The following is a 48,337-nucleotide window of genomic DNA, read 5'->3' as shown; positions in this document are numbered from 1 at the left end:
TCAGCACGAGGACGGGTCATGGCCAGAGCCCTTATCAAGAGAAGGGTCTTTCAAGGCTAGTTTTCACGAGGCAATTTCGCCATGATGGGATGGGTCTCCTTTTTCTTCCTTCTTTCTTTTTAAGGAAAAAGGCTCATGTGGAATTTTAGAAAATTTTTTCGTTCCCATCATGGATTTGTGGAGGGAGATATTAGTCGCTATGGAAGAAGATAAACGCAAATGAGCTTTCTGATTCAGGCTACCAGATCTTCTCAAAAAGGATAAAAATACTGCGTAGTTAATCGCTTGGCTTGGTTTAGGTCGCGCAAGGTAATGAATTTAAAAAATAAAGCGTATCCGTGTAAAATTTACGGTATCATGTACAATTGCCAAAACTGTAGCCATCCATGCTTATACCAACCAACACACCTTCTTCCAAAGATGTATCTTGCTCAAACTGCAAGGCTTGCTGTTGCCGTCTTGAGGTTATGATTATCTCTGACACTGGTGTGCCAGAGAGATTCATTGCTCGTGACCAGTATGGCGGTGAAACAATGAAGCGATTAAATGATGGATGGTGCGCAGCTTTAGATAGAGATACTTTGATGTGTACAATTTATGATAATCGTCCATGGATATGCCGTGAATTTGAAATGGGCTCTGATGAGTGTTTGGATGAACGTGTTAAATTCCTATAGAAATTGATTGCTCTAGCCGTTCGCTTGTAGGTTTTATTAAAGTTATCTGAAGTGTTTATCGTACGTCATCTAAGCTTGAATGGTATAGCATTGCTACGCCTGATATCACGTTAGTTATCGATGAAAGTAAATCCATGGCTTATTATTTAGTCATCATGGAATAACAGGGAATAACAGGTGACACCCATCTTCTGAGTGTTGACCCGGTTAAAGCCATTATAAAATTCCATTGAATAATAATGTTCGCCGTTCGCCTGAGTGAGCAAAAAGGATATCCATCTTCTGAGTCATAATAACAGGGGACACCTATCTTCTGAGTGTTGCTTTTAAAAGATGTATAACTTCAAATAAGCTGCGGGCCTTGGTTTTAGAAGGTAATTCTATGGCGCTGACAATTGGAATCCTCATGGTTTTGTTCATGATAATCTCAGTTATCTATAGTATTTTCGTTTGGGCTCGAAGAGCTAATGTTAAAGATGAAAATAAACTGGCATCTCCATTTTTTAGGTTTAATTCCATTGAGTCATTAAAGGCTCACGTAAAGGCTGAACACTTAAAAATGGCAGTGTTTTTATTCGTTTTAAGAAATGCAATATTTTTGTGTGTTATTTTTATTTCTATTGTTGAATACCTTTTCAAGCTTTGATTTTTTCCACTATAAAATGTCTAACAAACGGTTTTATTTTTTCTAGACCTCACCCGCTTTATCGGGTGAACATCACTGGATAAATCAGGCCAATTTTCTGAGCGGGCAAAGCCGTAACGGCCCTTGGGAGCGTGATATGACAACCCGTTTGGCTTCTTGTAGCTGTGGGCAGTTAAAAGCCGAGGTGGTGGGCGAGCCGGTTCGTGTATCGGTTTGCCATTGCCTTGCCTGCCAGCGACGCACCGGCAGCGCTTTTGGTTACCAGGCCCGTTTTCCCTTGGCTCAGGTGCGAGTGTCGGGGGCGTCCACGGCCTTTGAGCGGGTAGGGGATGAGGGCAGCAAGGCCACTTTTCATTTTTGTCCCAAGTGTGGTGCTACCCTCTATTACCTTAACGAGGGCTTGGATCACACTCTGGCCATACCGGTGGGCGCCTTTGCCGACCCACAATTCCCGGCGCCTAAGGTCTCGGTGTATGAAGAGCGGATGCATGCTTGGGTCAAGGTGCCGGACGCCGAGCATCTTTTTTAGACAATCCCGTTAGCCAAGGAGCGTGCTGTGGATAATGCCACCCGTATTGATAAGTTGCTCGCCGCCAAATCTGATTGGCGTGGCCAGGTGCTGGCCGAAGTGCGGGCGCTGATAAAGGCGGCGCTGCCGGAGGTCGTGGAGGAGGTGAAGTGGGTTAAACCCACTAACCCCGGTGGCGTGCCGGTGTGGTCCCTTGGCGGGCTCCTTTGCACCGGCGAGTGTTATAAGGCCAAGGTTAAACTCACCTTTGCCCATGGCGCGGCCCTTGCCGACCCTGCCGGGCTCTTTAACGCCGGCTTTGACGGTAAGGTGCGCCGCGCCATCGATATAACAGAAGGTGAGGCCCTTGATGGTGATGCCTTTAAAGCCCTGATGCAGGAGGCGGCGGCCTTTTATCGGCGTTAAAAAGGGCAGGGTGCGGAGCATGAAAAAGGAGGCATTAGCCTCCTTTTTTACAGCCAATTTAAGGGCTTAGTCTTTTATCAGCCGCCGGCGCCGTATCTCGGCGCAAAGCGCCCAGAAGATAAGGGCCAGTGCCACGCCGGTTACCATGGTCCAGGCGGTGGAGAGCACGGCTCCTGTGGTAACCAGTTCGGCGCCGTTAACCAAAATGGGCTGGGCAATCAGGCTACCCAGTACCAGCATTATTTCGCGGGCCAAGTGGCCAAACAGCAGTTGGCTGACCGGGTGGCCGTCTAGCAGCACGCTCTCGCCGATAAAAAGCAGCAAAGGCCCCAGCAGCATCCACAGCAGCGGCCTTTGGGTGCAGGCCGACAGCAGCATCATGGCGCCGTAAAAGGGTGCCATCAGCACCGACAGCCACAAAAAATGCCCGGCTTGTTTGCCAAGGGCGGCCAGCACTTCGCCAAAGCTTTGCACCCCAAGGTGAGTCATCAGCAGTGCCAGCGGCAGTTGGGCAATCACCGCCGCCAAAAAGCTGATGGCAGGCAGCAACACCAACACGGTGCAGGCTTTGGCCATTACCGTTTGCATGTCGCTCACCGGCAGGGAGCGCCAAAAGAGGATGGAGCGGTCACGGCGCTCTTCGTTGAGGCTATTACCGCAGTAGGTGATGGCCGCGAGGCCCGCGCTTAGGAAAAAGGGCAAGGCCAGGAACGGCAGCACATTCACCTTGGGAATATCACCTTCGATGGTGATCACCCCTTTACTGGCAATGAGCAGGCAGCCGAGCCAGGTGAGCACGATCAATACCAGCGGCAACCACAGCAGGGATTTGTTGTTTTCCCAATATTCTTTGCGCACTAGGGCGATAAAGGCGTTCATCAGGCAGCCCTCCCGGCTTTGGCAACAAAGATATCGGCAAGAGACGGGGTGGTAACTTTACCCAAACCCGCCAGTTGCGCTTGCTCGCCTTCAAAAGTCAGCACGTGGCCGCCCATGGTGGCTTTTTCGGCCAGCGGCCCCAGGGCGCGAGCGGCTTCAAGCTGGTCGCTTGCCACCTGCAATTGGCAATAGCGGCTGGCGATATCGTCAATACTGCTATCCAGCACAAAGCGGCCGCCGTGCAGAAACAGCACCCGGGTCAGGATGTGTTCGATTTCCTCTACTTGGTGGGTGGTGACGATAATGGTGCGCTGGTGGTCAAAAAAGTCCTCCAGCAGGCGCTGGTAAAAGCCCTGGCGATACACCAGATCCAGGCCCAGGGTGGGTTCGTCCAGCACTAAAATATCGGCGTCGATAGCCATCACCAGTGCCAGATGCAGCTGGGTAACCATGCCTTTGGACAGCTCTCTTACCCGGGCGCGAGGGGGGATCTGGGTGCCGTCCAAAATGCCCTGGCAGCGGGCCCGGTCAAAACGGGGGTGCACCGAGGCGGTGTAGTCGAGCAGCTGGTTTACCCGCATCCAGCGCGGCAGGCAGGCCACATCGGCAATGTAGGCCACCCGCTGCAGCAGTTTGGCGCGGTGGGTCATGGGCGCCTGGCCCAATACTTCGATATGGCCTTCGGCGCTGTCGAGCCCCAGCAGGGTGTTTAGCAAGGTGCTTTTACCGGCGCCGTTAACCCCAACCAGGCCTACGATTTCGCCTCGTTTGATCTCAAGGTCGATGCCGCTGAGTACCTTCTTGCTGCCAAAGGCTTTGGTAAGGCCTTCCAGCCTAATCAGTGTTTCCATCTACTTCTCCATTTGCCTCTGAGCTAAGGGCATGTAAATCCAGGCCCAGGCGTTTGATCTGGGCCCGGATCCGGGGCCAGTCGTGTTCTAAAAACTGTTGGCGCTGCTCAATCAGCAGCTTTTGGCGTGCCCCTTGGGCCACGGTGCTGCCTTGGCCGCGGCGGCGCTCGATAATGCCTCTGTCGGCCAGCAGGGCCAGGGCCCGCTGCACGGTAAGGGGATTTATCTGTTGCTGGGCCGCCAACTGCCGCACGCTGGGAATGGCGCTGCCTTCTTCGAGGCGGCCGTCCAGAACGGCGTCAACCAGCTCACTGGCCAGTTGTTCGTAGAGCGGTATGCTGGGCGCTTGGGACACGGCTGCCTGCCTGACAGTTGACTGTGTTGGTGTTGTAACACAGTGCTTTTGGGGCTGGCAATGCTGCCGAATAATGAAAAGTGTTATTACGTTGCGTTAAAACCGCCGCCAAGATGTTGAGGCTGTTGGTGTTTAATGGCTTTGATGCGGCTGCCAGTGCAGGCAAGAGGTCGGATGGCTGCGCTCGTGCTCGACCCCTTTGGGGAATTTTGTCAGTATGAGGCCCCCTAACAATAACTCCCCCTACGTTATGATCACTCGTCTTATCGTTGTACTGGCCATCCTGGCCAGTGGTTTTCTGGTGATAGACGCGCCCTTTGAAGGCCAGGTCAATGCCGGCCTTGCCATCCTTATCCTCGCCGGTGTGCTGTGGATGACCGAGGCGCTACCTGTCACCATTACCGCTCTGTTGGTGCCGGTGCTGGCCGTGGTGCTGGGCGTGCTGGACCTGCGGGCCGGCCTAAGTAACTTTGCCAACCCTATTATCTTTTTGTTCCTCGGCGGCTTTGCCCTGGCGTCGGCCCTCAAAGAGCAGGGCCTGGACCGGGCCATGGCCTCGGCGGTGATGCGCCTTGCCGGTGGCCGGTTTTGGTTGTCGGTATTGCTGCTGTTTATCACTGCCGCCTTTTTGTCCATGTGGATCAGCAACACCGCCACCGCGGCCATGATGCTGCCGTTGGTGATGGGGCTTTTTCGCCGGATGGACCAAGAGCCGACCCCCGCCACCCAGGTGTTTGTGCTGTTGGGTGTTGCCTATTCGGCGAGCCTTGGCGGCATGGGCACCCTGGTGGGGAGCCCCCCCAATGCCATCGCCGCCGGTTACCTGCACATGAACTTCAACGACTGGCTGAAAGTGGGCATGCCCATGGTGGCGGTATTACTGCCGCTGTCTTGGGTGGTGCTGTACTGGCAGCTCAAGCCCGAGCTTAACCAACGAGTCGGCGCGACCAAGGAAGAGTTCGTATGGACCCGTGGCCGGGTGCTGACCCTGGTGGTGTTTGCCATCACGGTGCTGAGCTGGATCTTCTCTTCGGTGATCAGCAAAGCCCTTGGCGGTGTTAAAGACATGGACGGCCTGGTGGCACTGTGCGCCACTATTTTGGTGGGCGGCCTGAGGCTGTCTTCCTGGAAGGCCATTGAGCGCGACGTGGATTGGGGCGTGCTGCTGCTGTTTGGTGGCGGCCTGACTCTGTCTGCCGTGCTCAAAGCCACCGGCGCTAGCGCTTGGCTGGCTCATGGTTTGTCTGAACTGACCCAAGGCGCGCCGGTGTGGGTGCTGTACGGCATCATCGCCGCCTTTGTGGTGTTCCTCACCGAGCTTGCTTCTAACACCGCCAGCGCCGCTTTGTTGGTGCCGCTCTTTGGCGGCATTGCCACCGCCCTTGGCCTGCCGGTGCAGAACATGGCGGTGCTGATTGCCATTGCCGCGTCTTGCGCCTTTATGCTGCCGGTTGCCACCCCGCCCAACGCCATTGTGTTTGGTACCGGCCTTATCCAGCAGCGCACCATGATGCGCGTGGGGCTGTGGCTTAACATCGTGTCTATTGTGGTGCTGACGGTAGCCTTTGGTACCTGAGGCAATTGCGCGTTAAAAAAAATCCCGCAGCCTTTGGGCGCGGGATTTTTTCTTTAAAAGCGGTGCTGAAAGTTAAATAGCAGGATGTTTTCTTTCTCCCCCGGTAAAACATGTTTGTCGCCAAGGGAGATCTCCACCGCACTATGGTGCCAAAGGTAGCGATAGCGCAGCATCTGGCTGTCGTTTTCAAAACGCTGCTGAGCCGGTTGGGCGTAGGGCACGCCGTGAGTGAGGGCAGGGTCTTGCTGTATCCAGCGGGTGGCCAGGCTCTCATCCAGCCAAGCGTCTTTTTCCGGCGGCGCCATCAGCGTGGGCGCGTCGAGGGCAATGGCGCCGAAACTGGCCAGGGCGAGGCAAAGCAAGCTGCGATACATGGCGATTTCTTCTTGGGGTTTTTGCCTAAGTAAAGACCGCTGTTGCCAAAATCGCCAAGCAGGCATCAACACTATTTGCAGCAGGCCTGGCGGTTGTTAGTCTTGGGCCTTGGTTAAAAGAGGAAAGACGGTGCGCACAGAGCAAAGCCGTGTATTGGTGGCCGGTGCCGGATGCATCGGCACCTGGCTGGGAGCCAGGTTACAGGCCAAAGGGGTTGAGGTGTGTTACCTCGGCCGCGAGGCCACCTTCGAGCGTTTACAGAACGGGCTTAAGGTCAGCGGCCTGGGCGAGGCTTTTGCCCTTGAAAAGCTCACCGTGGTTAACCACAGCGCTGAGGCCTTTGACTGGGTGATCCTCGCCTGTAAAAGGCCCGACACTAAGGCGCTGCTGGACAGTATCCCCGAGGTGCTTGCCCATAACCCCACCCTTATCGTTGCCCAAAACGGCCTGGGGGCCGCGGATACCGCTGCCAAGCTCAGTGGATGCAGCGCCCATGCCCTGATGGTGCCCTTTAACCTGCAATGGCTGGCGCCGGGGGAGCTTTACCAGGCCACCGGCGGCCAGGTGGTGGTGCCACGGGAGCTGGGGGTCTTTGCCAGCGCCTGGGACGCCGAGATCACCAATGACATTGCGGCGGTACAGGCCGGCAAGTTGCTGCTTAACCTCAACAACGCCATCAATGGCCTGTGCGGCTTGCCGCTCGCCCAAGAGCTCAGCCAGCAGCCGTTTCGCCAGGTGTTGGCTGGCGCTCAGCAAGAGGCGCTCAAGGTCTTTAAGGCTAAAGGCATTAAACCGGCCAAATTGCTGGGGGCGCCGGCGGCTTTGCTGCCTTATGTATTACGCCTACCAGACAAAGCCTTTACGCGCCTGGCCAAAGGGCTGCTGGCCATGGAGGCCGAGGCCCGTTCGTCCCTTTATGACGATTTGGCCGCTGGGCGGCCCACCGAAATCGCCTTTTTAAATGGCTGGGTGGTGCAAGAAGCAGAAGCCCTGGGATTGCCGGTGCCGATAAACCGCCACCTTTGCGCGCTGGTAGAAGAGGCCGAGCACCAGGGCGCTTGCCCGAATCTCGACGCCAAGGCGCTCCTTGCCCCATAAAAAAGCCCGCATTCGCGGGCTTTTTTAATATTTGTGGCGCTCAAGGCCGGTGTCTTGAAGGATATGGGCCGAGATCTCCTCCACCGAATGGCGGGTGGTATTTAAAAAGGGGATACGCTCCTTTTTAAACATCAGCTCCACTTCCTTGGTTTCAAGCCGGCACTGGCGCATGGACGCATAGCGGCTGCCGGGGGCTCGTTCGTGGCGAATTTGCGCCAGGCGCTCGGGGTCAATCACCAAGCCATAGAGCTTGTGTTTGTGATCTTTTAGCGGCGAGGGCAGCTTGAGGTTATCCATGTCTTCTTCGGTGAACGGATAGTTGGCCGCCTTGATGCCGTATTGCAGCGCCAGATACAGGCTGGTGGGGGTTTTGCCGCAGCGCGATACCCCAATCAGGATGATGTCGGCGTCGCTGTAATACTTGGTGACGGCGCCATCGTCGTTGGCCATGGCGTAGTTCACCGCTTCAATGCGCTGATGGTAGGCGTCGTCCATCATGCCGTGGGAGCGGCCAATCTTGGGTTCGGCCTTGACCCCCAACTGCACTTCCAGTGGGTTCACGAAGGTGGAGAGGATGTCGTAAAAGATGCCGTCGCCTTCTTCAATCAGGGTGCGAAGCCTGGCATCCACTATGGTGTGGAACACCAGCGGCCGTTGCCCTGTTGTAATAAAACTACGGTTTATCTTCTCTAAAACCCGCCCGACCTGGCGTTCGTTGTCCACGAAAGGCTCGGTGAATTGTTTAAATTTAACAGGGAATTGTGAGAGCAGGGCATGACCGAAAACTTCGGTGGTTATGGCTGTTCCATCAGAGACAAAATATACGTGTCTATCCATCCAGACGCCTTTTTGTAGACTGTTAACAACATGAAAGACAAACGTTTTACCGTTCGCTGACCGGCAGTGTATGATGGCCGCGCGCTTATGCACAAACCCTTCTGCTGGAAAAACTTAGGGAGTCCCAACAGTGCAAGATTATGTTCTCTGGTATCAAGACCTTGGCATGAACGATGTCAACCGCGTTGGTGGCAAAAACGCCTCTTTGGGCGAGATGATCAGCCACCTTTCCGGTCTGGGTGTACAGGTACCAGGCGGCTTTGCCACCACTGCCCACGCCTTTAACGAATTCCTCGAGCAAAGTGGTGTTAACGCCAAGATTTATGACCTCCTCGACAGTCTGGATGTTGATGACGTCAATGCCCTGGCCAAGGCCGGTAGCCAAATTCGCCAATGGGTAATTGAGACTCCCTTCCAGCCAGCGCTCGACAGCGCCATCCGCGATGCCTACCAAAAGCTCACCGGTGAGCATGGCGACGCTGTTTCCTTTGCGGTGCGTTCTTCCGCGACCGCCGAAGACATGCCCGACGCCTCTTTTGCCGGCCAGCAGGAGACTTTCCTGAACGTGCGCGGCATTGATGCAGTCATGGAAGCCATCAAGCACGTTTTTGCCTCCCTTTTTAATGACCGCGCCATTTCCTACCGCGTGCACCAGGGTTACGACCATAAAGGTGTGGCCCTGTCTGCCGGTATCCAGCGCATGGTGCGCTCTGATATCGCCGCCTCCGGCGTCATGTTCACCATCGACACCGAGTCTGGTTTTGACAAAGTGGTGTTTGTGACGTCCGCCTACGGCCTGGGTGAAATGGTGGTGCAAGGCGCCGTCAACCCTGACGAGTTCTACGTGCACAAGCCGACCCTGGCCGCTGGCCGCCCGGCCATTTTGCGCCGCACCCTGGGCTCCAAAGCCGAGCGTATGGTCTATTCCGGCGACGAAGCCCACGGCAAGCAGGTGAAAATCGAGAAAATCGACGCCAGCGATCGCCTGCGCTTCTCCATCACCGACGCCGAAGTCGAAGACTTGGCCAAACAGGCGATGATCATCGAGAAGCACTACGGCCGCGCCATGGACATCGAATGGGCCAAAGACGGCCTGGACGGCAACCTCTATATCGTGCAAGCCCGCCCTGAAACCGTGCGCTCTAATGAGTCTGGCCAGGTGCTGGAGCGGTTCTCCCTTAAAGGTAAGTCCGAGGTTATCGCCGAAGGCCGTGCCATCGGCCACAAAATCGGTGCCGGCACCGCCCGAGTCCTTGCCTCCATCAAGGACATGGACCTGGTTAAACCCGGCGACGTGCTGGTGACCGACATGACCGACCCGGACTGGGAACCCATCATGAAGCGCGCCAGCGCCATCGTTACCAACCGTGGTGGCCGTACCTGTCACGCGGCGATCATCGCCCGTGAACTGGGGATCCCGGCAGTGGTGGGCTGTGGCGATGCCACCGACCTCATTAAAGACGGCCAGGAAGTCACGGTTTCCTGTGCCGAAGGCGACACCGGCTTTATCTACCAGGGCAAACTGGACTTCGCGGTGGAAACCTCTGAAGTGGGCAAAATGCCGCCCCTGCCCATCAAGGTGATGATGAACGTCGGTAACCCTGACCGCGCCTTTGATTTCTGCCGCCTGCCGCACTCCGGTATCGGGCTGGCCCGGGTAGAATTCATCATCAACCGCATGATTGGCGTGCACCCCAAGGCGCTTTTGAACCTTGACCAGCAGCCCGCTGCCCTGAAAGCGGAAATCGAAGAGATGATGGCCGGCTACGCCAGCCCCCGCGAGTTCTACATCACCAAGCTGGTAGAAGGTATCGCCACCCTGGCCGCCGCCTTTAGCCCTGAGCGCGTTATCGTGCGGATGTCCGACTTTAAATCCAACGAATACGCCAACCTGGTGGGCGGTGAGGCCTATGAGCCCCACGAAGAGAACCCGATGATCGGTTTCCGCGGTGCCAGCCGTTACATCAGCCCCGAGTTCCGCGATTGCTTTGCCATGGAATGTGAAGCCATCAAACGGGTGCGTAACGACATGGGCTTTACCAACGTCGAAGTGATGATCCCCTTCGTGCGTACCTTGGGCGAAGCCGAGAAGGTTATCGAGCTGCTGGGCGAGCAAGGCCTCAAGCGCGGCGAGAACGGTTTGAAAGTGATCATGATGTGCGAGCTGCCGTCCAACGCGCTGCTGGCCGACCAGTTCCTTGACCACTTCGACGGTTTCTCCATTGGCTCCAACGACCTGACCCAGCTGACCCTGGGCCTGGACCGCGATTCTGGCATCATCGCTCACCTCTTTGACGAGCGTAATGAAGCGGTCAAAGCGCTGCTGGCCATGGCCATCAAGGCCGCTAAGGCCCGCGGTAAATACGTGGGTATTTGTGGCCAGGGCCCAAGCGACCACGAAGACTTTGCCGCCTGGCTGGTAGAGCAGGGCATCGATTCTGTGTCCCTGAACCCTGACACCGTGGTGGACACCTGGCTGTATCTGGCCGAGCACTGCGCCAAGGCCTGAGCCTCGCTTGAAAAAAAGCCCCGGTTTACCGGGGCTTTTTTATTGGCGTTAAACCACTTTATAAGCAGATGGCTTTTAACGAAAGGGCAGGTCGATATCGGTGGCCACGCCGCTATCGTTACATTCGATAAAGTGTGGCTTAAAGGTGGCTAGCAAGGCTTTGGCGCCGTCGTCGCCTGCAAGGGCCAGTAACCCCTCTCGCGCCTTGGCGCCAAAGCCCACCGGGTGCCCGGGTTTGCCCTTCACCCGAGGCCTTGCGGCGTCATGGCAGCTAAGGGCATCGGCCACCTGGCGGATAATGGCGCTTGGCACGGCTGGCATGTCGGCCAATAAGATAAGCCAGCCGTCAGCGTCCCGGCTAGCCGCTACCCCGGCGGCAATGCTTTGGCCAAGCCCTGTTGAATCAACCTTGGTGACCGGCACCTGGCGCCCTTGGCAAAAAGCGTGAAGATTGACGTATTCGGGGCGGGTTACTACCTGTACCGGCAGGCCTGACGCCAGGGCGTTATCCAGCGCCTTTACAAAAAGCGGCGCGCCCTCAATGGTTTGCTCAAGTTTATTGCCCGCACCCCCGGCAGCCTGGTAACGGCGGCCAAGGCCAGCGGCAGCGAGGATAATGCGAATATCGGCCATGGGGCTTCCTTTTGTCTTTGCAGCCATGGTAACCCGCCTCGGTGCTACTTAGGGCTCGCCATTGGTTCCTATTATTCATAACACTGTTGAATAGTGGCTACATATCAAGGGCTTGTTCTACCTGTATAGTAAGGTGGCGCGGGCAATGCCCGGCGCAGTATTCTTTTTAAGGCAAACGGCGGAGGCGGATATGCAAAGCCTTGATATCCAAGTGTTAGACAGAGCCGGCCAATGGGCGGCTAACGATGTGGTGTGGCTTTGCACCGTGCTCAGCACTTTTGGCTCTTCCCCCCGGCCCCCCGGTACTCTGATGGCGCTCAAGCAAGGGGGCTTTTATTGCGGCTCTTTGTCCGGGGGCTGCGTGGAAGAAGACTTCATGGCCCGCATCGAGGCGGGTGATTTTACCCAGCCAAGCCAGGTGGTGCGCTACGGCCAAGGGGGGCTGACACCCAATCGGGCGCTGCCTTGTGGCGGAGTGCTGGACATTTTGGTGGAGCGCCTGGCCCCAGGTGCGGCCAGTCAACAGTATTTACAGCAGATGCAAAATGCTGTGGGCGGCGCCACCTCGCTCTATAAACACATTGTGCTGCCAGGGCCTTGCCAAACCCTGACGCCCCGCGAGTACGCCAGCAACACCATCGCCGAGTATGACGACAATACCGTGAGCCTGACGGTATCGGCCGCGCCGCGCTTGGTGATAGCCGGGCTCTCGGCGGTGGCGCTTTTTTGCGCCGACTTTGCCGTCGCCCTGGGCTTTGAAACCCTAGTCTGCGAAAGCCGCGAAGAGGTGCTGGCCAATTTTGAATCGTCGCTCAGTAAAGGGGTGGTACTGGTGCGTGAATTTCCGGCCCGCTACCTTGAAAAACACGGTTGCCACTCGGGTACGGCGGTAGTGTCGTTGACCCATGACCCGAGGGTGGATGACATGACGCTCCTTGAAGCGGTGAACACCGACGCCTTTTACATTGGCGCCATGGGCTCGGAGCGCAACAGCCAAAGCCGTATGGCACGGCTCAGGGAGCTGGGGGAGATGACCCCGGCGCAACTGGCCCGTATTCATGCCCCCATCGGCATGGATATCGGCAGTAAAACCCCGGCCGAAATTGCGCTCTCGGTGCTGGCCGATATCGTGCGCCACAAAAACAAGCTCGGCGCCATCAAGCCTGCCAGTCAACTGGCTCTGGCATAAAAAGCCCGGCGGATGCCGGGCTTTTTTTACAGCTCTGCGTCTTCGCGAAGGAGCTTGGCCAACTGGTTGCGGCTGGCACGTATCAAGCGGATGCGGGCTTGCTCGTCGTCCAGGTGCTCCACCGCCGATTCCAGCAACGCTTCGTCGTGTTCGCGAAACTTCTTGATGATATCCAGCACTTCCGACTCAGGCACCCCCAGCTCCATCAAGGTGGCGTGGGTGGCTTGCAAGCCGGCACTGAACGTCTCCCTGAACACCTTGTTGATGCCTTGCTGCTTAAGCTCGATGGCGTGCAGGCGATCGATGGCCCGTACCAGCAATTTGAGGTTGGGAAAGCGCGCCTTACATAGGGCGACAATGGCCATGGAGTCGCGTTTGTCGTCTACCGCCACCACCAGAATGTTGGCCTCATGGGCACGGGCCTGGTCCAGCAAATCGTATTCGGTGGCGTCCCCCAAGAACACTTCAGCCCCATATTTACGCACCAAAGACACGTGGGTCGCGTTTTTATCCAGCGCAATAAAGGGAATGCGATAGGCGGCTAGCACCCGGCCCACTATCTGCCCGAAACGGCCAAACCCGGCCACGATGACCCGGGGTTTATCCGACGGGGCAGGCCTTGGGGCATCTTCAGTCTGGGTGACTTTGCCACAGAGCTTTTTAACCAAGCCAAAAAACCAGGGGGTGAGCACCATGGATAGCCCAACCACCATTACCAAGAGTTCGTGCTGACGCTCGGTTATCAAACCATTAAGACCGGCCTGGCTGGCCATGACAAAGGCAAACTCGCCCCCTTCACTGAGCAGCACCGCCAGTTGCAGGGCCTTGAGCCAGTTATGGCCCCAAAGCCGGGCGAGCGGCCAGAGCACCAGCACTTTAACCAGCAGGAATATCAGCAGGGCCACCAGCACATCTCTGGGCGCTGTCCAGAGAAGTTCGAGCTTTAAGGTCATGCCGATGGCCATAAAGAACAGCCCCAGCAGCAAGCCTTTAAAGGGCTCGATGTCGGCGTGAAGTTGGTGGCGATAAGAGGAATTGGCCAGCAGGGTGCCGGCCAGGAAGGCACCCATACCGGCCGAAAGCCCCAGCTCTTCCATCAGCCAGGCGCTGCCCAGCACCAGCAGCAGGGTCATGGCGGTTAGCACTTCCCGCACCTTGGAGGCCACCACTGCTTCCATCAAGCGCGCCAGACCAAAGCGGGCAAAAAGCGCCACCCCGGCCAGGGCGCCAATGATGAGATACCAAGGCGCGAGGTGGGTTTCGCCGCCGCCAGGGGAGAGAGCCGCCAACAGCAGCAACAGCGGCACCACCGCCATGTCTTGGAACAGCAAAATGGCAAAGCTGTCCTGGCCCTGCTTTGAGGTGATAAGGCCGTGTTCTTTCAACAGTTGTACCGCAAAAGCGGTAGAGGAGAGTGACAAGGCCGCGCCTATTACCAGGGCGGTTTGCCAGCTTAAATGAAAGGCCATGCCGACCCCGGTAAACACCAGGGTGGTTAATACCAGTTGGCCGGTGCCCAGCACGAAGATGGCACTTTTTAGCTGGATAACCCGGCTGGGTGAAAGCTCAAGGCCCAGCACGAACAGCATCATGATGATGCCAAGTTCGGAGAATTTCAGCAGCGTCTCAGTATCGCCCACCAAGTTAAAGGCGGAGGGCCCGAGGATCAGCCCCACCGCTAGGTAGGCCAGCACCGGGCTTAATTTCAGGCGTCGAAACAGCGGCACACCGATAACGGCGGCCAACAAAAATAACAAGATTAACTCGGGGTGGGACATGGCCGGTTCCGGTGGCAAAGAGTGCAGTGTGTCAAATGCGTTGATTGTCGCCAAGTGGCAGGCAGGACGCAATAAGACGTGACGCCGATCACGGGCTTGTTTAGCGCGCTTTGGGTATAGTCGCGGGCGACTAAAAAAACATAACCAAAAATCAAGGTGAGCTTATGCAGTCCTCCCTGACCACCCGGATCTTTGTCGCCCTTGCAGCCGGGCTGATATTCGGAACCCTCAGCCGCGTGTTCTTCGCGGATGTCGATTTTATCCACCAGACCCTTATCCACGACCTGTTCGGGACCGCCGGCGGCCTGTTTGTGTCCCTTATTAAGTTGATGGTGGTGCCGTTGGTGTTTATCTCTATCGTCAACGGCGTCTGTTCGCTGGAAAACCTCGGCCAGTTCGGCCGCTTGGGTACCAAGACCTTCTTGTTGTATCTGGTGAATACCGTGCTGGCCATCGCCGTGGCCCTGACTCTGGCCCTGTGGCTGGCGCCGGGGGAGGGCGCAGGCCTTACCCTTAACGGCCAGCCTTTTACTCCCAGCTTCACCGAGCCGCCGTCGCTGTTGCAGCTGGTGGCTTCGGTGGTGCCGTCCAACCCCTTCAAGGCTTTTGTAGACGGCAACATGTTGCAAATCCTGTTTATGGCCATCATCACCGGCATTGCCATCAAGGGCCTGGGCGGGGAGGAGACGCGCGCCGCGGCCCGGGGTTTTGCCATCGCCAATAAGGTGATGATGAAGCTGGTGGTGATGGTGATGTCCCTGGCGCCATTGGGGGTGTTGTTCTTAACCACCGGCCTTGCCGCCACCCTCGACACCCGCTCTATCGCAGCCGTCGGCTCTTACGTGGGCAGCAATATCGCCATCATGCTGCTGTGGATGCTGGTGTTCTACCCCATGGTGGTCAGCCTGTTTACCGGCATCAGCCCCTGGCTGTATCTGGCTAAGTTGCGCGAGCAGATTTTCTTCTCGCTCTCTACTGCCAGCTCCAATGCCACCATTCCGGTGACCTTCAAGACCCTAACTGAAAAACTGGGGGTAGATAAGACGGTGGCGGGTTTCGGGGTGCCCCTTGGCGCCACCATGAACATGTCAGGCTCTGCCATCTATATGACAGTGGCCACCATCTTTGTGGCCAATGCCTATGGCACAGGCCTTGATGCCAGCCAAATGGTGGCCCTGGCTACCACCACCTTTATGCTGGCCATCGCGACCGGCGGGGTGCCGGGAGGCGCGGCGGTGATGACCGGGGTATTACTGCACCAACTGGGGCTACCCATGGAAGCCATGGCCATCATCCTTGCCACCGACCGGATCTGCGATGCTTTTGTTACCGCCACCAACGTGGTGGGGGATACGGCGGTATCGACCCTGGTGGCAAAAACCGAAGGGTCTATCTGCCACAACGCCTTGAAAAGCACTGATAACATCTTGGTGGAAGGATAAAAAAGACCCCGGCTTGGCCGGGGTTTTCTTTGATATACTGGCCCAAAACTACCTATGACAGCAGCACTATGATCCCGAGAATCGACGCCGTCCCGTCTTTGTCAGCGCCTTATCAGGCCTACCTTGAAGCCCTGGCCAACGCCGGTTTTAAAGGGGAAATCGAGAAGCGCTACAGCGAGCGCCTGGCGGTGGCGACCGACAACTCGGTGTATCAATTGCTGCCCCAGGCGGTGCTGCTGCCCAAAGACCACAGCGACGTGGTGCTTTTAGCCCGTATCGCCCGCCAGCACCCCGAGGTGGTGTTTGCCGCCAGGGGCGGCGGCACCGGTACCAACGGCCAGAGCCTCAATACCGGCCTGGTGGTGGATTTGTCCCGGCACATGCGCGGCATTATCGACTTCAACGCCGAAGAAGGCTGGGTCAAGGTACAAGCCGGGGTCATCAAAGATGAGCTCAACGCCTTTTTGCGCCCTCACGGCTTTTTCTTCGCGCCGGATTTGTCTACCTCCAACCGCGCCACCATCGGCGGCATGATAAGCACCGATGCCTCGGGCCAAGGCTCCCTGGTGTACGGCAAAACCTCTGACCATGTGCTGGCCATCAAGGCGGTAACCATAGACGGCGACGAGCTCAATACCGGTCAAGTGCCGGTGGCTGAGCTAAGCAGCATAACCGGCAAGCAAGGGCAGCTTAGCCGCGCCATCGCCGAGCGACTGGCCGCCAAACGCGCGCTTATCTTAAGCACCTTCCCGCGCCTTAACCGCTTTTTGACCGGTTACGACCTTGAACACGTCTTTGACGAAGAGATGGCCCATTTCGACCTTGGCCGCCTTATCTGTGGCGCCGAAGGCTCCTTGGTGTTCGTGACCGAAGCCAAGCTGCACGTTAACGCCATTGCGCCTTACAAGACCCTTATCAACGTCAAGTACGACAGCTTTGAAAAGGCCCTTCGAAGCGCGCCGCTGATGATTGAAGCCAAGGCCACCTCGGTGGAGACCATGGACTCAAAGGTGCTGAACCTGGCCCGCGAAGACATCATCTGGCACCAGGTCAAAGATCTTATCAGCGACGTGCCCGGCGCTGACATGCAAGGCATCAACATCGTTGAGTTCAACGACACCGACCAGGCCTCCCAAGAGGCCAAAGTTGCCGCCATCTGCGCCAAACTGGACGCTGCTGTCGGCACAGACAGCGGCATTATCGGCTACCAGCTCACCCAGGACTTAGGCGAGATAAACCGCATCTACGCCATGCGTAAAAAGTCGGTGGGGCTGCTGGGTAACACCCCGGGCCGCGCCAAGCCTCAGCCTTTTGCCGAAGACACCGCGGTACCGCCCCAGAACCTGGCCGATTTTATCCTCGAGTTTCGGGCGCTGCTGGACAGCAAAGGCCTTTACTACGGCATGTTTGGCCACGTTGATGCCGGGGTGCTGCATGTGCGCCCGGCGCTGGATCTTATCGATCCGGCGCAAGAAAAGCTGATGCGCGACATTTCCGACGAGGTAGTGGCCTTGGTGGCCAAATACGGTGGCCTGATGTGGGGCGAGCACGGCAAGGGCTTTCGCTCAGAATACGGCCCCACCTTCTTTGGCGAGCTGTGGGACGACCTTCGCTGGGTGAAAAGCCAGTTTGACCCCCACAACCGCATGAACCCCGGCAAAGTCTGTATTCCGCTGGAAGAGGGTCATCAGTTGGTGTCGGTGGACGGGCCCAAGCGCGGTGCTCAGGACCGGCAAATTCCGATTTCGGTGCGCGACAGCTTTGGCGGCGCCATGACCTGTAACGGCAATGGCCTTTGCTTTAACTATGATGCCACCACGCCGATGTGCCCCAGCTATCGCATCAGTGGCGACCGGCGTCATTCCCCCAAGGGGCGCGCCGGGCTGATGCGTGAGTGGCTGCGGCTTTTGGCCGAGAAAGGCGTAGACCCGGATCTTGAACAAAAAAGCGGTAAAAAGCTGCCGTTTTTCAACCGCCTGCGTAACACCTTTAGCGGCGAGTACGATTTCACCCAGGAAGTAAAAGAAGCGATGGACGGGTGCCTTGCCTGCAAGGCCTGCTCCAGCCAATGCCCCATCAAAGTGGATGTGCCGAGCTTTCGCTCCCGCTTTTTAGACCTCTACCACCAGCGCTATCTGCGGCCGTTAAAGGACCACTTGGTGGCCAATGTGGAGCAGAGCACGCCGCTGATGGCGCGTTTCCCTAAACTGGTCAATGGCCTGCTGGGCCAACGCTGGGTGCAGGGATTACTAAAGAAAACCACCGGCATGGTGGATACGCCGCTGCTGTCGGTGCCTACCTTGGCCGGCCAGCTCGATGGCCACGACGCCCTGAACTGGGACCTTACCGCCCTTAAGGCGCACCCCGAGCGCGAGCGTCTGGTGCTGGTGGTGCAAGATCCCTTCACCAGCTTCTATGACGCCAAGGTGGTAGCAGATCTGGTGCGCTTTATCGAGAAACTCGGTTTTGTGCCCAAGCTGGTGCCTTTTAAGCCCAATGGCAAGCCCGAACACGTTAAAGGCTTTATGGCCCGCTTTGCCAAAACCGCCGCCAACGCCGCTGCGTTTTTTAATGAACTTAACGCGCTGGGCGCGCCGCTGGTGGGGGTCGACCCCTCCTTGGTGCTTTGCTACCGGGACGAATACCCAAAGGCCTTGGGTGATAAGCGCGGTAACTTCCAGGTGCTGTTGGCCCAGGAGTGGCTAAGCGCGCTGCCAGATAGCGCCTTTGCAGCGATTCAAGGGCAGGGCAATGCCACCCTTTTTGCCCACTGCACCGAGAAAACGGCGCTCCCTACCAGCGAGCAAAGCTGGGAGGGTATTTTTGCCAAGGCCGGGCACCAGCTGGCGGTGGCCAACGTTGGTTGCTGCGGTATGGCCGGCACCTACGGCCATGAGGCGGCCAACCTAGGCAACTCCAAGGGTATCTATGAGCTGTCTTGGCGCAGCGCCGTGGCCAAAGCCGATACGGTGCTGGCCACCGGCTACTCCTGTCGCTGCCAGGTGGCAAGGCTTGATGGCGCCAAACCGCTACACCCCATTCAGTGGCTGCTGGAGCAATGCCGATGAGATGGCTCAGATGGATGCTGTACCTGCTGGTACTGGCCGGCCTTAACCGTGAAATGAATACCGGCTGGCATTGGCCTACCGCCATCTTGCTGGGATTTGTGTTCCTGGTGGTGCTTTTTGAGTGGTTACTGGCGGTAAGAGGGGGCCGGCAACTGGGTGAACTTCGCGGGGTAAAGGTGGCCGGTGACACCCTTATTCTGCAATTTGACACCCTGTCGTTGATGGTGCCAAGGCAACATCTCGTTAAAGTCCATGGCGGTTATTTGCTCAAAACTGCGCCCTTCAAGCTGCTGCTGAGGTCCGGCCAGTTGTCAGAAAAGGACCGTAACACCCTGAAAGGTGCCTTACTCTGACGTTAACTCCAAAGAAGATGGCTGGATGGCCATCTTTCAAGGTGTTGATTTTAAAGAATTAAAAAAACTTCAAAAAAAGCCTTGTGCCAATTTGTCTGCCCATGCTAGTTCTATTAGCACTTTCGCAACGTTCAAGCAGGGTCTCACTGTGAACACCTTTACACAAAAAGCCATTCTCCTCGTACTCGTGCTCGTGGTGGTGATTATTCGCCAACCGCGCGGGGTGCTTTTGTGTAAACGCTAACGAAAGCAAGATTCTAAAAACCCCCGCGCTGAGAAGCCCGGGGGTTTTTTCGTATAAGGGCCAAGGAAAATACCGTCATGAACCAAGCCAGACCGATAGTTGAAAGCATCACAGGAGCGCAAGCCCTGGTTGAATGCCTGCAGGAACACGGCGTCCATACCCTGTTTGGGTATCCCGGCGGCGCCATCATGCCCATCTACGACGCTTTGTACGAAGCCGAGCTGAACCACGTGTTGTGCCGCCATGAGCAGGGTGCTGCCATCGCCGCCATCGGTTACGCCCGTGCTACCAACAGTGTGGGTGTGGTGATGGCCACCTCCGGCCCTGGCGCCACCAACCTCATCACCGGTCTGGCCGACGCCATGATGGATTCCATCCCCCTGGTGGCCATCACCGGCCAAGTGGCTCGTTCTGTTATGGGCACCGATGCCTTCCAGGAGATCGACGTGCTGGGCCTGTCCCTGGCCTGCACCAAGCACAGCTACCTGGTGGAAGACCCTGAAGACTTGCCCCGTATTATCGAGGAGGCCTTTGCCCTGGCCCAAAGCGGCAAGCCCGGCCCGGTGTTGGTGGACATTCCCAAAGACGTGCAGCAAGCCGCCATCAGCCGCCAGGCCAAAACCAAGCCGGCCCCCAAGGCCACCCAGGTTGACTTTGCTGCCCTGAACCGTGCCGAAACCCTGCTGTGCACCGCCCAAAAGCCCATCGCCTACATCGGCGGCGGGGTTGGCATGAGCGGCGCGGTGGAGGAGATGCGCGAGTACCTGCTGGCCACCGGCATGCCCTGTGTGGAGACCTTAAAAGGCCTTGGCACAGGCGGCCTGGATTACGCCTTCAACCTGGGTATGCTGGGCATGCACGGCAGCCGCGGCGCCAACATGGCGGTGCAGGAGTCCGATCTGCTGGTGGTGATCGGTGCCCGTTTCGATGACAGGGTAACCGGCAAGCTGGACGAGTTTGCCCCCAACGCCCGGGTCATCCATGTGGACATCGACGCTGCCGAAATGGGCAAACGCCGCCATGCCGATGTGCCCCTGGCCATGGACGCCAAAGAAGCCTTAAAACACCTGGCCCGAGTGCAAACCAATCCTGACTGGCAGGCCCACTGCGCCACCTACAAGGCCGAGCATTCCTTCACCGCCCCGCGCGCGCCAGACCACATTCATGCCCCTTGGCTGCTGAGCGAGCTGTCCCAGAAGGCCGGCCGCGAAGCGCGGGTCTGCTGCGACGTAGGCCAGCACCAGATGTGGGTAGCCCAGCACATGCAGTTTGACCATCCCACCCGCCATATCTCATCGGGCGGCCTGGGCACCATGGGTTTTGGCCTGCCGTGCGCCATCGGTGCCAAGCTGGCTTGCCCCGACACCGAAACCATCCTGGTAACAGGTGACGGCTCCATCATGATGAACATCCAGGAGCTGGCCACCATCAAGCGCATGAACCTGTCGGTGAAAATTCTGCTGCTGGACAACCAGCGCTTAGGCATGGTGCGCCAGTGGCAAACCCTGTTCTTTGAAGGGCGCCACAGCGAAGTGGACCTGTCTGACAACCCCGATTTTCTGACCATTGCCAGCGCCTTTGGTATCCAAGGAGAGCGCTTGAGCCACCCGGACCAAGTGGATACGGCGCTGGACCGTTTCCTGGCCGCCAAAGGCAGCTACTTCCTGCATGTGGCCATTCCCAGCGAACTGGGGGTGTGGCCGCTGGTTCCCCCCGGCAAGGGCAATCACCAGATGATGGAGGCTTAAGCGGTGACCCAGAGCACGTTGTACATCACCTTACGCCCCGCGCCCGCCGCCCTGGAGCGCCTGCTGCGCCTGGTTCGCCACCGCGGCTTTGAATTGACCCAGGTGCAATGGCAGCCAGAAGGCGTGCGCCTGAGTGTGACACACGAACATCCCTTGTCTCATTTAACCCGGCAGTTGGAGAAGCTGGCTGACGTGGTATCCCTTTCGGAGGAAGCAGTATGAACCGCGCGGATTTTATATGGATGGACGGGCACCTGGCCCCCTGGAGCGAAGCCCAGGTCCATCCCATGAGCCATAGCATGCACTATGGCACGGCCTTCTTTGAGGGCGTTCGCGCTTACGACACGCCCACCGGCCCCGTGGTGTTTCGCCATTGCGACCACATGCAGCGCCTCAAGGACTCGGCCAAGATTTACCGCTTCACCATCCCCTATACCGTGGACGAGCTGATGGCGGCCACCCGCCAGGTACTGAACGCCAATAACCTGCGCAGCGCCTACATCCGCCCCTTGGCCTACATGGGCGAAGTGGGTATGGGTGTGGTACCCCAGCACATGGAAATGTCGGTACTGGTTGCCGCCTTTGCCTGGGGCCGCTACCTGGGGGCGAGCGCCCTGGAAGAAGGGGTAGACGCCTGTGTGTCGTCCTGGAACCGCGCAGCGCCCAATACCTTCCCCACTGGGGCCAAAGCAGCCGGTAACTATTTGTCTTCCCTGCTCATTGCCACCGAAGCGCGCCGCAACGGTTTTCACGAAGGCATTGGCCTGGATGCCCGTGGCCAGGTCTCTGAAGGGGCAGGGGAGAACATCTTCCTGGTGAAAAACGGCGTGCTGTATACCCCGCCGGCTACCGCTTCGATTTTGCCAGGGATCACCCGCGACACCATCGTCACCCTGGCCCGCGCCGAAGGCATTGAAGTGGTGGAAGGGGCCATCGCCCGCGAGGCCCTGTACGTGGCCGACGAAATCTTCTTTACCGGTACCGCCGCCGAAGTGACCCCGGTGCGCTCCATCGACCGCTGCCCGGTAGGCGACGGTAAGCGTGGCCCGGTAACCGAGCTGATGCAGCAACGCTTCTTTGGCCTTTTTAACGGCGAAACCGAAGACAAATGGGGCTGGTTGGACAGTGTGGAGGCCAAAGATGCCGCAGCGTAGAAGTGACACCACCTTAAAGGGCCGCCGCAATGCCGGCGCCCGTGCCCTGTGGCGGGCCACCGGTTTGGGTGATGGCGACCTGAAAAAGCCTATCATCGCCATTGCCAACTCTTACACCCAGTTCGTGCCAGGGCATGTGCATTTGAAAGACCTGGGCGACCTGGTGGCTGGCGCCGTGCGCGAAGCGGGTGGCACCCCGCGGGAATTTAATACCATCGCCGTGGATGACGGCATCGCCATGGGCCACGACGGCATGCTCTACTCGCTGCCGTCCCGTGAACTCATCGCCGACGCGGTGGAAACCATGGTCAACGCCCACTGCGCCGACGCCCTGGTGTGCATCTCCAACTGCGACAAAATCACCCCCGGCATGTTAAACGCCGCGCTGCGGCTGAACATCCCTACCATTTTTGTCTCCGGTGGCCCCATGGAAGCCGGCAAGACCAAGCTGTCGGACCAAATCATTAAGCTGGATTTGGTAGACGCCATGGTCAAAGCGGCCGACCCCAATGTGTCTGACGCCGATGTCGAGCAGGTGGAAAAATCCGCTTGCCCTACCTGCGGCGCCTGCTCAGGTATGTTCACCGCCAACTCCATGAACTGCCTGACCGAGGCCCTGGGCCTGGCCCTGCCTGGTAACGGCTCGATGCTGGCCACCCACAAGAAGCGTGAAGGCCTGTTTTTGGAAGCGGGCAAACGCATCATGGAATTGGTGGAAGCCTGGTACGACAAAGGTGACGAGCGGGCCCTGCCGCGCACCATCGCCAGCCGCCCCAGCTTTATGAACGCCATGGCCATGGACATCGCCATGGGCGGCTCTACCAACACCATCCTGCACCTGCTGGCTGCTGCCCAGGAAGGGGAAGTGGATTTTGGCCTGACCGAGATTGACGCCCTGTCCAAGAAGGTACCGCAGCTTTGCAAAGTGGCCCCGGCCACCAACAAATACCATATGGAAGATGTGCACCGCGCCGGCGGCGTGATGGGTATCCTGGGCGAGCTGGCCAAAGGCGGGCTGCTGGACACCAGCACCCCCAACGTGCGCGGCGAAACCTTAAAAGACACCCTGGCGGCCTTTGAAACCGCCAAGCAAGCCGAGTTCTATCTGGCCGGTCCGGGTGGGATCCCCTCCAGTACCGCGTTTTCCCAGAACAGTTACTGGCCCACCCTGGACCTGGACAGAGACAACGGTTGTATCCGAAGCGTCGAAGGCGCTTACCGCCAAGACGGCGGCCTGGCGGTACTGCGCGGCAATCTGGCCCCTAATGGCGCAGTGGTAAAAACCGCCGGGGTTTCTGACGAGCAGCTGCACTTTGAAGGCCCAGCCCGGGTTTTTGACAGCCAAGACAGCGCCGTTGAAGCCATTCTGGCCGGCAAGATAAAAGCGGGCGACGTGGTGGTCATTCGTTATGAAGGCCCCCGTGGCGGCCCGGGTATGCAGGAAATGCTGTATCCCACCAGTTATTTGAAATCCATGGGTCTCGATAAAGACTGCGCCCTGATCACCGACGGCCGTTTCTCCGGCGGCACTTCGGGGCTGTCCATCGGCCACATGGCGCCGGAAGCGGCCGCCAAGGGCCCGCTGGCGCTGGTGGAAGAGGGCGATACCATCGTTATCGATATCCCCACCCGTGAGTTGTCGGTAAAGCTGACCGACGAGGCGCTGGCCGAGCGGGCCAACACCGCCACCTACCGGCCTGGCCCGCGCCAGCGGCAGATCACCGCCTGGCTGCGCACCTACTCCTTGCTGGCCACCTCGGCCGACAAGGGCGGTGTGCGCGACAAAGACATCCTGTCGGGGGCGCCATGCTAGACGGCTACGGTTACCTGCGCGAAGCCCTGTGCTCGCCGGTGTACGAGGTGGCCAAAGCCACCCCGGTCAACCGGTTGGCCCGGCTGTCTGAACGCCTGGGCCAGGATGTCTGGCTAAAACGCGAAGACTTGCAACCTGTACACAGCTTCAAGTTGCGTGGTGCCTACCACAAAATCGCCAGCCTGCCCTCCGATTGCCCCGGAGTAGTGGCCGCTTCCGCCGGTAACCATGCCCAAGGGGTCGCGCTGTCGGCGCGCGCCCTGGGGTTTAAAGCCATTATCGTGATGCCCACCCAGGCGCCGTCCATCAAGGTCGAAGCCGTGAAGGCCCTGGGCGCAGAAGTGGTGCTCTTTGGCGACAACTTCGATGCCGCCAAGGACCACGCCCAGACCTTGAGCAGCCAACAGGGCTTTGCTTTTGTGGCGCCCTTTGATGACGAAAAAGTCATCGCCGGCCAGGGCACCCTGGGCCTTGAGCTTATCAAGGAGCTGCCGAAGCTCGATGTGCTGTTCCTGCCCGTTGGCGGTGGCGGCCTGGCCGCCGGCGTGGCGGCGGTTATCAAGCAGCTTAAGCCTGAAATTCGTGTAGTCGCCGTCGAGCCCGATGACGCCGCTTGTTTCAAGGCCGCTTTTGAAGCGGGCGCCCCGGTTACCCTGGAGGAAGTGGGCACCTTTGCCGACGGCGTCGCCGTCAAACGCATCGGCAGCGAAACCTTTCGGGTGATGAACCAGTTTGTGGACGAGGCCATCACCGTCAGCAATGACGCTATCTGCGCCGCCATCAAAGACATCTTTGAAGACGTGCGGGCCGTGGCCGAGCCTGCCGGTGCTCTGTCCCTGGCCGGGCTTAAAGCCTGGTGCGAACAGCACCCCGAGTTCAAAGGGCAGGTGGGGGCGGTGCTGTCTGGCGCCAACCTCAACTTTCACCTGCTGCGCCAGGTGTCTGAGCGCTGCGATCTGGGCGAAGGCACCGAAGCGGTATTGGCGGTGACCATCCCCGAACGGCCCGGCAGCTTTTTGGCGCTGTGCCGCACCTTAAAGGGCAGGGCGGTCACTGAGTTCAGCTACCGCTACCGTGACACTGCCGAGGCGCAAATTCTGGTGAGCGTGCGTACCGGCGGTATCTATGAACGCACCGCCCTGGTGGCGGACCTGGAGCAAAGCGGCTTTGACGTGTTGGACTTGTCCGACAACGAGCTTGCCAAGCTGCACGTGCGCTACATGGTGGGGGGCCGCCCGCCGGTGCACCGCTCTGAGCGCTTGTACAGCTTTGCCTTTCCCGAACACCCCAAAGCGCTGCTGGCGTTCCTTGAGAACCTTGGCAGCCAGTTTGATATTTCCCTGTTTCACTATCGCCATCATGGCGCCGACGTCGGCCGGGTACTGGCTGCTTTTGCCGACGCCGAAAACGACAGCTTGACCCGGCACCTCGATTCCATCGGGTATCCGTACCGGGCCGAAGACGATAATCCCGCTTACAGCCGATTTTTATGTTGAAGGAGCAAGAACCCATGACCGCATTTCACCAAAAGCCCCTGCGTACCCAGTTGCAGGCCCTGCGCCAATGTCACCCGGTGCCCAAAAGCGCCTTCAGTGACGGCGTTGAGGTGCTCAAGGGTAAGCAGATCGTTATTCTGGGCTGCGGTGCCCAGGGTCTGAACCAGGGCCTGAACCTGCGCGACAGCGGCCTGAACGTGGCTTACGCCCTGCGTCAGTCGTCTATCGACAGCAAAAACGCCTCCTATCAGCGCGCCAAGGACAACGGTTTTCATGTTGGTTCTTTTGAAGAGCTGGTGCCCAATGCCGACTTGGTGATGAACCTCACCCCCGATAAGCAACACGGCCCGGTGGTTAACGGCATCATGCCGCTGATGAAACAAGGCGCCTTCCTGGGTTATTCCCACGGCTTTGACGTGATTGAAGCCCAGCGCGAAATTCGTGACGACATCACCGTGATAATGGTGGCGCCCAAGTGCCCCGGCACCGAAGTGCGGGCCGAGTACCTGCGCGGCTTCGGCGTACCGACCCTTATCGCCGTCCATCAAGACCCGCAAGGCCTGGGCCTGGCTTGGGCCAAGGCCTGGTGCGCCGGTACCGGTGGCCACCACGCCGGTGTACTGCTGTCGAGCTTTGAGGCGGAAGTGAAATCTGACCTGATGGGCGAGCAAACCGTGCTGTGCGGCTTGCCGCAAGCGGTGTGCGTAGCCGGCTTTGAGCGCCTGGTAGAGCTGAATGTACCGGCGGCCCAGGCGGCGTCTTTCTACCAGTTCGGTATCGAGCAGGTGTCCGAGAGCATGAAGGCCGGTGGCGTGCGCCTGGCGTTTTCCAAGCTGAGCCCGGCCGAGCGTGTGCATGCTCGCCGCGAAGCCGACAAACTCAAAGCCGCCTTCCGCCCCTTATTTGAAAAACACATGGACGACATCATCGGCGGCCAGTTTGCCGAAGGTATGATGGCCGACTGGGCCAAGGACGACATCGATCTGCTGACCTGGCGCCAGAACACCGCCGAAACCGGCTTCGAGCAAGCGCCGCCCAGCAGCCATTTCGAGCTGGACTTTGACCGTGCCACCGGCTTGGTCGCGCTGTTCGCCGCCGGTGTTGAGCTGGCCTTTGAAGTGATGGTGGAAGCCGGTATCAGCCCCGCTTCTGCTTACTACGAGTCACTGCACGAGTTGCCGCTCATTGCCAACACCCTGGCTCGTCGCCGCCTGCACGAGATGAACGTGGTCATCAGCGACACCGCCGAGTACGGTAACTACCTGTTCTCCAACGTTGCCACCGGCATTGTCAAAGACGTGATGGCTGGCTGGGATCTCAAGGAATTGGGTGAAGGCGGCCAGTTTGACGCCGTGGACGATGCTACTTTGTCCCTGGTGGACGAGCAGAACCAGAATCATCCCATCGAAGCCGTCGGGGCTTCCTTGCGCGCTTACATGCGCGAACGTTGAGGCGATAAAGGCAAGGACCCTTAAATGCCAAAGGCCCCTTTCGGGGCCTTTTTTTATGCCGGTGGCTAAGGCTTATTTGCCGCCGCGAGCGATGATCTCACGGGCCATTTGGTCGGCGATGATGCCGGTCGGCTTTTGCTGGGTATCGGCGCGGGCGAAGATATCCAGCAAGGTGGCATAAATTTCTTCGACCTTGGCGGTGGCCTTGGTTTTGTCGTAATCCTTCTCGAAGGACACGTTGATGATGCCGCCTGCGTTGATGACGTAGTCAGGGGCGTAGAGGATGCCCTTGTCGCGCAGCAGCTGGTCATGACGCGCCTCGGCCAACTGGTTGTTGGCACAACCGGCGATGATGGTGGCTTTGATGCGATCAATGGTGTTGTCGTTGACGGTGGCACCCAGGGCACAAGGGGCGTAGATGTCGACGTCCAAGTCGTAAATGTCGTCCAGGCCAACGATGGTGGCGCCCAGTTCGGCTTCGGCTTTTTTCAGGGCCGCTTCGTTGATGTCGGTCACAAACAACTTGGCACCGGCGCGAGCCAGGTGTTCGCACAGGTAGTAACCAACAGAACCCAGGCCTTGTACTGAGACTTTCAGGCCTTCTAAGTCGTCGCGGCCCAGCTTGTGCTTAACGGCCGCCTTGATACCCAGGTAGGTGCCAAGGGCAGTAAAAGGAGACGGGTCGCCAGACAGGCCTTCGATACCGGCCACAAAGTCAGTTTCCATTTGGATGTGGGCGATGTCCTTGGTGGAGGTGCCCACGTCTTCGGCGGTCACGTAGCGGCCACCCAGAGAATTGAGGAAACGGCCGAAAGCGCGGAACAGGGCTTCGGACTTCATGGTTTTGGCATCGCCGATGATCACCGATTTTCCGCCACCAAAGGGCAGGCCGGCCAGGGCATTTTTATAGGTCATACCACGAGACAAACGCAGGACATCGGTCAGGGCTTCATCGTCGGATGCGTAGTTCCACATCCGGCAACCACCGACGGCCGGGCCGCAGTTGGTGTTGTGGATAGCGATGATTGCCTTGAGTCCGGTTTCAACATCATGACAGAAGACCACTTCTTCATGACCGTCGAACGCTGTGTGATTGAATACAGCCACGTCGTTGTTCTCCGTTATAGGTAAGGGTTGCACCATTGCTTACTGCTGAGTTTACGTTTCCGTAAACGTAAAATAAAGGTGCTCGTGACGGCGCACATCTTAGAGAGTTATCGCCATCCTTTCCAGACGGCCAGAAGGGTACAGGGGCTGATCCAACCAGTAAAGAAATATGGACATTAGGCCCCTTGCCAAGGGCCTTCGGCCCCGTTATCGTAGGCCGCAAGCTGTATTGATAAGAGAATGTAAAATGGCCGAACAACAAGAAAACGGACAAGGTCAAGCGCCGCAAATTACCGACGAACAGCGTCGTGAGTTGGAAGCGCAGTGGGTGCGCGACAGCCTGCAAAAGGCCAACAGCTACCTGGCGAAAAAAGGCATCATGCCCCAGGGTGTTCGCCAAGCAGACAGCCGGATACTGCCTCCGTTGATGGCGGTATGGCGTATTAAGGCAAGGGAAAATAACCGTGTCTCTGACTACTGGGTTATCTCTGGAAACTTGCCAACGGACCATGTGCCACTCAGCGTGGCTCCCAATGCCCGAGAGGCGGTTCGGCACTTTTCCTTCAACTGGCAACTGCAAGCCGAGAACATTGCCAAGGGCCCAGGTAGAGCTGATCCGGTGCAAATGAACTTTGCTCGATTGCTGGTCAATCGTGCCGAAGGGCTTTATGGGATATTTAACGACCCCGCCCTTTGGCAAAACGAACCCGCATGAAAAAACCGCCCCGAGGGGCGGTTTTTTTAGGCCTCTTCGAAGAAGAAATACCCTTTATTGATAAGCAAGGTCAACACCACCAACGCCTCGGTTTGCGCGGCGAGTAGCGCCGGATCGGGCGCATCGCTGTCGGCCAGCGTTTGTGCGGCGGCCTGGGGCATGGGGTAGGCTTCACCGTCGACAAAGAGGGTGTCGGCGACCGTTGCCAGGTACAGGGCGCGAGCCCCGGCCAGGCGGCGCAGCACCGCGCCTTCTTCCAAAAGCTGCTGCACTTCGTCAACGTCGTATTCCGGCTCGCTAGGAGCCAAGTCCAACTCGTGCTTGGCTTCTGACAGGTACAGGCCAAAGAAGCGGTGCAAGGTGGCTTCATCGTCGAAGATCTGGGTCAGGTTGGATTTCAGGCGGTTAAGCTCAGGCAGGGTTATCTCGCCGGTGTGCTCGCGCACCCGAAGGTCAGGATCGCCATAGCGGTGGTTGTAGCGCTCTTCATCGATAGCCAGGTCAGCAAAGTGACTCAGCAAGTCGCGCCCCGACGGCGCCCGAAAGCCCACCGAGTAGTTAAGGGCGGCTTCGATGGCGTAGCCCTCGTGGGGAAAGCCCGGCGGAATATAAAGAATATCGCCGGCTTCCATTTCCACGTCGATAAGGGCGGCGCTGAAGGGCTCAACCTGCAACAGGCTGGGGTGCGGGGTCTGGGTTTTCAGCGGCTGCTTGTCGCCCACCCGCCAACGGCGTTTGCCTTCACCCTGGATGATAAAGACATCGTATTGGTCAAGATGCGGGCCGACACCGCCGCCCGGCACCGAAAAGCTCACCATCAGGTCATCGATGCGCCAGCGCGGCATGAAGCTAAAGAGGTTCATCAGCTCGCTGCTTTGCTCAAACCAATGGTCAACGGCCTGGACCAGCAAGGTCCAGTCTTTCTCGCTGGTGGGGAAATGCTCGAAGGGGCCGTGCTGAACATCCCAGTGCTCGCCGTTTCTGACCACGATGCGCGATTCAATTTCCGCTTCCATGGCCAGACCCGCCAGATCGTTGGCGTCCAGAGGGTCGACAAAGTTTTCGATGCCGCCTTTGATAAGGCAGGGTTTTTTCTGCCAGTACTCAGTCAAAAAGCCTTGAATACCGCCGGGGAGAGCCAGTTTCATCATCTGTGTGGGTTCGTAGGTTTTGATGGGCGTAATGTAACGCAAAGCGCGCCGGGCTGCTTGATGCGGCACAAAAAAAGCGGCCTTAAGGCCGCTCTTTTTTACAGTTCCCGGGTTAACTGCTCGGCAATGCCGATGTAGTTGTCGGGGCGCATTCGTTTCATCTCGGCTTTGACCTGCTCAGGCAGCTCCAGGCCGTCGATGAAGGCGTGCATGCCGGCTTGGTCGACGCGGCGGCCACGGGTCAGCTCTTTGAGCTTCTCGTAGGGTTTTTCGATGCCATAGCGGCGCATCACGGTCTGGATAGGCTCGGCCAGCAGTTCCCAGTTCTGGTTGAGCTCGTCCAGCAGGCTTTGCTCGTTCACTTCCAGCTTGGAAATGCCTTTGAGGGTGGCTTCATAGGCTATTACCGAGTAAGCGGTGCCCACACCCAGGTTACGCAGCACTGTGCTGTCGGTGAGGTCTCGCTGCCAGCGCGACACCGGCAGCTTGGCGGCCAGGTGGCCGAACACGGCATTGGCCAGGCCCAGGTTACCCTCGGAGTTTTCAAAATCGATGGGGTTAACCTTGTGGGGCATGGTGGAAGAGCCAATCTCGCCAGCCACGGTTTTTTGCTTGAAGTGACCCAGAGCAATGTAGCCCCAAACGTCGCGGTCAAAATCAATCAAGATGGTGTTAAAGCGGGCCAGGGCGTCGAACAGCTCGGCGATGTAGTCGTGAGGCTCAATCTGGGTGGTGTACTTGTTCCACACCAGGCCGAGGCTGGTGACAAAGCGTTCGGAAAGCACGGGCCAGTCTACATCGGGGTAAGCGCTGTAGTGGGCGTTGAAGTTACCCACGGCGCCGTTGATTTTACCCAGCAGCTCGACATTGGCGATTTGCTTGCGCTGGCGCTCCAGGCGCACCGCGACGTTGGCCATTTCCTTACCCATGGTGGTGGGTGAGGCGGGCTGGCCGTGGGTGCGGGCCATCATCGGTACGGTGACGTACTTGTCGGCCAGAGCTTTGACGGCGTCAATCAGCTTGTCGCAGTAAGGCAACATCACCTGCTGGCGGGCTTCCATCAGCATCAGGCCGTAGGAAAGGTTGTTGATGTCTTCGCTGGTGCAGGCAAAGTGGATGAACTCGGTAACGGCGTTGAGCTCGCTGTTGTCGGCCACTTTTTCCTTGAGAAAATACTCCACCGCTTTCACGTCGTGGTTGGTGGTTTTCTCGATGTCTTTGACCCGCTGGGCGTCGCTTTCGCTAAAGCCGGAAACGATTGCGTTAAGGGCCGCATTAGCCGCGTCAGAAAGCGCCGGAACCTCGGCTATCTTCGGCTCACCGGCCAGCAGCTGCAGCCAGCGCACTTCTACCTGGACGCGGTATTTAATGAGACCGAACTCCGAGAAGATCGGGCGCAGTGCGGCGGCCTTGCTACCGTAGCGGCCGTCGACAGGGGAGATGGCTGTCAGGGCGGACAGTTCCATTATTGGGGGCTCCTTAAGGATTGGCGGGCCTCATCGACCAGAGCGCGACGCTTAAGCAGTAACTGCCAGCGGTTGCCGCCCAGTTGACGCCACAACACCAAAGCGCGGATACCGGCCAGAAGGGCAGCCCGTACGCGGTGTTGGTTGAGGCTTTGTTGCAAATGGATAGGGGATCCGGCCACTTGGATGCGGGCACCCAGGGGGCTGATGAGTTCAACGTAAATATCGGCCAGGTTGTTGAGGACTTTTTCATCCTCGATGCCGTAATGGCTGACCTGGCGCTTGACCTGCTCGATGCGCTCGCCCATCAGGGCCAGCACGTCGCGGCGTTTGGCCAGGCGGCGCTCCAGGGCCAAGAGGCCTATCAGGTAGCGGGTCAGCTCCGGGTCCTTGCGAGAGGAGGTGTCGCCAAGCAGCTCAATCACCAGCCGATAGCCGGTGTCGAGGTTGCCTCCGGCGTAGACATCGGCCGGCACCTGGGGGTTGGTAACCAGCACGCCTTTGACCACGGCATAGAAGTCGTCCATGTCGCAGCTGCCCTGGCGGGCGATTTTTTGCACCAGGCTTACCGCCTGGGCGCAAGCGGCAAGTGCCATGGCCCGGCTCATTGCTCACCTCGGATATAACGTTGGATGATGCCGCCGCCAAGGCAGACTTCGCCTTGATAAAAAACGGCGCTTTGGCCCGGGGTCACGGCAATTTGCGGCTCGTCGAACAGCACTTTGACGTCGCCATTGGCCAGGGGCTCGACGGTGCAGTCGATGTCGTGCTGGCGATAGCGGGTCTTGACGGTCAGCCGGGTGGTTTCAGGGCCCTTGCGGTCAACCCAATCGAGCTGGGTGGCAATGAGGCCGTTGGAGAACAATAGCGGGTGGTCATGGCCCTGAGCCACTACCAATACGTTGCGCTCGACGTTTTTGTCCACCACGTACCAAGGGTCGTCGGAGGCGTTTTTCAGGCCACCGATGCCAAGGCCCTTGCGCTGGCCAAGGGTGTGGTACATCAGCCCTTCATGGCGGCCAATGACGTCTCCTTCCGGCGTTTCGATATCACCGGGCTGGGCCGGCAAAAAGCGCTGCAGGAAGTCTTTAAATTTGCGCTCACCGATAAAGCAGATACCGGTGGAGTCCTTTTTCTTGGCGGTAACAAGGCCTTGCTCTTCGGCGATGCGGCGCACTTCGGGCTTGGGCAGCTCGCCTACCGGGAACAGGGTCTGGCCCACTTGCTGCTCGCCAAGGGCGTAGAGGAAGTAGGACTGATCCTTGTTGTCGTCAAGGCCGCGCAGCAGTTGCCAGTGGCCGTCCACAACGCGGTTACGCACGTAGTGGCCGGTGGCGATAAAGTCGGCGCCAAGGGCATCGGCCGCGTAGTTAAGGAAGGCTTTGAACTTGATTTCCTTGTTGCACATGATGTCCGGGTTGGGGGTGCGCCCGGCTTTGTATTCGTCCAGGAAATACTCGAACACGTTGTCCCAGTACTCGGCGGCGAAGTTGATTTTGTGCAATTTGATACCGAGCTTGTCGCACACGGCCTGCGCGTCCGCCATGTCTTCGGCAGAGGTGCAGTAGTCGGTGTCGTCGTCCTCTTCCCAGTTCTTCATGAACAGGCCTTCGACCTGGTAACCCTGGGCTTTGAGCAGGTAGGCAGAGACAGAAGAATCCACACCGCCGGACATGCCGACGATGACTTTGGTCTCACTAAGGGGCTTGTCGCTCATGGGACTTCAAATAACCTCGGCGAAAAAAGTGCGCGCATTGTAGCAAAAGGCAATGCCTAGCGCAGCACAGACAAGGGGTAATGGCTGCCGGCCTCGAAATCGCGGATGGCCTCAACCACCAGATGGCTGCGAAGGGGGCGATTTTCAAGTGCTTCGGGGGTAAGCCAGAGGCAGCGAAGGATGTCGCTGTCTTCGGGAAAGGTGTCTACCGGCGCCGGCAGGCGCGCGTAAAACACGTGGCGCCAGAAGGTCTTATGGGGAAGCTCCAGATGATACAGCCCCACCATGCCTTGGGGAGAAAGGCTCAGACCCGTTTCCTCTTTTAACTCGCGCTTGGCAGCCTCGATGAGGTTTTCGCCGCGCTCCCAGTGCCCGGCGGGCTGGTTGAGGGTCAACACGCCGCCGATATCTTCTTCTACAAAGAGGTATTGGCCCTGAGCTTCGATAACCCAGGCGATGGTGGCAGCCTGGATCACGGCGCAACCTCCATATACTCACCTGGTTGCAAGGCGTCCAGCCGATACGGGCCTATGGCAACTCGCACCAGGCGCAAGGTGGGAAAGCCAATGTGGGCGGTCATGCGCCGCACTTGGCGGTTACGCCCCTCGCTGATACTTATTTCAAGCCAGGTGGTGGGAATGGCTTTTCGGAAACGCACCGGCGGGTTTCTTGGCCAAAGCGCCGGTTCTTCTATTACTTTGACCTTGGCGGGCAGGGTAGGACCGTCTTTTAAGGTCACCCCTTGGCGCAGCGGGCTAAGCGCGGCCTCTGTTGGCGCCCCTTCTACCTGCACCCAATAGGTTTTGGCGGTCTTTTTACCCGGCTGGGTCAGGCGGGCATTAAGGCCGCCGTCGTTGGTGAGCAGCAACAGGCCTTCTGAGTCGCGGTCGAGGCGCCCGGCGGCATAGATATCAGGGATGGGAATAAAGTCCTTTAGGGTCTGGCGACCAGCTTCGTCGGTAAACTGGCACAGAACATCAAAGGGTTTGTTGAACAACACCAGCCTGGCCGGGCCTTTATTGACGGCAGGGCGGCGAGCCGGGCGCGCTGTGTGCGGCTGGCGCTGAAAAGGGCGCTTGGGTTGCAATTGATAACCTTATACCTAAAGGCGAATGGCCTAAGGCTAGCATCCTGGCGGCCTTGGCCAAAGCGGCGGGCTTCGGGTTTGAACAAAAGCTGCGCAACTGGTCCTACCCAGATTGCAGTTGCGCACAATCTCGGTTGGTGTTGGTATACTCTGCTACCTACTTCACACTTTCGAAGGGCCTTTCCCTTCGAGCACTGCGAAGATGATTCGCCACTCACGCTTAGGAAGTTGTAATTATGACAACAGGCAAGTCGAAGATTATTTACACCATCACCGACGAAGCTCCGGCACTTGCAACCCAGTCTCTGCTGCCCATCATTGAAGCCTATGCCGCCAAGGCCGGCGTGGCTGTTGAGACCCGGGACATTTCCCTGGCCGGTCGTATCATCGCCACCTTCCCCGAATATCTGACCGAGGCCCAGCGCATCGGCGATGATTTGGCCGAACTTGGCGAACTGGCCAAGACTCCCGACGCCAACATCATCAAACTGCCCAACATCTCCGCTTCTGTGCCGCAGTTAAAGGCGGCCATCAAGGAGCTGCAGGCCCAGGGCTACAAGCTGCCCGATTACCCGGAAGAGCCGAAAAACGACGCCGAGAAAGCCATCAAAGCCGGTTATGACAAGGTCAAAGGCTCTGCGGTAAACCCGGTGCTGCGCGAAGGTAACTCTGACCGCCGCGCTCCGGCCTCCGTTAAGCAGTACGCCCGCAAGCATCCCCATTCCATGGGTGCCTGGAGCAAAGACTCCCAGTCTCACGTGGCCAGCATGGCCGATGGCGACTTCTACGGCTCTGAAAAGTCCGTGACCCTCAATGATGCTACCAGCGTCAGCATCGAACTGGTTAAGGCCGATGGCAGCAAAGTGGTGCTCAAAGACAAGCTGGCCCTGCTGGCCGGTGAGGTAATTGACGCCTCCACCATGAGCAAAAATGCACTGGAAGCCTTCTTCGCCGAGCAAATCGCCGACGCCAAGGCCCAAGGCGTGCTGTTCTCTCTGCACATGAAAGCCACCATGATGAAGGTCTCCGACCCCATCATCTTCGGCCACGCGGTAAAAGTGTTCTACAAAGACGTTTTCGCCAAGCACAGCGACCTTTTCAAGCAGCTGGGTGTGGACGTAAACAACGGTATTGGTGATCTGTACGCGCGCCTGCCGGAACTGCCAGCCGAGCAGCGCCAAGCCATCGAAGCTGAGCTTAGCGCCGTGTACGACAACAGCCCGGCGCTGGCCATGGTGGATTCTGACCGCGGCATCACCAACCTGCATGTGCCTTCCGATGTGATAATCGACGCTTCCATGCCGGCGATGATCCGCAGCTCCGGCCAGATGTGGAACGCCAAAGGCGAGCAGCAAGATACCAAAGCGGTGATCCCTGACCGTAGCTACGCCGGTGTTTACCAAGAAACCATCGCATTTTGTAAAGAAAACGGCGCTTTTGACCCCCGCACCATGGGCTCTGTGCCCAACGTCGGCCTGATGGCGCAAAAAGCCGAAGAGTATGGCTCTCACGACAAAACCTTTGAGATCCCTGCTGCCGGCACTGTGCGTGTAGTCGATGCCAGTGGCGCCGTGCTGCTTGAGCACAGCGTGGAAGCTGGTGATATCTGGCGTATGTGCCAGACCAAAGACGCCCCTATCCGCGACTGGGTCAAGCTGGCCGTTAACCGCGCCCGTGCCACTGGCACTCCGGCGGTGTTCTGGCTGGACGAAAACCGTGGCCACGACGCCGAGATCATCAAAAAGGTCAATGCCTACCTACCCGAGCACGACACCAGCGGCCTTGAGATCCTCATCAAATCGCCGGTTGAGGCCACCCGTTACTCCCTGGCCCGTATGAAAGACGGCAAGGACACCATCTCCGTAACCGGTAACGTGCTGCGCGACTACCTCACCGATCTGTTCCCGATCCTCGAGCTCGGTACCAGCGCCAAGATGCTGTCCATCGTGCCGCTGATGAATGGCGGCGGCCTGTTCGAAACTGGTGCTGGCGGCTCTGCACCCAAGCACGTGCAGCAGTTTGAAAAAGAAAACTACCTGCGTTGGGATTCTCTGGGTGAGTTCCTGGCCCTGGCCGCTTCTTTGGAGCACCTGGCCCAGTTCAATAACAACCCCAAAGCCCAAGTGCTGGCCGACACCCTTGACCAGGCGACTGCCAAGTTCTTGGACAACAACAAGTCGCCTGCCCGTAAAGTGGGGCAAATCGACAACCGTGGCAGCCACTTCTACCTGGCCATGTACTGGGCTCAGGCCCTGGCTACCCAGGACAAAGACGCTGAGCTCAAAGCCCAGTTTGCCGGCCTGGCTGAAACCCTCACCAAAGAGGAAGAGACTATCGTTGGCGAGCTGAACGGTGCCCAGGGCGTTGCCGTGGACATCGGCGGTTACTACAAGCCCAACCTGGAGCTGGCCGCCAAAGCCATGCGCCCGAGCCAAACCCTGAACGCCGCTATTGCCGCGCTCTAAGCCGTTTTGGTACTAAAAAACCGCCTCAAACGAGGCGGTTTTTTTATGGGAATTCGGGCATAAAAAAACCCCCGTGGCGGGGGCTTTGGTGGCCGGGCTCGGTTACGGTCACCTTTCCTGGGGCTTAATGTTAACGGCGTGATAGCCTTTAGGCCCCTGAGTCATGTCGAAATTTACTTCCTGGCCAGCTTTGAGCGTTCGGTAACCATCCATTTGAATGGTAGAGTAGTGAGCGAAGACGTCTTCGCCGCCCCCCTCAGGACAAATAAAACCGAAGCCCTTGGCGTTGTTGAACCATTTGACTGTTCCGATAGCCATACGTCATTCCCGTCATTTGTTAACCTGATTGCATCTCGTCGGTACAAGCTACACGAGTGGAGCCCCGACCTACCTCAAAGTACAATTTAGTGAAGAAAACCTTTGAGTCAAGTTTTTTTTAACACTGAATTAACAACCAGTGAGCAAACATTTCGCAAAGGCGCTTGCGAGCAAAAAATCTTAATACAGGACTTGAAAAGCATGGCTGGCAGTACCGATATTCAACATACAGAGAAAACACAGAATGCAGATCCGGCGCTCAAGCGTGCGCCTATGTATAAAGTGGTTCTCATGAATGACGATTACACCCCCATGGATTTTGTGGTGCTAATTCTGCAACGCTTTTTTGCCATGGATCATGAGAAGGCAACTCAGGTAATGTTGTCAGTGCATTATCAGGGAAAAGGGGTGTGTGGAGTGTTCAGCGCAGATGTCGCTGAAACCAAAGTGGCTCAGGTGAACCGCTTTGCAAGGGACAACGGTCATCCCTTACTTTGTGCCATGGAACCGGCTTGACCCAAGTAGTAAACCAAGGGGGCGTACATGCTGAATAAAGAGCTCGAGCAAAGCCTGAACGAAGCTTTCCGTCGTGCCAGGAACGAACGCCACGAATATCTCACCGTGGAGCACCTGCTGATGGCGCTGTTGGATAACAGTGCAGCAGCAGAAGCGCTCAGCGCCTGCGGTGCAGATCTCCCTCAACTGCGCAATGAGCTGAGCAGCTTTATCGATCAAACCACCCCCCGCATTCCGGAAGATGACGACGATCGCGAAACCCAGCCAACCTTGGGCTTCCAGCGAGTGTTGCAGCGCGCGGTATTCCACGTGCAAAGCTCCGGAAAAGAGGAAGTCACCGGAGCCAACGTGCTGGTGGCCATCTTTGGCGAGCAGGAAAGTCAGGCGGTTTATATCCTGCGTAAGGCCGACATTACTCGCCTGGACGTTGTGAATTTCATTTCCCACGGTGTGCGCAAACACGAAGACGAACAGTCCCCTGGCGGCGAGATCCCGCCCAAGGAAGCCGAAGCTGAAGGTAAGGCCGAGAGCTATCTTGAAATGCTCACCGTGAACCTTAACGAGCAGGCCGAGAGCGGCCGTATCGATCCCCTTATTGGCCGCGAGGCCGAGCTTGAGCGCACGGTGCAGGTGCTGTGCCGCCGCCGCAAGAACAACCCGCTTTTTGTCGGGGAAGCCGGGGTGGGTAAAACTGCTCTCGCCGAAGGCCTTGCCAAGCGTATTGTCGATGGCGAAGTGCCTGACTTGATTGCCCATTGCACCGTTTATTCGTTGGACATGGGCGCGCTGTTGGCCGGTACCAAGTACCGCGGCGACTTTGAAAAACGCTTCAAGGGCCTCCTTAAAGAGCTTAAAGAAGAAGACGGCGCCATCCTCTTTATCGACGAGATCCACACCCTGATTGGTGCAGGCGCCGCTTCAGGCGGCCAGACCGATGCCAGCAACCTCATCAAACCGCTGCTGGCCTCTGGGAACATCAAGTGCATGGGCTCTACCACCTATCAGGAATACCGCGGTATTTTTGAAAAGGATGTGGCCCTGGCTCGTCGTTTCCAGAAAATCGACATCGTTGAGCCGTCGGTCAGCGACACCATCAAAATTCTCCAGGGGCTGAAAAGCCATTACGAGGATCACCATGATGTGCGCTACACCCAAGGCGCCCTGAAGGCGGCGGCGGAGCTGTCGGCCAAATACATCAATGAGCGGCACCTGCCGGATAAAGCCATCGATGTCATTGACGAGGCTGGCGCCCGTGCCCGGTTGATGCCCAAACGCAGAAAAACTGTCAACGAAGCGGATATCGAGTCGGTGGTGGCCCGTATGGCCCGCATCCCGGAAAAATCCGTGTCCAGCAACGACAAGGACACCTTGGCGGCCCTGGACAGGAACCTCAAGCTGGTGGTGTTTGGCCAGGACAAGGCCATCGACGCCCTGTCAGCCAGCATCCGCTTGAGCCGGGCAGGGCTTGGGGTTGAGCACAAACCGGTGGGCTCGTTCCTCTTTGCCGGCCCCACCGGGGTTGGTAAGACCGAGATAACCCAGCAGCTGGCGCGCCAGATGGGGGTCGAGCTCATTCGCTTTGACATGTCCGAGTACATGGAGCGCCATACGGTGTCGCGCCTGATAGGTGCCCCTCCGGGCTATGTTGGCTACGACCAGGGCGGCCTGCTGACCGAAGCCGTTATCAAGCACCCCCATTCGGTGGTGCTCTTGGACGAAATCGAGAAGGCGCACCCGGATGTCTTTAACCTGTTACTGCAGGTGATGGACAATGGCACCCTGACCGACAACAACGGCCGCAAGGCGGATTTTCGTAACGTTATCCTGGTGATGACCACCAACGCCGGGGTTCGAGAAACCGAGCGCAAATCCATGGGCTTTAAATCGGTCGAGCACAACGATAACGCCTTGGACGAGATCAACCGGGTATTTAGCCCCGAGTTTCGCAACCGTCTGGACGGGATCATCTGGTTTAACCACTTGAGCCCGGCGGTTATTGCCCAGGTGGTGGAGAAATTCCTGGCTGAACTGGAAGCCCAGCTCGATGCCCGTGGCGTGACCCTGGAAGTCGACGCCGAAGCCAAAACCTGGCTGGCAGAGAAGGGCTACGACCACGCCATGGGCGCTCGCCCCATGGCCAGGGTTATCCAGGAGCACCTCAAGAAGCCGCTGGCCAACGAGCTGCTGTTTGGCAAGCTGGCTGAAGGTGGCCGAGTGTTGGTGACCGTTGCTGACGACGATCTGAAACTGGATGTGGCCGGCCAAGAAGCCGCCACCACGGCCTGAGAGTTCTCAGGCCCAATTAAAAAACCCGCCTGAAGGCGGGTTTTTTAATGAGGTTTTCCATCAACGCTGGCGGAAGACGATGCGGCCCTTGCTCAGGTCGTACGGCGTCATCTGCACGGTAACGGTATCACCGGTCAGGATACGGATGTAGTTCTTGCGCATTTTACCGGAGATGTGGGCGGTTACCACGTGGCCGTTTTCAAGCTCGACGCGGAACATGGTGTTGGGCAGGGTTTCCAGGATTGTTCCCTGCAACTCAATCACGTCTTCTTTCGACATTTAGATGCAAAACCTCTTATTACCGAGAAATCGGCGCCGATCTTGCCTCAAGTGGCGGCCCCTGTAAAGCGTTGCCATGCACCATCACTGTATCGCTCATAGGGGTGGTACTGGGTTTTGTAGTTCATTTTCTTGCACGCATCGATTTGATATCCAAGGTAAAGCCACTTTTTAGCCCGTGTTTTAGCGGCCTCTAGCTGCATTAAAACACCTAAGGTGCCCAAAGACCGTTTGTCTTCATCGGGATCAAAAAAGGTGTAAAGGGCCGAGTAGGCCTGCGGCGTTTCGTCGGTAATGGCGCAGGCTAGCAAGGTTTTACCCCGGTACAGGCACAGTAAGGTCATGGGCAGCCAACTGGCCTTGGCAAAGTGCGTCAGCTGGCTCTCGGAAGGCGGGTACATACCGCCGTCGCGGTGCCGGGCACTGATGTAGCGGCAATACAGGTCAAAATGATGAGGCTGGAATTGGTGCTCGATGCGCAGTATCACATCTTGGTTTTTGGCCAGCACCCGGCGCTGGCGCCTATCGGGGCTAAAGGCTTCAACATCGACCCGCACCGATTCGCAGGCCTGGCATTGGTTGCAATAGGGGCGATAAACGTCTGAGCCATTACGGCGAAAGCCCATGGCCAGCAGTATCTGGTAGCGCTCGGCGTCCATGGGCGATTGAGTCACCACCAGCAGCTGCTCGTTTTTATCGGGCAGGTAAGCACAGGGGAAAGGCTTGGTCAGGCCACAATAGAGGCCTTTGAGGAGATTTACGGACATGGCCATTCTCCTTGTTGCCAAAGCGCCGGGCTCATGGTTTTGTCTCGCTCTTCGGCCAATATGGCAAGGTACTGGCTGCGGGGCATTTCTTTAACGCCGAGGGTGGCCAGATGCGGGTTCATCAGTTGGCAGTCTATCAGCCGGGCATGGCCTTGAAGTCTCGCGTGCAGGGCGGCAAAGGCGGCCTTGGAGGCATTGGGCGTTTTGTGAAACATCGACTCGCCGCAAAAGATGCGGCCGATGGTGATGCCGTAAAGCCCACCCACCAGTTCGCCCTCCAGCCATACCTCAACGCTGTGGGCATAGCCTAGCTCATTGAGCTTGGTGTAGGCCGCCCGCATTTGTGGGCTAAGCCAGGTGCCGCGCTGGCCATTCCTGGGGCCGGCGCAGCCGGTCAGTACCTCGCCAAAGGCGGTGTTACAGCGGTATTGGTAGGGGGTTTTTCGCAGCCATTTTCTCAGGCTTGATGAAATGGCCATATCTCCCGGTACCGCAACTCCACGTGGGTTGGGCGACCACCACAAAATGGGCTCGCCGGGATTAAACCAAGGGAAGATCCCCTGACGATAGGCGGTCATTAGCCGGGTAGGGGAGAGGTCGCCGCCAAAGGCGAGCAGGCCATTAGGCTGGTCTAGTGCGTGCACCGGATCAGGAAAAAGGCAGGGGTTATCAGGTAATTCGGGTAGCGCTATGGTCATGGCGTTCGCAATACATCCTCTACTCCTTGAGTGTAGCGCTAACTAAAAGGGCCGCGAAAGCGGCCCTTTTGGATTAATTGGCCAAGCCGTCGAGATAACGCTCGGCATCCAGGGCGGCCATACAGCCGGTGCCGGCTGAAGTAATGGCCTGGCGATAGATGTGGTCCATCACGTCGCCGCAAGCGAAGATGCCGGGGACGGAGGTCTGGGTGGCGTTGCCTTCCAGGCCGCTTTGCACCTTCAAGTAGCCGTCTTTCATCTCCAACTGGCCAGCGAAGATGTCGGTGTTGGGCTTGTGGCCGATGGCGATAAAGGTACCGGCCACTGCCACTTCCTCGTCGGCTTCGCCAAGGGTAGAAGCTAGGCGCACCCCGGTAACACCCATGTCGTCACCCAGCACTTCTTCGAGGGTACGGTTAAGGTGCAGCACGATCTTGCCTTCTTCCACTTTCTTGTAGAGACGGTCGATGAGGATCTTCTCGGCGCGGAAGCTGTCGCGGCGGTGCACCATGTGCACTTCACCGGCGATGTTGGCCAGATACAGCGCTTCTTCCACAGCGGTGTTGCCGCCGCCTACTACCGCCACTTTTTGGTTGCGGTAGAAGAAACCGTCACAGGTGGCGCAGGCGGAGACGCCGCGGCCGGCAAAGGCGGTTTCGGACTCAAGGCCCAGGTATTTGGCTGAGGCGCCGGTGGCGATGATGAGAGCGTCACAGGAGTACTCGCCGTTGTCGCCTTTCAATACGAAGGGGCGCTTGGAGAAATCCACTGAACCGATGTGGTCAAAAATGATCTCGGTGTTGAATTTCTCGGCGTGGCGCTGCATCCGCTCCATCAGCAGCGGGCCGGTCAGGTCATCGGCGTCACCGGGCCAGTTCTCCACTTCGGTGGTGGTGGTCAGCTGGCCACCTTGCTGCATGCCGGTGATCAAAACAGGGTTGAGGTTGGCTCGAGCGGCGTACACCGCAGCGGTGTAGCCTGCTGGGCCTGAGCCCAAAATCATCAAACGAGCGTGTTTCATAAGTACTCCTCAAATTTCTTTGCCCGCATTCTATGGAAAAGGGCCCAAACAAAAAACCCCGCTTTCGCAGGGCTTTTCGATTCAAGCAATCGCTCAGGCGCCAAGCAGGGCCAGCGGAGCTACGTATTCCAGACCGTGCGCTTCAGCCACTTCTTTACAGGTGACCTTGCCGTTCATCACGTTCAAACCAGCCAGCAGGTGCTTGTCGTCCAGCAGGGCTTGTTTGTAGCCCTTGTTGGCCAGTTTGATGATGTAGGGCAGGGTGGCGTTGTTCAGGGCGAAGGTAGAGGTACGGGCTACGGCGCCAGGCATGTTGGCCACGCAGTAATGCACAACGTCGTCAACGATGTAGGTTGGGTCGGCGTGGGTGGTGGCTTTGGAGGTCTCAAAGCAGCCGCCTTGGTCGATGGCCACGTCAACAATGGCGCTACCGGGCTTCATGCGTTTGATGTGGTCGGCAGTGACCAGCTTGGGTGCGGCGGCGCCGGGGATGAGCACGGCACCGATCACCAAGTCGGCTTCCAGCACGTGGCGCTCAAGGGCATCGGCTGTGGAGTAAACCACTTTGGCGCGGCCGTTGAACTCGGCGTCCAGGCGGCGCAGGGCATCGATGTTACGGTCAAGGATGGTCACATCGGCACGCATGCCAACGGCGATACGGGCGGCGTTGGAGCCCACCACGCCGCCGCCAATCACTACCACTTTGGCAGGTTCAGTGCCGGGCACGCCGGAGATCAGCAGGCCACTGCCGCCACGGGATTTTTCAAGGGCTTGGGCACCGGCTTGGATAGACATACGGCCAGCCACTTCAGACATGGGGGCCAGCAGCGGCAGGCCGCCTTTGTCTTCGGTGACGGTTTCATAGGCAATACACACGGCGCCAGATTTCACCAGATCTTCGGTCTGGGCCAGGTCGGGGGCCAGGTGCAGGTAGGTAAATAGCAGTTGGCCGTCGCGCAGGCGGGCGCGCTCGTTGGCCAGGGGCTCTTTGACCTTGACGATCATCTCGGCTTTGGCAAACACCTCTTCAGCGCTGCCAATGATGGCGGCGCCAGCGGCTTGGTAGTCTTCGTCGGTAAAACCGATGCCAAGGCCAGCGTTGGTTTCCACGATCACCTGATGGCCGTGGTTCACCAGCTCACGTACGGAAGCGGGCACCATGCCGACGCGGTATTCGTGGTTTTTTATTTCTTTTGGTACGCCGATGATCATCTGCTGTTTCCTTTTGTTATCAAAGGGGTAGTGAAATTGCCGCCAGTATAGGGACCCACTTAGAGAATGAGTTGCTTTATTTAGGGATTTTTCAGTATTTTGTTCTGATAAAGCCCATATCTCTAGAGATTTTATGCTGCCTTCTGCTCGAAAAGGGGTCAAAGAACTCGACCGCATCGATCGCAACATATTGAAAGAGCTGCAAAATGATGGCCGCCTTTCCAACGTGGAATTATCCAAGCGAGTAGGGCTGTCGCCAACGCCTTGTTTGGAAAGGGTAAAACGCCTTGAACGGCAAGGCTTTATTCAGGGATACACCGCCATTATAAACCCTCGCCACTTGGGGGCGGCGCTGCTGGTGTTTGTGGAGGTGACCTTGGAGCGCACCTCGTCCGAGGTATTTGACCAGTTCAACCTGGCGGTACAACGGCTCGACATCATTCAGGAGTGCCATCTGGTGTCTGGTGATTTTGACTACCTCTTAAAGACCCGGGTAGCGGATATGTCTGCTTATCGCGAGCTGTTAGGGGAGACCCTGCTAAGGCTGCCGGGGGTGAAGGAAACCCGTACCTATGTGGTGATGGAAGAAGTGAAAAACGTATCCAAGGTACTGATTGATGGGTGAGGCTGGTATCATCGCAAAGTTAAAAAACAAGTTTGGAGTAGGGCCCTTGGAGCGCATGGAGCTCAGACGCTTATCCGGTGTGCAGCGGCTTTTGGAAGCCGGTCTGGTACTTTGCACCCTTTTCTCATTATTTCTGCTGGTGGCCCTGGCAAGCTTCAACCCGGCTGACCCCGGCTGGTCGCAAACCGGCGTGCCTGACCATATCCAAAATGCCGCTGGCACTATTGGTGCCTGGGTGGCCGATATTCTGTTGTTCAGCGCTGGCCTGCTGGCCTATCTGCTGCCCTTTTTGGTGGCGCTGTGCGGCTGGTTTTGTTTCCGCCACTACCGCTCATTGGTGGAGATTGATTATCTGGCTGCCGGCCTTCGCTTGATTGGCGTGGTGCTGAGTTTCCTCGGCCTTGCCGGATTGTCGTCAGTGTATCTTGGCGATATCCATACCTATTCGGCCGGCGGCCTGGTGGGGGACCTAATGGCCACCGCCCTTCGCCCCTGGTTTAACTTCGTCGGCACCCTGCTTATCTTGCTGGCGCTGACCGCCGCTGGCATTACCATGGTGACAGGCCTGTCCTGGGTGGCGGTAGTTGACCGCCTTGGCGCCCTGGTGGTGGAAGGAGCCCTTTGGTGCTGGGAAAAGATTGCCGGCATCGCCACGCAATCGCGCGCCGACAAGCCCCAAAGCGTCGATGTGGAGCCTGAAGACGACGAGCCTGCCCCCGAGCCCAAACGTATCGAGCCTAAAGAGCCGGTGCTGAGCCTTGGCAATGCGCCCAAAGCCAAGGCGGAGCCAGCCAAGAAAGAAGAACCGCTGCTGTCCCTTTCCACCGCTCTTGACGACGAAGACGACGAGCTGGAACTGCCCTGGCTGGACGAACCTGCCGATGTGGCCGTTGCCGCGCCGCCCAAAGCTCAAGTGAAAGCCGCGCCGGCCTTTACCGAGGTGCTGGACGAGGCCATGGCTGGCGGCCAAGGCACAGATATGGCGCCGCTGCCGTCCATGAACCTCTTGGACCGCCCTGATAAAAACCGCAACCCCATCAGCCAGGAAGAGCTGGACATGGTGTCCCGCCTGGTGGAAGAAAAGCTACTGGATTTTGGCGTGCAGGCCAACGTGGTTGACGTACACCCCGGCCCCGTTATCACCCGTTTTGAGTTGGATTTGGCCCCTGGGGTTAAAGTCTCCAAAATCTCCAACCTCTCCAAAGACTTGGCCCGGGCACTGTCGGCCATTTCGGTGCGGGTGGTGGAAGTCATTCCCGGTAAATCGGTTATCGGCCTTGAGGTGCCCAACCAGCACCGCGAAGTGGTGTATCTGTCTGAAGTCATCAACGACGACAAATTCAATGACAACGCCTCGCCGCTCGCCATGGTGCTGGGTAAAGACATCGCCGGTAACTCGGTAGTGGTGGATTTGGCCAAGATGCCGCACTTGCTGGTGGCCGGTACCACCGGCTCCGGTAAGTCGGTGGGGGTGAACGTGATGCTGGTGTCGCTTCTGTATAAGAGCACCCCGGAAGACGTGCGCCTGATTATGATTGACCCAAAAATGCTGGAGCTGTCGGTGTACGAGGGCATTCCGCATTTGCTGGCCGAGGTGGTCACCGACATGAAAGACGCCGCCAACGCCCTGCGCTGGTGCGTTGGGGAAATGGAGCGGCGCTACAAGCTGATGTCGATGATGGGGGTTCGTAACCTCAAGGGCTTTAACCAAAAGGTTAAAGACGCCATCAAGGACGGTGCGCCCCTGAAAGACCCACTGTGGAACCCCAACAGCTCCATGGAGCCCGTCGCGCCGGACCTCGAACCCTTGCCGCGCATCGTAGTGGTGGTAGACGAATTTGCCGACATGATGATGATCGTCGGCAAGAAGGTAGAAGAACTCATTGCCCGTATCGCCCAGAAGGCGAGGGCGGCCGGTATTCACCTTATTCTGGCGACCCAGCGCCCGTCGGTGGACGTAATCACCGGCCTTATCAAGGCCAACATCCCCACCCGTATCGCCTTTCAGGTGTCCAGTAAAATCGATTCGCGCACCATCTTGGACCAGCAAGGGGCCGAGAGCCTGTTGGGCCAGGGTGACATGCTGTACCTGCCGCCAGGCTCCGGCGTGCCGACCCGTGTTCACGGCGCCTTTGTAGACGACCACGAAGTGCACCGGGTGGTGGAAGACTGGAAAAAACGCGGCAAGCCCCAGTACATCGACGCCATTCTCTCTGGCGAGATGACCCAAGAGACCTTGCTGCCGGGCGAGTCCATGGAAGACGACGCCGAGAAAGACCCCCTTTACGATGAAGCCGTGGCCTTTGTTATCGAGAGCCGCCGCGGCTCCATCTCCAGCGTGCAGCGCAAGCTTAAAATCGGCTATAACCGCGCCGCGCGCCTGATTGAACAGATGGAAATGGCAGGCATCGTTTCACCTGCCGGCCACAACGGTAACCGCGACGTGCTGGTACCTCACCACGGAGAATAATATGCGAGTAGTTGCGCTGGCGTGTTTGTTGGCCAGTTCCCTGGCGGTGGCGGACGATGCCACGGATTTAAAAACCAAGCTGGCCCAGTACCAGAGCTTTTCGGCCAACTTTTCCCAAAAAGTGGTGGATGGCGAAGGCAACCTGGCCATGCAGGCCACTGGGCAAATGGCGGTAGAGCGCCCGCAAAAGCTCTATTGGCATACCCAATCGCCCGACGAAACCCTGCTGGTGTCAGACGGCAAAACCCTGTGGCTGTATAACCCCTTCGTGGAGCAGGTGACCCTCTACTCGCCCAAAGAAGCGGTGGGCCGCACCCCCATGCTGCTGCTCTCAAGCCAGGACCCAGCGGTGTGGAGCCAGTTTGATATCAAGGCCAATGGCCAGGATTACGACATCAAACCCAAGGACGAAAAAGACGCCTACGTCACCGCCCTTACCGTGAAATTCAGTGCCAACAAGGTAGCGGGCCTGGTTATTCACGATGCCTCCGGCCAGCAAAACACCGTTACCTTTTCCGATTTTCAGTCGCCCCGCGCCAAGGACGACAAAGTCAGCTTCAGCTTTACCCCACCGGCCGGGGTGGCGGTTGACGATCAGCGATGAGCACCCTGGGTTTTGATTTTGGGGACGGTCCCGTCGAGCCACTGGCCGCCAGGATGCGCCCCAAAAAGTTTGACGACTACGTCGGCCAGCAGCACCTGGTGGGCGAGGGCAAAGCCCTGCGCCGTGCCCTGGAGGCCGGTAAACCCCACTCGATGATCCTCTGGGGCCCGCCCGGCACCGGTAAAACCACCCTTGCCGAACTCATCGCCCGCTACAGTGACGCCGAAGTCGAACGTATCTCGGCGGTCACCAGCGGCATCAAGGATATTCGCGCCGTGGTGGAACGGGCCCACAGCCGGGCCCGCAAAACCCTGCTGTTTGTGGACGAAGTGCACCGCTTTAACAAAAGCCAGCAAGACGCCTTTTTGCCCCACATCGAAGACGGCACCTTTATCTTTATTGGCGCCACCACCGAGAACCCCTCTTTTGAACTCAACGGCGCTTTGCTGTCCCGGGCCCGGGTCTATGTGCTTAAAAGCCTGGAAAACGACGACATCAGCGATCTGATTAAACGGGCGCTGGTGGCCCCAGAGGGCCTTCAAGGCATCAGCCTTGATGACGAAGCCCTCGACGTGCTTACCCAAATGGCCGGTGGTGATGCCCGCCGGGCATTAAATTATCTCGAAATGCTCTCGGACATGGCCGACGACGGCCGCATCACCAAAGATCTTATCGCCTCCACTCTGGGCCCGGAAATTCGCCGCTATGACAAAGGCGGCGATCTTTT

44 protein-coding genes and 2 pseudogenes (1 of these 46 cut by a window edge) are annotated in these 48,337 nt (G+C 58.0%); 26 read left to right on the top strand and 20 right to left on the bottom strand.

Annotation, left to right across the window (positions count from 1 at the left end; genetic code table 11):
* The first annotated feature begins 386 nt into the window (after window positions 1-386).
* The 3 genes from EDC28_RS20510 (at window position 387) to EDC28_RS09890 (ending at window position 2,257) form a co-directional block, all read left to right on the top strand.
* The gene (locus EDC28_RS20510) at window positions 387-677 is read left to right on the top strand and encodes a YkgJ family cysteine cluster protein (protein ID WP_083446013.1); all 291 of its coding nucleotides are present in this window, start codon (window positions 387-389) and stop codon (window positions 675-677) included.
* Window positions 678-1,459: 782 nt separating this feature from the next.
* Window positions 1,460-1,852 (top strand): GFA family protein, encoded by a 393-nt coding sequence (locus EDC28_RS09895; RefSeq protein WP_123421481.1) that lies wholly within the window; start codon window positions 1,460-1,462, stop codon window positions 1,850-1,852.
* A 27-nt stretch (window positions 1,853-1,879) separates the two neighbouring features.
* A complete protein-coding gene (locus EDC28_RS09890; protein WP_244946567.1) occupies window positions 1,880-2,257 on the top strand; it encodes a DUF1801 domain-containing protein in 378 nt (125 codons plus the stop codon).
* Between the two features lie 66 nt (window positions 2,258-2,323).
* Here EDC28_RS09890 and EDC28_RS09885 read toward each other — a convergent pair whose 3' ends face one another.
* The 3 genes from EDC28_RS09885 to EDC28_RS09875 are packed head-to-tail and all read right to left on the bottom strand — an operon-like array spanning window position 2,324 to window position 4,342.
* A complete protein-coding gene (locus EDC28_RS09885; RefSeq protein ID WP_123421480.1) occupies window positions 2,324-3,136 on the bottom strand; it encodes a hypothetical protein in 813 nt (270 codons plus the stop codon).
* Complete coding sequence (locus tag EDC28_RS09880) at window positions 3,136-3,987, bottom strand: ABC transporter ATP-binding protein (protein WP_123421479.1); 852 nt, start codon at window positions 3,985-3,987, stop codon at window positions 3,136-3,138. The genes EDC28_RS09885 and EDC28_RS09880 overlap by 1 nt, the downstream gene beginning before the upstream one ends.
* Entirely contained in the window at window positions 3,971-4,342 is a 372-nt protein-coding gene (locus EDC28_RS09875; protein WP_123421478.1) for a GntR family transcriptional regulator, read from the bottom strand. The genes EDC28_RS09880 and EDC28_RS09875 overlap by 17 nt, the downstream gene beginning before the upstream one ends.
* A 250-nt stretch (window positions 4,343-4,592) precedes the next feature.
* On the opposite strand from EDC28_RS09875, the gene EDC28_RS09870 reads away from it, so the two are divergent.
* Window positions 4,593-5,918 carry an SLC13 family permease gene (locus EDC28_RS09870; RefSeq protein ID WP_123421477.1) on the top strand — a complete coding sequence of 442 codons (1,326 nt, stop codon included), beginning with the start codon at window positions 4,593-4,595 and terminating at the stop codon, window positions 5,916-5,918.
* Between the two features lie 53 nt (window positions 5,919-5,971).
* Here the strand turns inward: EDC28_RS09870 and EDC28_RS09865 are convergent, their stop codons facing one another.
* Window positions 5,972-6,292: a hypothetical protein gene (locus tag EDC28_RS09865; protein WP_050660662.1), complete on the bottom strand. Its 321-nt coding sequence runs from the start codon at window positions 6,290-6,292 to the stop codon at window positions 5,972-5,974.
* Between the two features lie 130 nt (window positions 6,293-6,422).
* Between EDC28_RS09865 and EDC28_RS09860 the strand changes: the two genes are divergently transcribed.
* The gene (locus tag EDC28_RS09860; protein ID WP_170164080.1) at window positions 6,423-7,391 is read left to right on the top strand and encodes a 2-dehydropantoate 2-reductase; all 969 of its coding nucleotides are present in this window, start codon (window positions 6,423-6,425) and stop codon (window positions 7,389-7,391) included.
* Window positions 7,392-7,415: 24 nt separating this feature from the next.
* Here EDC28_RS09860 and ppsR read toward each other — a convergent pair whose 3' ends face one another.
* A complete protein-coding gene (gene ppsR, locus EDC28_RS09855) occupies window positions 7,416-8,228 on the bottom strand; it encodes a posphoenolpyruvate synthetase regulatory kinase/phosphorylase PpsR (protein WP_050660660.1) in 813 nt (270 codons plus the stop codon).
* A 130-nt stretch (window positions 8,229-8,358) separates the two neighbouring features.
* Here ppsR and ppsA point away from each other — a divergent pair, with 130 nt between their 5' ends.
* A complete protein-coding gene (gene ppsA / locus EDC28_RS09850) occupies window positions 8,359-10,737 on the top strand; it encodes a phosphoenolpyruvate synthase (RefSeq protein ID WP_050660659.1) in 2,379 nt (792 codons plus the stop codon).
* 75 nt (window positions 10,738-10,812) lie between these two features.
* Here ppsA and EDC28_RS09845 read toward each other — a convergent pair whose 3' ends face one another.
* Window positions 10,813-11,370 carry a nucleotidyltransferase family protein gene (locus tag EDC28_RS09845; protein ID WP_123421475.1) on the bottom strand — a complete coding sequence of 186 codons (558 nt, stop codon included), beginning with the start codon at window positions 11,368-11,370 and terminating at the stop codon, window positions 10,813-10,815.
* A gap of 190 nt (window positions 11,371-11,560) precedes the next feature.
* On the opposite strand from EDC28_RS09845, the gene EDC28_RS09840 reads away from it, so the two are divergent.
* Window positions 11,561-12,559 (top strand): XdhC family protein, encoded by a 999-nt coding sequence (locus EDC28_RS09840; protein WP_123421474.1) that lies wholly within the window; start codon window positions 11,561-11,563, stop codon window positions 12,557-12,559.
* 26 nt (window positions 12,560-12,585) lie between these two features.
* Here the strand turns inward: EDC28_RS09840 and EDC28_RS09835 are convergent, their stop codons facing one another.
* Window positions 12,586-14,337: a monovalent cation:proton antiporter-2 (CPA2) family protein gene (locus EDC28_RS09835; protein ID WP_050660656.1), complete on the bottom strand. Its 1,752-nt coding sequence runs from the start codon at window positions 14,335-14,337 to the stop codon at window positions 12,586-12,588.
* 164 nt (window positions 14,338-14,501) lie between these two features.
* Here EDC28_RS09835 and EDC28_RS09830 point away from each other — a divergent pair, with 164 nt between their 5' ends.
* From EDC28_RS09830 to ilvC, 10 genes are all read left to right on the top strand, one after another.
* Complete coding sequence (locus EDC28_RS09830) at window positions 14,502-15,779, top strand: dicarboxylate/amino acid:cation symporter (RefSeq protein ID WP_123421473.1); 1,278 nt, start codon at window positions 14,502-14,504, stop codon at window positions 15,777-15,779.
* Between the two features lie 68 nt (window positions 15,780-15,847).
* Window positions 15,848-18,847 carry a D-2-hydroxyglutarate dehydrogenase YdiJ gene (gene ydiJ / locus EDC28_RS09825; protein ID WP_123421493.1) on the top strand — a complete coding sequence of 1,000 codons (3,000 nt, stop codon included), beginning with the start codon at window positions 15,848-15,850 and terminating at the stop codon, window positions 18,845-18,847.
* The gene (locus EDC28_RS09820; RefSeq protein ID WP_148049832.1) at window positions 18,844-19,200 is read left to right on the top strand and encodes a hypothetical protein; all 357 of its coding nucleotides are present in this window, start codon (window positions 18,844-18,846) and stop codon (window positions 19,198-19,200) included. The genes ydiJ and EDC28_RS09820 overlap by 4 nt, the downstream gene beginning before the upstream one ends.
* Before the next feature lie 25 nt (window positions 19,201-19,225).
* Window positions 19,226-19,444 carry a hypothetical protein gene (locus EDC28_RS09815; protein ID WP_170164079.1) on the top strand — a complete coding sequence of 73 codons (219 nt, stop codon included), beginning with the start codon at window positions 19,226-19,228 and terminating at the stop codon, window positions 19,442-19,444.
* A 107-nt stretch (window positions 19,445-19,551) separates the two neighbouring features.
* On the top strand, window positions 19,552-21,192 hold the full coding sequence (gene ilvG, locus EDC28_RS09810; RefSeq protein ID WP_170164082.1) for an acetolactate synthase 2 catalytic subunit: 1,641 nt from the start codon (window positions 19,552-19,554) through the stop codon (window positions 21,190-21,192).
* Window positions 21,193-21,195: 3 nt separating this feature from the next.
* Window positions 21,196-21,414 (top strand): ACT domain-containing protein, encoded by a 219-nt coding sequence (locus tag EDC28_RS09805; protein ID WP_050660652.1) that lies wholly within the window; start codon window positions 21,196-21,198, stop codon window positions 21,412-21,414.
* The gene (locus EDC28_RS09800) at window positions 21,411-22,346 is read left to right on the top strand and encodes a branched-chain amino acid transaminase (protein ID WP_123421470.1); all 936 of its coding nucleotides are present in this window, start codon (window positions 21,411-21,413) and stop codon (window positions 22,344-22,346) included. The genes EDC28_RS09805 and EDC28_RS09800 overlap by 4 nt, the downstream gene beginning before the upstream one ends.
* Window positions 22,333-24,159: a dihydroxy-acid dehydratase gene (gene ilvD / locus EDC28_RS09795; protein ID WP_050660650.1), complete on the top strand. Its 1,827-nt coding sequence runs from the start codon at window positions 22,333-22,335 to the stop codon at window positions 24,157-24,159. Before EDC28_RS09800 ends, ilvD begins: the two co-directional genes overlap by 14 nt.
* Complete coding sequence (gene ilvA / locus EDC28_RS09790) at window positions 24,153-25,655, top strand: threonine ammonia-lyase, biosynthetic (RefSeq protein ID WP_050660649.1); 1,503 nt, start codon at window positions 24,153-24,155, stop codon at window positions 25,653-25,655. Before ilvD ends, ilvA begins: the two co-directional genes overlap by 7 nt.
* Before the next feature lie 14 nt (window positions 25,656-25,669).
* The gene (ilvC, locus tag EDC28_RS09785; protein ID WP_050660648.1) at window positions 25,670-27,106 is read left to right on the top strand and encodes a ketol-acid reductoisomerase; all 1,437 of its coding nucleotides are present in this window, start codon (window positions 25,670-25,672) and stop codon (window positions 27,104-27,106) included.
* 72 nt (window positions 27,107-27,178) lie between these two features.
* Here ilvC and EDC28_RS09780 read toward each other — a convergent pair whose 3' ends face one another.
* Window positions 27,179-28,213 (bottom strand): Glu/Leu/Phe/Val dehydrogenase dimerization domain-containing protein, encoded by a 1,035-nt coding sequence (locus EDC28_RS09780; RefSeq protein ID WP_050660675.1) that lies wholly within the window; start codon window positions 28,211-28,213, stop codon window positions 27,179-27,181.
* 247 nt (window positions 28,214-28,460) lie between these two features.
* Between EDC28_RS09780 and EDC28_RS09775 the strand changes: the two genes are divergently transcribed.
* A complete protein-coding gene (locus EDC28_RS09775; RefSeq protein ID WP_050660647.1) occupies window positions 28,461-28,928 on the top strand; it encodes a DUF4826 family protein in 468 nt (155 codons plus the stop codon).
* A 26-nt stretch (window positions 28,929-28,954) separates the two neighbouring features.
* On the opposite strand, the gene EDC28_RS09770 is transcribed toward EDC28_RS09775, so the two are convergent.
* The 6 genes from EDC28_RS09770 to rluE form a co-directional block, all read right to left on the bottom strand.
* The gene (locus tag EDC28_RS09770; protein WP_123421492.1) at window positions 28,955-30,076 is read right to left on the bottom strand and encodes a ribosomal protein uL16 3-hydroxylase; all 1,122 of its coding nucleotides are present in this window, start codon (window positions 30,074-30,076) and stop codon (window positions 28,955-28,957) included.
* A 101-nt stretch (window positions 30,077-30,177) separates the two neighbouring features.
* The gene (purB, locus tag EDC28_RS09765; RefSeq protein WP_050660646.1) at window positions 30,178-31,545 is read right to left on the bottom strand and encodes an adenylosuccinate lyase; all 1,368 of its coding nucleotides are present in this window, start codon (window positions 31,543-31,545) and stop codon (window positions 30,178-30,180) included.
* On the bottom strand, window positions 31,545-32,141 hold the full coding sequence (gene hflD / locus EDC28_RS09760) for a high frequency lysogenization protein HflD (RefSeq protein WP_050660673.1): 597 nt from the start codon (window positions 32,139-32,141) through the stop codon (window positions 31,545-31,547). Before hflD ends, purB begins: the two co-directional genes overlap by 1 nt.
* An 8-nt stretch (window positions 32,142-32,149) precedes the next feature.
* Window positions 32,150-33,262, bottom strand: coding sequence for a tRNA 2-thiouridine(34) synthase MnmA (mnmA, locus tag EDC28_RS09755; protein ID WP_123421469.1), 1,113 nt, complete (start codon window positions 33,260-33,262; stop codon window positions 32,150-32,152).
* Between the two features lie 56 nt (window positions 33,263-33,318).
* Complete coding sequence (locus tag EDC28_RS09750) at window positions 33,319-33,738, bottom strand: NUDIX domain-containing protein (protein WP_123421468.1); 420 nt, start codon at window positions 33,736-33,738, stop codon at window positions 33,319-33,321.
* Window positions 33,735-34,349 carry a 23S rRNA pseudouridine(2457) synthase RluE gene (rluE, locus tag EDC28_RS09745; protein ID WP_123421467.1) on the bottom strand — a complete coding sequence of 205 codons (615 nt, stop codon included), beginning with the start codon at window positions 34,347-34,349 and terminating at the stop codon, window positions 33,735-33,737. Before rluE ends, EDC28_RS09750 begins: the two co-directional genes overlap by 4 nt.
* 236 nt (window positions 34,350-34,585) lie before the next feature.
* On the opposite strand from rluE, the gene EDC28_RS09740 reads away from it, so the two are divergent.
* The gene (locus EDC28_RS09740; protein ID WP_123421466.1) at window positions 34,586-36,814 is read left to right on the top strand and encodes an NADP-dependent isocitrate dehydrogenase; all 2,229 of its coding nucleotides are present in this window, start codon (window positions 34,586-34,588) and stop codon (window positions 36,812-36,814) included.
* 108 nt (window positions 36,815-36,922) lie between these two features.
* Here the strand turns inward: EDC28_RS09740 and cspD are convergent, their stop codons facing one another.
* Window positions 36,923-37,132, bottom strand: a complete 210-nt coding sequence (gene cspD / locus EDC28_RS09735; RefSeq protein WP_050660641.1) for a cold shock domain-containing protein CspD — start codon at window positions 37,130-37,132, stop codon at window positions 36,923-36,925.
* Window positions 37,133-37,333: 201 nt separating this feature from the next.
* Between cspD and clpS the strand changes: the two genes are divergently transcribed.
* Together clpS and clpA are read left to right on the top strand one after the other, a co-directional pair.
* The gene (gene clpS, locus EDC28_RS09730) at window positions 37,334-37,648 is read left to right on the top strand and encodes an ATP-dependent Clp protease adapter ClpS (RefSeq protein WP_050660672.1); all 315 of its coding nucleotides are present in this window, start codon (window positions 37,334-37,336) and stop codon (window positions 37,646-37,648) included.
* A gap of 27 nt (window positions 37,649-37,675) precedes the next feature.
* Window positions 37,676-39,934, top strand: a complete 2,259-nt coding sequence (gene clpA / locus EDC28_RS09725) for an ATP-dependent Clp protease ATP-binding subunit ClpA (protein WP_050660640.1) — start codon at window positions 37,676-37,678, stop codon at window positions 39,932-39,934.
* A gap of 60 nt (window positions 39,935-39,994) precedes the next feature.
* On the opposite strand, the gene infA is transcribed toward clpA, so the two are convergent.
* From infA to ald, 5 genes are all read right to left on the bottom strand, one after another.
* Complete coding sequence (gene infA / locus EDC28_RS09720; protein ID WP_008482294.1) at window positions 39,995-40,213, bottom strand: translation initiation factor IF-1; 219 nt, start codon at window positions 40,211-40,213, stop codon at window positions 39,995-39,997.
* A 47-nt stretch (window positions 40,214-40,260) separates the two neighbouring features.
* Entirely contained in the window at window positions 40,261-40,980 is a 720-nt protein-coding gene (locus EDC28_RS09715) for an arginyltransferase (protein ID WP_123421465.1), read from the bottom strand.
* Entirely contained in the window at window positions 40,971-41,678 is a 708-nt protein-coding gene (gene aat / locus EDC28_RS09710; RefSeq protein ID WP_050660638.1) for a leucyl/phenylalanyl-tRNA--protein transferase, read from the bottom strand. Before aat ends, EDC28_RS09715 begins: the two co-directional genes overlap by 10 nt.
* A 73-nt stretch (window positions 41,679-41,751) precedes the next feature.
* Window positions 41,752-42,699: a thioredoxin-disulfide reductase gene (gene trxB, locus EDC28_RS09705; RefSeq protein WP_050660637.1), complete on the bottom strand. Its 948-nt coding sequence runs from the start codon at window positions 42,697-42,699 to the stop codon at window positions 41,752-41,754.
* A gap of 93 nt (window positions 42,700-42,792) precedes the next feature.
* On the bottom strand, window positions 42,793-43,911 hold the full coding sequence (gene ald, locus EDC28_RS09700; RefSeq protein WP_050660636.1) for an alanine dehydrogenase: 1,119 nt from the start codon (window positions 43,909-43,911) through the stop codon (window positions 42,793-42,795).
* Window positions 43,912-44,044: 133 nt separating this feature from the next.
* Between ald and lrp the strand changes: the two genes are divergently transcribed.
* The 5 genes and pseudogenes from lrp to EDC28_RS09680 all read left to right on the top strand — a co-directional run.
* Window positions 44,045-44,536, top strand: a complete 492-nt coding sequence (gene lrp / locus EDC28_RS09695) for a leucine-responsive transcriptional regulator Lrp (protein WP_050660635.1) — start codon at window positions 44,045-44,047, stop codon at window positions 44,534-44,536.
* Window positions 44,529-45,122 (top strand): annotated as a pseudogene (locus tag EDC28_RS20505) (DNA translocase FtsK 4TM domain-containing protein); the annotation flags it as partial. The gene lrp and the pseudogene EDC28_RS20505, both read left to right, overlap by 8 nt.
* Before the next feature lie 105 nt (window positions 45,123-45,227).
* Window positions 45,228-47,006: pseudogene (locus EDC28_RS09690) on the top strand (DNA translocase FtsK); the annotation flags it as partial.
* Between the two features lies 1 nt (window position 47,007).
* Window positions 47,008-47,610 (top strand): outer membrane lipoprotein periplasmic chaperone LolA, encoded by a 603-nt coding sequence (lolA, locus tag EDC28_RS09685; RefSeq protein ID WP_123421464.1) that lies wholly within the window; start codon window positions 47,008-47,010, stop codon window positions 47,608-47,610.
* A protein-coding gene (locus tag EDC28_RS09680; RefSeq protein ID WP_123421463.1) for a replication-associated recombination protein A crosses the window boundary here: on the top strand, window positions 47,607-48,337 show its 5' portion. It continues 613 nt past the right edge of the window; the window shows 731 of its 1,344 coding nt (coding positions 1-731); the start codon lies at window positions 47,607-47,609; its stop codon lies beyond the right edge, outside the window. Before lolA ends, EDC28_RS09680 begins: the two co-directional genes overlap by 4 nt.

Origin of the sequence: Gallaecimonas pentaromativorans, assembly GCF_003751625.1 — a bacterium.
Lineage (GTDB): Bacteria > Pseudomonadota > Gammaproteobacteria > Enterobacterales > Gallaecimonadaceae > Gallaecimonas > Gallaecimonas pentaromativorans.
This window is presented reverse-complemented; position numbering and strand designations above follow the sequence as displayed.

What these genes read in the sequence shown, in the direction of transcription:
- EDC28_RS20510 (WP_083446013.1), top strand. Translation starts at nt 387, where the DNA reads ATGCTTATACCAACCAACACACCTTCTTCCAAAGATGTATCTTGCTCA.
- EDC28_RS09895 (WP_123421481.1), top strand. Translation starts at nt 1,460, where the DNA reads ATGACAACCCGTTTGGCTTCTTGTAGCTGTGGGCAGTTAAAAGCCGAG.
- EDC28_RS09885 (WP_123421480.1), bottom strand. Translation starts at nt 3,136, where the DNA reads ATGAACGCCTTTATCGCCCTAGTGCGCAAAGAATATTGGGAAAACAAC.
- EDC28_RS09880 (WP_123421479.1), bottom strand. Translation starts at nt 3,987, where the DNA reads ATGGAAACACTGATTAGGCTGGAAGGCCTTACCAAAGCCTTTGGCAGC.
- EDC28_RS09870 (WP_123421477.1), top strand. Translation starts at nt 4,593, where the DNA reads ATGATCACTCGTCTTATCGTTGTACTGGCCATCCTGGCCAGTGGTTTT.
- EDC28_RS09865 (WP_050660662.1), bottom strand. Translation starts at nt 6,292, where the DNA reads ATGTATCGCAGCTTGCTTTGCCTCGCCCTGGCCAGTTTCGGCGCCATT.
- ppsR (WP_050660660.1), bottom strand. Translation starts at nt 8,228, where the DNA reads ATGGATAGACACGTATATTTTGTCTCTGATGGAACAGCCATAACCACC.
- EDC28_RS09845 (WP_123421475.1), bottom strand. Translation starts at nt 11,370, where the DNA reads ATGGCCGATATTCGCATTATCCTCGCTGCCGCTGGCCTTGGCCGCCGT.
- EDC28_RS09840 (WP_123421474.1), top strand. Translation starts at nt 11,561, where the DNA reads ATGCAAAGCCTTGATATCCAAGTGTTAGACAGAGCCGGCCAATGGGCG.
- EDC28_RS09835 (WP_050660656.1), bottom strand. Translation starts at nt 14,337, where the DNA reads ATGTCCCACCCCGAGTTAATCTTGTTATTTTTGTTGGCCGCCGTTATC.
- EDC28_RS09830 (WP_123421473.1), top strand. Translation starts at nt 14,502, where the DNA reads ATGCAGTCCTCCCTGACCACCCGGATCTTTGTCGCCCTTGCAGCCGGG.
- ydiJ (WP_123421493.1), top strand. Translation starts at nt 15,848, where the DNA reads ATGATCCCGAGAATCGACGCCGTCCCGTCTTTGTCAGCGCCTTATCAG.
- EDC28_RS09820 (WP_148049832.1), top strand. Translation starts at nt 18,844, where the DNA reads ATGAGATGGCTCAGATGGATGCTGTACCTGCTGGTACTGGCCGGCCTT.
- EDC28_RS09815 (WP_170164079.1), top strand. Translation starts at nt 19,226, where the DNA reads ATGGCCATCTTTCAAGGTGTTGATTTTAAAGAATTAAAAAAACTTCAA.
- EDC28_RS09800 (WP_123421470.1), top strand. Translation starts at nt 21,411, where the DNA reads ATGAACCGCGCGGATTTTATATGGATGGACGGGCACCTGGCCCCCTGG.
- ilvD (WP_050660650.1), top strand. Translation starts at nt 22,333, where the DNA reads ATGCCGCAGCGTAGAAGTGACACCACCTTAAAGGGCCGCCGCAATGCC.
- ilvA (WP_050660649.1), top strand. Translation starts at nt 24,153, where the DNA reads ATGCTAGACGGCTACGGTTACCTGCGCGAAGCCCTGTGCTCGCCGGTG.
- ilvC (WP_050660648.1), top strand. Translation starts at nt 25,670, where the DNA reads ATGACCGCATTTCACCAAAAGCCCCTGCGTACCCAGTTGCAGGCCCTG.
- EDC28_RS09775 (WP_050660647.1), top strand. Translation starts at nt 28,461, where the DNA reads ATGGCCGAACAACAAGAAAACGGACAAGGTCAAGCGCCGCAAATTACC.
- EDC28_RS09770 (WP_123421492.1), bottom strand. Translation starts at nt 30,076, where the DNA reads ATGAAACTGGCTCTCCCCGGCGGTATTCAAGGCTTTTTGACTGAGTAC.
- purB (WP_050660646.1), bottom strand. Translation starts at nt 31,545, where the DNA reads ATGGAACTGTCCGCCCTGACAGCCATCTCCCCTGTCGACGGCCGCTAC.
- hflD (WP_050660673.1), bottom strand. Translation starts at nt 32,141, where the DNA reads ATGGCACTTGCCGCTTGCGCCCAGGCGGTAAGCCTGGTGCAAAAAATC.
- mnmA (WP_123421469.1), bottom strand. Translation starts at nt 33,262, where the DNA reads ATGAGCGACAAGCCCCTTAGTGAGACCAAAGTCATCGTCGGCATGTCC.
- EDC28_RS09740 (WP_123421466.1), top strand. Translation starts at nt 34,586, where the DNA reads ATGACAACAGGCAAGTCGAAGATTATTTACACCATCACCGACGAAGCT.
- cspD (WP_050660641.1), bottom strand. Translation starts at nt 37,132, where the DNA reads ATGGCTATCGGAACAGTCAAATGGTTCAACAACGCCAAGGGCTTCGGT.
- clpS (WP_050660672.1), top strand. Translation starts at nt 37,334, where the DNA reads ATGGCTGGCAGTACCGATATTCAACATACAGAGAAAACACAGAATGCA.
- clpA (WP_050660640.1), top strand. Translation starts at nt 37,676, where the DNA reads ATGCTGAATAAAGAGCTCGAGCAAAGCCTGAACGAAGCTTTCCGTCGT.
- infA (WP_008482294.1), bottom strand. Translation starts at nt 40,213, where the DNA reads ATGTCGAAAGAAGACGTGATTGAGTTGCAGGGAACAATCCTGGAAACC.
- EDC28_RS09715 (WP_123421465.1), bottom strand. Translation starts at nt 40,980, where the DNA reads ATGTCCGTAAATCTCCTCAAAGGCCTCTATTGTGGCCTGACCAAGCCT.
- aat (WP_050660638.1), bottom strand. Translation starts at nt 41,678, where the DNA reads ATGACCATAGCGCTACCCGAATTACCTGATAACCCCTGCCTTTTTCCT.
- trxB (WP_050660637.1), bottom strand. Translation starts at nt 42,699, where the DNA reads ATGAAACACGCTCGTTTGATGATTTTGGGCTCAGGCCCAGCAGGCTAC.
- ald (WP_050660636.1), bottom strand. Translation starts at nt 43,911, where the DNA reads ATGATCATCGGCGTACCAAAAGAAATAAAAAACCACGAATACCGCGTC.
- lrp (WP_050660635.1), top strand. Translation starts at nt 44,045, where the DNA reads ATGCTGCCTTCTGCTCGAAAAGGGGTCAAAGAACTCGACCGCATCGAT.
- lolA (WP_123421464.1), top strand. Translation starts at nt 47,008, where the DNA reads ATGCGAGTAGTTGCGCTGGCGTGTTTGTTGGCCAGTTCCCTGGCGGTG.